This is a genomic window from Paraburkholderia sediminicola (genome assembly GCF_902859805.1).
Classification (GTDB): domain Bacteria; phylum Pseudomonadota; class Gammaproteobacteria; order Burkholderiales; family Burkholderiaceae; genus Paraburkholderia; species Paraburkholderia sediminicola.
In genome coordinates, this window is record NZ_CADIKC010000011.1 from 1 (window position 1) to 57671 (window position 57671).

The window sequence follows — 57671 nt, forward strand, 5'->3', positions numbered from 1 at the left end:
CCATCTTCATCGCAAAGATCACGCCGCGCTCTTCGGCGCTCAGATGTTCGTATATTTTTCCCATGCAACGCATCCTAACTGAGGCTGTTGCACTTGTATTTTGAAACCGCCCTACTTTTCTTTGCGGCAGGCAAAGAAAAGTAGGTGCCGCCCCGCACAGGGGCAACGCTAATAGACCACTAACAAATCAAGGAAAGGCCAAAGCCCCAGGAACACGGCCAAACAAGCGCCTAGCAGGCAAAAAACCCCAAGTCACGTTAACCCACAAACCACAGCGGCAACCACCGAGCCGCCAACCAACACCACACCCACAATCCGCCGCTTATTCAACTCAGTCCACAACAAGACCCCAGTCAGGGACAGCAGAATCATTCCACCAGCAATCGTATCGATCAACAAAACCCATCCAACACTTAACCCCACACCACGATGCAAATTATTCATCGTAGTCAGAAACGAATTCTGCGTGCGTTTCACCGCTACAAACCCATTCCCAACCCAATACTCCGCCTGCACATTCTGACCCGGCCCAAAAATCCCGACTTGCCAGAACTCCGGCTGCATCGCACTGCGATCCCCCCATGCCACCGGATGCGCCGGCTCGCGTTTCACCTTCCCCGGCTTGCCGTCGATCTTTAATTCGCCCTTGAGCCACTTCGCCATCTCCATCGGCGAACCCAGCTTCTTCTGCGGCACGGGAATCTGCATCTCCTCGACCTGAGGCTCGCCCGACGACACCTTCAACGGTCCGCCCCGATGATTCAGCAAAAACCCCGTCGCACCAAACATCAGCCCCAACACCGCGCCCCACAGACCTACCCAGCCGTGCACCTTGCGCAACCACTTGATGAAATTCGCCCGCCGCGAACGCTGGCGCCGCGCCGCCTGCTCGGCGTCGTCCATCAGATGATGACCGCGCTCCGGCCTATGTGCCGTGTATTGCGTGCCTCCACCAGCAGGAGGTTTCATATCGATCGAATCAGGCGCGTTCACATCCATGCTCCAGGCGCAGCAAGTTAAACCCCCGCCGTCAGGCAGCGACAAGGCGCTCGCGCTCACCAGCGGTAAAGGAAAGTTCGAAAAGAAGGGCCGGACAGACCCGGCTTGCGGTCCAGGCCGTCCGGCTGAGAGGCTGGCTGGCAGTCACAGAGGAGGAGAAATGTGACAGAAAGCTGGCGGCGCCTTTCAATTGAGAATGGCTATCATTACACAGTTAGGGCATTTGCTCAATCGCAATGCTCGGTATCCCCTTGACATCCGTGCGGCGCAAACCGACTCTAACTGGCGATCCCGTCAACGTTGCCGTTCCGGATACCTGCCCGCCATGCGCCTCACCTCTTTGGTCTGTCTTGCCTCTCTCGGCTGGCTTGCCGGCGTCCATGGCGCGAGCGCGAGCATCGCGGCCAAACTGGACGATCCCTATACCAACGAAGGTGAAACGCAGACCTTCACCGTCAACGCAGACGGCTCCTTCTCGAAGCTCGATTCGATGACGCTGCACGTGAACAACGAAGCAGGCGTCGCGCGAGTGGCGCAGCAATACGTCTGGTTCAACCGCAATATGGCCGACGTGCAGATCATCGAGGCCTACACGACCACCGCCGACGGCGTGCGTCACGACGTGCAGCCCGATCAGATCCGCGACGTGCAGGAAGCGCGCTCGTTCGACGCGCCGATGTTCCAGGACATCCAGGAAAAGGTGATCGTGTTCCCCGCCGTCGAACCCGGCTCGCGCGTGCACCTCACCTATCGCAAGACGCAAAAGCAGCCGATCGAGCCGGGCGAGTTCAGCGACTTCACACCGCCCGATCTCGCGCCGACCCACAACTTTCACCTCATCTACGATCTGCCCGCCGGCAAGCCGCTTTATGCCGACGCACGCGGCTTCACCGCGCTTCAACCGGTTACGCGTGACGGCCGCACACGCTACGAATACCGTTACGACAAGGCGCATTTCAGCCGTCTGGAGCGCGGCTCGATCGCGTACGTGTCGTACGGCGACCGGCTCATGGTCTCGACCTTTCCGGACTACGCCGCTTTCGCCGCCAGCTACCGGTCGTCCGCCGCCGACCCGAGCGCGCGCGACAGCGCCGTCACGCGTCTTGCGCAAAACCTCACCGCGCGCGACCACACCCCGCACGACAAAGCCAAAACGCTGTACGACTGGGTGCGCCGCAACGTCCGCTATGTAGCGATCTATGTCGGGCGCGGTTCGGTGGTGCCGCACAGTGCAAGCGCGATCCTCGCGAACCGTTATGGCGACTGCAAGGATCACGTCGCGTTGTACGGCGCGATGCTCGACGCCGTCGGCGTTCGCAACGAACCGGCCTTGATCAGCAGTGGCTCGATCTACACCTTGCCGAGCGTGCCGGGCTACGGCGTCATCAATCACGTGATCACCTGGCTGCCGGATTTGCAGCAATACGTGGACTCGACCGCGTCGAATGTCGAGTTCGGCTTTTTGCCGTCGTCCGACATGAACCGGCCTACCGTCCTCGTCAATCAGGGGGTGGTCGCGCAAACGCCGGCCACCGAGTTGATGACGCGCAGCACCGACCTGTCGATCAAGCTCGAACCGGATGGCTCGGCGAGCTTCACCTATCGGCTGGAAGCATCGGGCGCCACGGCCGAACAGGCGCGCGCGATGTTGCGCACGCAGACGCCCGCGCAACGTGAGGACTCGATCCAGGCGGAGCTGCGCAGCGCCAACCTGCGCGGCACCGCCACGCTGACCACCAGCGACCTCACCGTCGCCGACGGCCCGCTGACGATCACCATGAAAGGCACGCTCGAAAGTCTGGTGGTGCCGGGCGCCGCGGCATCGATTCCGGCGCTGACGAGTATGGCCGGCGGGTTCGAGGCGGACACCCGCTACTGGCTCGGCGAACGGCAGCGCACGCAGCCATTCGTCTGCCACAACCTGGCGTTGCATGAACGCGCGCGCATTGAATTGCCCGCGAATTTCCACGTGCTGGAGATGCCTGAAGCGAAACGAACCCAGGACCGCTTCGTCGATTTCCAGTCGCAGTACACGTTCGATCCGCTCAGCAACGTGGTGACGATGACGCGCGACGGCGCCACCCATTTCGACAGCGAGGTCTGCACGCCCGACGACTTCGCGAAAATGCGCCCCGCGATCGAAGCGATCGGGCGCGACGTGCGCGCCGAAGTGATCGTCAAATCGACGCTGGTGGAGTCGTCGAGCGTGGCGTCGCAGGCGCCGTAAGACCGCTGCCGCTCAAACCGGCCAGAGCGGCCCTTCCTCCATCGCGCCGAGCTGCTCGCGCAGTTCGAGGATGCGATCTTCCCAATAGCGCTGCGTGTTGAACCACGGAAACGCCGCCGGAAACGCCGGGTCGTCCCAGCGGCGCGCGAGCCACGCCTGGTAGTGAATCAGCCGCAGCGTGCGCAACGCTTCGACGAGATACAGTTCGCGCGGCTCGAAGTCGCAGAAGTCTTCGTAACCCGCGAGCAGATCCGCCAGCGCACGCGAAGCCTCGACGCGATCGCCCGGCAGCAGCAGCCACAAATCCTGCACTGCCGGCCCCATGCGGCTATCGTCGAAGTCGACGAAATGCGGACCTGCGTCGGTCCACAACACATTGCTCGGATGACAATCGCCGTGCATTCGCAACATGCGAATATCGCCGGCACGCTCGAAGGCGCGCTCGACGGCTTCAAGCGCGAGATTCACCACGGTCTGCCACGCGGTGCGCACATCGTCGGGTACAAAGTTGTGCGATAGCAGGAAGTCGCGCGGTTCGTAGCCGAACGTGTTGATGTCGAGCGTCGGGCGTTCGGTGTAGTTCTGCGTCTGTCCAACCGCATGGATGCGGCCGATGAAACGCCCCAGCCATTCGAGCGTATCGCGACGGTCCAGATCGGGCGCGCGGCCGCCGCGGCGTTCGAAGATCGAGAAGCGGAAACCGTCGAAGGTATGCAGCGTGCGACCTTCGAAAACACGCGCGGGCACGGCCGGAATCTCACGCGCGGCAAGATCGGCGACAAAGGCATGTTCTTCGAGAATAGCGGCGTCGGTCCAACGCTCGGGACGATAGAACTTGGCGACCACCGGCGGCCCGTCTTCCACGCCCACCTGGTACACGCGGTTCTCGTAGCTGTTGAGCGGCAGCATGCGGCCGTCGGTGTACACACCGACGCTGCTGAGCACGCTGTCGAGCGCGTCGAGCACGATTTCCGGCTTGAGCCGGGCGAAAGGCACGGCGCTATCGGCGCCGTCCTGTGGGTCGAAAATGTCGTCGTTCATGTCCGCATTGTGCGCCGCGCCGCCGTCAAAGACGAGGGCGTCGGCTCACCTTGCGGCTTACAGCCACCTGCAACCACCATGAATCGGACTCAAACCAGCTTCAATGCACCTGTGCGCTAGACGGGCGAACCTGCTCGCCCGTATCGATCAGATCTTCAAGGAAAAAGGGTTCAGTATTCAGATGCTCCGATGTGCCGGGTTCGCCGGCATACCAGGCCACCATAGCCATGTCGCCGAGAATGCGCATGACAATCCCGCGTGCGCCCTGCGGCACCGCGATATGCACCGATCGGACAATGGAACCGATTTGCATGATGTTTCCCCGTTTCTCCCATAGCCGGCTTTATGGTTTCCGCGCCGGTCAAGGTGATGATAAAAGCGCCGCTTCGCCGATAACGTTGCGTACGCACCCAATCTGCTGCGCGTAAGACGCGTGAGAGGTTCGAGTCATTGTTCCCGTTTTGCGGGGCCATGGAAAGCGCGAACTCGGGGCTCTTCACCCGTCGTTTCGCCCTATTCCCATTACAGCGCGCCGGGCCGATGATCTGGGCGTAAAGCGTCGTAACGAGACCATCATAAACCCAGCCGGGGCGATATATCAAAATCATGCACCGTCAGAACGATCCTCTGAATCCGCCCGTTGCGACAGCCGGCCGCCTTGGCGGCATGCCTCAGGGCCACCGTGTGCGCCACACCGGCGGCGTCGGCTTTCATCCCCTTCACTAGCCATGTGGATCGTTCGTCTGGCGCTGCGGCGCCCCTATACCTTCGTCGTGCTGGCCCTGCTTTTGCTGATCGTCGGTCCGCTGACGATCCTGCGCACGCCGACCGACATTTTCCCAAATATCGACATTCCGGTGCTGTCGGTGATCTGGTCGTACAACGGCCTGCCCGCCGACGAAATGGAAAAACGCATCGTGCTCAACTACGAGCGCGGGCTGTCGGTAGCGGTCAACGATATCGAGCACACCGAGTCGACCTCGCTGAACGGCATCGCGGTGATCAAGATCTTTTTTCAACCGCACGCGAATATCGATGAAGCGCTCGCCGAAGTCACGGCGCTGTCACAGACGCAATTGCGCTCACTGCCGCCGGGTATCACGCCGCCGAATATCCTGCGCTACAACGCCTCGACAGTGCCGATCCTGCGCCTCGCGCTGTCGTCCGCTTCGCTCACCGAGCAGGAGCTGTATGACTTCGGCAATAACTTCCTGAAGACGCAGCTCGCCACCGTGCCCGGCGCATCCGCACCGTTGCCGTACGGCGGCAAGCAGCGTCAGATCATGGTCGATATCGATTCGCGCAAGCTGCAGGAGCGCAATCTGTCGCCGATGGACGTGGTCAACGCCGTCACCGCGCAGAATCTGATCCTGCCCTCGGGCACCGCGAAAATCGGCTCGACTGAATATTCCGTGGAGATGAACGGCAGCCCGGATTCGCTCGCCGGACTCAATAACATTCCGATCAAATCCACCGCTAACGGCACCGTTTATATCCGCGACGTCGCTCATGTGCGCGACGGCTTCCAGCCGCAAACCAACATCGTGCGCGTGAACGGCCAGCGCGCCGCCTTGCTGACCATCAACAAAAGCGGCAACACGTCCACGCTCGAAATCGTCGACCGTATCAAGAAGATGATGCCGACGCTGCGCAATCTCGTGCCGGCTTCGCTGAACATCGATCCCGTAGCCGATCAGTCGCTATTCGTGCGCGCCTCGGTGCAGGGCGTGCTGCGTGAAGCGCTGATCGCCGCGTGCCTGACCGGTCTGATGATTCTGCTGTTCCTCGGCAACTGGCGCGCGACGTTGATCATCGCCGTGTCGATTCCGCTGTCGATGATCACCTCGATCATCGCGCTGTCGATGCTCGGCGAAACCATCAACATCATGACCTTGGGCGGGCTCGCGCTCGCGGTCGGCATTCTGGTCGACGACGCTACCGTGGCGATCGAAAACATCAGCCATCAACTTGAACAAGGCAAAACGCTGGAGCAGGCGATTCTCGACGGCGCGCATCAGATCGCGATTCCGACACTGGTCTCGACCTTATCGATCTGCATCGTGTTCGTGCCGATGTTTCTGCTGACGGGCGTCGCGCATTACCTGTTCATTCCGCTCGCCGAAGCGGTGGTGTTCGCGATGCTGGCCTCGTATTTCTTCTCGCGTACGCTCGTGCCGACCATGGCGAAGTACCTGCTGCGCCATCACCACAAACCGGCGGACCTGCATCACGCGCCCGAGCAAATGCGCAATCCGTTCATGCGCGTGCACTATGCCTTCGAGCGCGGCTTCGCACGGTTTCGCGATCGCTATCGCGTGTTTCTCGAGGCACGGGTTGCGCGACCGGGTCTATTCGTGACGCTGTTTCTCGTCTGCTGTGGCGCGTCGATGTTGCTGATGCCGTTTCTCGGCCGCGACTTTTTCCCGCAAGTCGATGCGGGCACCATCGCGCTGCATCTGCGTGCGAAAACCGGCATGCGGGTCGAAGAAACCGCAGTGGTAACCGATCGGGTCGATACGCGGATTCGTCAGTTGATACCGCCGGGCGAGTTGCATTCACTCATCGACAATATCGGCTTGCCGGTTTCGGGCATTAACCTCTCGTACAGCAACACCGGCACGATCGGCACCTCGGATTCGGACGTGCTCATTACGCTGAATCCCGATCATCATCCGAGCGCCGACTACGTGCGCACACTGCGGCGCACGCTCACCGACGAATTCCCCGGCGTGCAGTTCGCCTTCCTGCCCGCGGATATCGTCAGTCAGACACTCAACTTCGGCATGCCCTCGCCGATCGACATTCAGATCGTTGGGCGCGACGTCGCGGGCAATCGCGCGTTCGCCGCGCAGTTGCTGAACCGGCTGCGTACCGTGCCGGGTCTTGCCGATGCCCGCATCCAGCAGCCCGCCGATCTGCCGCGCATCTTCATCGACGTGGACCGTACACGCGCGCAGCAAGCCGGCTTCTCGCAACGCGACATCGCAAGCGATCTGCTGATTACACTGTCCGGCAGCCAGCAGACCACGCCGACGTTCTGGCTCAATCCGCGCAACGGCGTCAGCTACAACGTGATCACGGAAGCGCCGCAATACACGATCGATTCGCTGCAATCGCTCGCGAACATTCCGCTGAATGCCAACGGCCGCAGCAATATCCTCGGCTCGCTCGCCACGATGAAACGCGAAGCGGGCAACGCGGTGCTCACGCACTACAACGCGCAGACCACCATCGATATTTTCGGCACCGCCGACGGCCGCGATCTCGGCGGCGTCTCCGACGACATCGGCAAGATCATCGACAACGCCAAAGCCGATCTCCCCAAAAGCTCAACCATCGAAGTCCGCGGCCAGGTGCAGACCATGAACGATTCGTTTTCGGGCCTGTTCGCGGGTTTGGTATTTGCGATCCTGCTGGTGTATCTGCTGATCGTAGTGAATTTCCAGTCGTGGCTCGATCCCTTCATCATCATCACAGCGCTGCCGGGCGCGCTCGCGGGCATCGTGTGGATGCTGTTTCTCACGCACACCACGCTGTCGATTCCGGCGCTGACGGGCGCGATCATGTGTATCGGCATCGCCACCGCGAACTCGATTCTCGTGATCAGCTTTGCACGCGAACAACTGCTGGAACACGGCGACGCGACGCGTGCGGCAATCGAGGCCGGCTTCACGCGTTTCCGCCCGGTGCTGATGACGGCGCTCGCGATGGTGATCGGTATGGTGCCGATGGCGACCGGTCTCGGCGAAGGCGGCGAGCAGAATGCGCCGCTCGGGCGCGCGGTGATCGGCGGTTTGACGGTCGGCACTTTAGCTACGCTGATCTTCGTGCCCGTCGTCTTTTCGATGATTTACCGGCGGCTCGCGGCGCGGCGTCAGCGGGCGGCCGAGCATGTGGTGCAAAAACCATGACGACTCGCACGGCACACGCAACGCGAAACACAAGAGGCAGCTTCGACTGCCCATGCATTCTGATAGGGGAAGCTTGATGGAAGGAAAACGTCCAGTCGGATCCAACGCCGCGCCCGAGCCAGCGAAAGGGAAACGCGCACGCTGGGTAATCGTGGCAGTGGTCGTGGTGATCGTTCTGCTCGCGGCGCAAGGTATCTGGTCTCGCCATGACGCCCATGCGGCACTCGAGCGCGATGCCGAGCACGCCAGTCAAACGAGCGTCGAAGTCGTGCGTCCGCAGAAGTCGACCGCGGGACTCGATCTCGTGTTGCCCGGCAACGTGCAGGCGTTTCTCGACACGCCGATTTACGCACGCACCAACGGCTATCTGAAGAAGTGGTACGCGGACATCGGCGCGCACGTCAAGAGCGGCCAGTTGCTCGCGGAAATCGACACGCCGGAAGTGGACGATCAACTGCGCGCCGCCCGCGCCGACCTCGCGAATGCCAACGCCAACTACGCGCTCGCGAAAAGCACCGCCGACCGTTGGACTGACATGCTGAAGAGCAAATCCGTCTCGAAGCAGGAAACCGACGAGAAGGTCGGCGACATGCTCGCGAAGAAAGGCACATTAGATGCGGCTCGTTTCAACGTAGCGCGGTTGGAGAAGACGCAGTCGTTCCAGAAGGTCTACGCGCCGTTCGACGGGATCGTGACGGCACGCAATGTCGACGTCGGCGCATTGATCGACGCGGGCAGTTCCGGCGGTCCGGCGAAGGAACTGTTCCATGTCGCACAGGCGGACAGATTGCGTGTGTACGTGAACGTGCCGCAGGCCTATGCACAACAGGTCCGCGCGCAGCAAACGGCGTTTCTGACACTGACCGAGACGCCGTCGAAACATTATCCTGGCACCGTGGCGCGCACCTCCGGCGCCGTCGATCCGCAACAGCGGACCATGCTCGTCGAAGTCGATGTCGACAATCGCAATGGCGATCTGCTGCCGGGCGCATACGCGCAGGTGCATTTCGCTTTGGGTGCCGGCGCCGCGCCGTTTACGCTGCCTGGCAACGCGTTGCTGTTTCGCCCGGACGGCGTGAAAGTGGCCACCGTGGATCAACAGCACAAAGTGAAGCTGCTGCCGGTTTCGCTCGGAACGGACTTCGGCACACGCGTGGCAATCGCATCCGGTTTGCAGGGTGACGAACAGGTGATTCTGAATCCGCAAGATTCGATCGTCGACGGGGCGCCTGTGCGGATCGTGCCGGCAAAAGCGGGGGCCGGCTCGGGTAGCGCAGCGGGTGCTTCGAATGCGGAGGGCGCTGCGGGTGCCTCCGGTGCAGCAGCCGCAAGCGCGCCAATTACGCACGTCGCCAGCCTGCAATCAACGAGGATGTCCCTGTGAGCGCGCCAGTATCACGCCGCCATTTCGGGCCGCCGTTTGCACGCAGCTCGCTGCTTGCCGCAGCGTCGGTCTTTGTCCTCACGCTCACCGCCTGCACCGTGGGCCCCGACTACGTCAAACCACCAGCGGTCACCGCCGCGACCTACAAGGAACTCGAAGGCACCGGCTGGAAACCTGCGCAACCCGCCGACACCTTCACGCGCGGCGCGTGGTGGAACGTCTACGCGGACCCGACGCTCGATGTACTCGAACCGCAGGTCGCGAGCGCGAACCAGAACGTGCAGGCTGCCGAGGCGCGCTTTCGCGCCGCTCGCGCGACAGTTGCGCAATACCGATCGAACTTCTTCCCTGTCGTCAGCGCGAACGGAGACTATTCACGCGCGCGGTCCTCATCAAATGTGCTGCACAAATCGACCGCCGGTCTCACGCTGAACGATTACCTCGTGCAAGCCGACGCGTCGTGGGAACCGGACTTGTGGGGCCGCGTGTCGCGCAGCGTCGAAGGCGCGAAAGCCGAAGCGCAGGCGAGCGCCGCCGATTCGCAAGCCGTGCTCCTCTCGATGCAGGCCGAACTGGCAACGGACTACTTCGAACTCCGCGGTCTCGATCAGGAACGCCAACTTCTCGACGACACGATCAAGGCCTACAAGGAAGCACTCGATCTGACGGAACACCGTTACGCCGGCGGCATCGCTACCGACGCCGATGTCGGAGAGGCGCAGACGCAGTTGCAAACCACTCAGGCGCAAGCGCTCGACCTCGGCGTGCAGCGCGCGCAACTCGAGCACGCGATCGCGATCCTGGTCGGGCAGACGCCCTCGACGTTTTCCCTGCCGGTTGCGCCGCTCACGGCCGTGCCGGTGGTCGCGACGGCCGGCGTGCCATCCGCGTTGCTCGAACGAAGGCCCGACATCGCGTCGGCAGAGCGGCACGTCGCCGATATGAACGCGCAGATCGGCGTGGCGACGGCGGCATTCTTTCCGAACCTGATTTTGTCGGTGACGGGTGGGCTAGAAGCAACCAACTACAGCCAATGGCTGATGGCGCCGAGCCGCCTGTGGTCGCTCGGGCCGACGCTGGCTGGCACGCTGCTCGACTTCGGCGGACGTGCATCGGTGAAAGAACAGGCCCGTGCGCACTACGACGAAAGCGTCGCGCAGTACCGCCAAACGGTGCTGACGGCATTCGGTCAGGTCGAAGATAATCTCGCCGCATTGCGCGTACTCGAACAGGAAGCCGCCGCGCAGGACGACGCCGTGACCGCCGCGCAGCGTTCGCTGGCGGTCGTGTCGAATCGCTATAAAAACGGCGCGATCACGTATCTCGACGTCGTGGTCGCGCAAACCACCGCGCTCAGCAACGAGCGGAATGCAGTGTCGATCGCGCGCCGCCGCATGGCCGCGAGCGTGGCGTTGATCAAGGCATTGGGCGGCGGTTGGGACGCGTCCGCCTTGCCGAGCGACGAACAGATCGTGCATCCCGCAGCACCCGCGAGCGACGCTGCGGCGCATAGTTGAATTTTTCAGCGTATCCTTAACTCCTTTGAGTATTTTGCGCTCCCCAAGGAGATTTTTTCGTGACCGCATCGCCGGACTCCCACCGGACTGCTGCTTCGGCTGTTCCCGTTTCGTCTGCTTCTTTCACCTCCGCTGCTGTGCCTGGCGTCTCTGACATTCCCTATCTCGAACGTGGCACGCGCGCCTATTGGCGCGCCAGCGTCGCACTGCTGTTCGCGGGTTACGCCACCTTCTCACTGCTGTATTGCGTACAGCCATTGCTGCCGGCGTTCTCTACGGCGTTCAACGTAACGCCGGCACAAAGCAGCTTGTCGCTATCAGTGACAACTGCCGCGCTCGCGCTCGCCATATTCGTGGCCGGGTTTGTCTCGGAAGGCTGGAGCCGTCACAAGCTGATGACCGCATCGCTCACGCTGTCGGCGCTGCTGACGATCGGCGTATCGATCGCGCCGCACTGGCATCAATTGCTCGTGTTGCGCACGCTCGAGGGTCTCGCGCTCGGTGGCGTGCCCGCTGTCGCGATGGCGTACCTCGCGGAAGAAGTGCACCCGGATGGGCTTGGTCTGGCGATGGGCTTGTATGTGGGTGGCACGGCGATCGGCGGGATGGCCGGGCGCGTGATTACCGGCGTGGTCGCGGATCTGTTTTCGTGGCGTGTGGCAATCGGAACGATCGGCGTGCTCGGCATTCTGTCGATGCTCGCGTTTCGCGCCTTGCTGCCGCCTTCGCGCCACTTCGTACCGCGCCGCGGGCTCGGCTTTGCCCATCACCGCACTGCGCTGCTCAGGCAATTCACGCGGCCCGGCTTGCCGCTGCTGTTTCTACTCGGCTTCGTGCTGATGGGCAGCTTCGTCACGCTCTACAACTACATAGGTTACCGGCTGCTCGCGCCGCCTTACCTGCTGAGTCAGACGGAGATCGGCGCGATTTTCGTCGTCTATCTGACGGGCGTGGTTGCCTCGCCGTGGTCGGGCCGCATGGCCGACACCTTCGGCCGGGCGCGCGTGCTGACCGCCAGCTTGCTGCTGATGGCATGTGGACTCGCACTCACGATGCTGCATCCGCTGGCGGCTATTGCGACCGGCATTGCTTTCGTCACGTTCGGCTTTTTCGCCGGACACTCGGTGGCAAGCGGCTGGGTCGGACGCCTCGCCAAAGAAGCAAAAGGCCAGGCGGCCGCGCTGTATCTGCTCGCGTATTACATCGGTTCGAGCGTGGTCGGTTCTTATGGCGGGCGCGTATGGGCGGGTTATGGCTGGAACGGCGTCGCCGGATTGGTCGGCGTGCTGCTTGTCGTAGGCCTCGTTGCGGCCATGCGCTTGCGTCGGCGCGAACGGATCGCGGCATGAAGGAGCGCTGCCGATCGACTTTGGGGAAACCTGACGACCCGGAGGCAGCGTGAAACAGCGCCTGCATGGTGCGTACCCCGGTTACGCGAGAACCATCCGCAGCGCATCAAACAAGCTCGGAAAGTAAGGCGCGTGTAAGCAAATACTTCATTTTTTACGGGGTTTTTGCTGCAACGCGCCAATCGCGGCGACCCTTGCGGCATTGGGTTCAGCAGCCTGCGAAGACGCGCTGCAGCGCCGCAATACGTTGTTATGTTGATCTAACCGTCGCCTATACTCGAATCGACCGCTGGCAGTGCATGACTCCAGAAATCGAGCCGCTGCCCGCGTTGGTATTACATAAGGAGACGGGTATGACGACCTACTTTACGATCGGCGATTTCATCCTGGTCATTCCGATGGCGCTGGCCGGCGCCCTGTTTGTCGGCGCGCTCCCCTGCAAGACGGAATTTCGACACAACGCGTTACGCGTGCTTGGCGCGCTCATCGGCGTGGTGTTCGCGGTCGTGCTGGTCGAAGGCTTGCCTGCGCTAGTGTAGCGGGGTCCGGCGAAGGCGGCCTATGCGCTTCGCCGATGGTTCGGTCGACTGAACGCAGTCGCTTCGGCCATTGCGCGGGAAGCGTGTGCTCTCCGAACTGAGTTAAAAAAAGCCGCCTCACGGGCGGCTTTTTTCGTTTCTACGGCGTGTCTCTACTGCGTGTCTCTACAACCTGAAACGCTGCGGGATCAGATCGCCTGATCCGTCGACGGTTTTTCCCACAGGTTGATGCCGCCTTCGGTCGCGTAACGATCGATCTCCGCCAGCTCTTCCTTCGAGAACGCGAGATTCTTCAGCGCGCCGACATTCTCACGCACCTGTTCCGCGCGGCTTGCGCCGATCAGCACCGACGTGACGCGCGGATCGCGCAGCGCCCAGGCGAGCGCCATCTGCGCGAGGCTTTGTCCGCGACGCTGCGCGATGTCGTTGAGCTTGCGCACGTGCTCGATGTTTTGCGGGCTCAGATGTTCCTGCTTCAACGAACCGCCGCCCGGCTTGTTGACGCGCGCGTCTTCCGGCACGCCGTTCAGATATTTGCCGGTGAGCAAGCCCTGCGCGAGCGGCGTGAACGCGATGGCGCCCGCGCCGACTTTCTCGAGCGTGTCCAGCAATTCCTGTTCGATCCAGCGGTTGAGCATGTTGTATGCCGGCTGATGGATCAGGAGCGGCACCTTGTACTCGGCGAGCAACTTTGCCATTTCGAGCGTCTTGGTGGCCGAGTATGACGAAATCCCGATGTACAGCGCCTTGCCCTGCTGCACGGCGGTTGCCAATGCACCGGCGGTTTCTTCGAGCGGTGTATCGGCATCGAAACGATGCGAATAGAAGATATCGACGTAGTCGAGGCCCATGCGCTGCAGGCTCTGATCGAGACTCGCCAGCACGTATTTGCGCGAGCCGCCGCCCTGACCGTACGGACCCGGCCACATGTCCCAACCTGCCTTCGACGAAATCAGCAGTTCGTCGCGATACGGCTTGAAGTCGTCCTTGAAGAGCCGGCCGAAATTGGTTTCAGCGCTGCCGTACGGGGGGCCGTAGTTGTTGGCGAGGTCGAAATGCGTGATGCCCAGATCGAAGGCCGTGCGCAGGATGTCGCGCTGCGTGGAGATCGGCGTGGTATCGCCGAAGTTGTGCCACAGGCCCAGCGACAGCGCCGGCAGTTTGAGACCCGACTTGCCGCAGACGCGGTATTTCATGTCCGAATAGCGTTCTGAAGCTGCTTCGTAAGCCATTGCTAGTGTCCTTGATGTTGAAGTCGCCCAGCGATCACGGGCGTGAGGAAATCACATGCTGCGGGAGGCGTGCAGGTTTTATATTCAGGTATGGGTGAGGCCAGACCGCTATGGTAGCCAATCGCCGCGATGCGTGCAGGCGCCCAGTATGCGGGATGGACGACCGCTTGCGGCTCCCCTACACTTTGGCCGATCAAAGCTTAGCGGAGGGATGGTTTCATGACGAAGGCGATTTCAATCGCGCTGATTGTCGGCGGTATCGTGTTGTTGTATTTCGGCGGGCAGGCGTTCAACTCGGTCAGCAGCGAGGTGTCCCGCGTGTTCACCGGATCTCCCACCAACAAGGCGATCATGCTGATTGTGGGCGGCGTTATCGCCACGATTGCCGGCCTGACCGGAGTGGCTGTTTCCGGGCGCAAGCGCTAGAGCGTCCCGGGTACCTTGCGCGGCGCTGGACCAACGGGCCCCGCCCCGCGCGAGGCAAAAAAACTTAAAAGGCAATTTCGGGCTTGGCCGCCGAACGGGATCCCGGCAGGGGCACATTGCTCGCCCCGTGATAGGTGAACACCAGAGAAAATTTCACCTGATCGCTGAGATTCTTGCCGGCCGAATGCAACGTGTTGCAATGAAAGAACACCACGTCGCCGGCCTTGAGTTCGGGCGAAACCGCAGTGCGAATCAACGCCTGATTTTCTTCCAGATCGGAGCGGAAAAACTTGGCCTCGTCGAAGCGGTCGGACGTGAAGGCGGCGCTGTGCGACTTCGGCACCAGCCACAACGCACCGTTGTCGACCGTCTCCGAGCCGACCGCGAGCCACACCGACACCAGGTCGTCACGCTCGAACGACCAATACCTCACGTCACGATGCCAGCCGGTCAAGCTGCCATAGGCAGGGTGCTTGGTCATCATGCAATTGTGATGCGCCCGCGATAAGCGCGGCTCCTCGCCGAAATACAACTCCATCCAGCCGCGAATTTCCGGCGCGGTGGCCCATTGCGCAAAATGCGGATGGCGCCCGTACGCATCCAGCAAACGGCGAACCGTATGCCCACCCGGCGCGTGTTTGGAGTCCGGTGCGCCCGGATAGCGCAGATCCGCTTCGAATTCGATTGGCGTGGCCGCTTCCTGCAGCTGGCGCTCTGCAATCTGCTTCAGTTCAGCGCAACGCTCGGGCGAAACCAGTCCCGGCACGACGACAAATCCCTGCTCCCGCAACGTTTGAATCTGCTCTTTCTTCGAGTGAAGTGACATGGTGTTCCGTTACTTTCGACTGACTGATGCTCGATTGTAAAACGGGCGCGATCGGACTGCGCGCTGTTTCACCTGCCGGGAAGCCGAGGCCTTACGCACTACTTTCAAGCGCATGGGCGATTTGCATGGCACGCTGTCTGGGCAAGCACGCACGAAAATCGACCGCAAAGGGCGCGACCCCGCAAACTCGCGCAACGCGTTCACCCCCGTAAAAACCCGTATTCGCAGGGTAAAAACCGACTTTCTGACGTCATGAATCACGTGTAGCCTGCACACATGTTGATCGTTCTTCCCGCACTTTTACGGCACGCACAGGCCGCCAAGGCCGACTCCGCCGTCCTCCGTGTCCTTTCCAGTCGAATTCCGGGCTTTCGCGCCGTCCATCGCGACACCGCCGTTGGCACATTTGGTGCTCCTTCTGGCGCACACTCCGTCGCGCGACACGTTGCCTACTTGTGAAGCCATGCATACTCTTCTGAGCACCCGTCTTACCCGCGCCGCATTGAAAGCGGCGCGTCCGGCCCGCCGCCATGTCGTGCGTGCACTGCGTCACCATGCCACCCGCACTCGCGCTTTGGGCGAGCAATGGCGTGAAGCCAAGGCGGTCGACGGCATTCGCACGTGGTTCCACACCTTCTTCTCTGCGCTGCGCCTGCAAGGGAGCTCGCGCCGTTTTTCGCTGCGTACGTTGCTGCGCAAACCGACGCCGCTGCGCCTCACCGCAACGCGCAATGCGCCGGTCGTCGCCCCGCAAAGTACGAGCCGCCGTCCGCGCCGGATGTCGACGAGTGGTAGCAGCGGCTGGTTCGCGTTCGCGTTTGCGAGCCGCTAATTGAAGGACTGAGTGCGCGGCTGAACGAGCGGCCGACTGAGCGCGGCTGAATGAGCTGCGGCGCACCGCAAAGGCAATAAAAAACCCCGCCCGGCTTGGCGCCTGGCGGGGTTTTTTGTTGAAGCGGACTGCGTGCGCTTATTCGGCGAGCGCGACAACCGGTTCGGTGCCAGCAGCTTCGGCGAGCACCAGAGCCTTGTCCGTGGCTTCCCACGTGAATTCCGGCTCTTCGCGGCCAAAGTGACCGTAGGCCGCGCTCTTCTCGTAGATCGGGCGCAGCAGGTCGAGCATCTGGATGATGCCCTTCGGACGCAGGTCGAAATGCTCCAGCACCAGCTTCGTGATCGTCGCATCCGACACGCGGCCCGTGCCGAACGTGTTGACCATGACCGAAGTCGGCTGGGCAACGCCGATTGCGTACGACACCTGAATCAGGCAGCGCGACGCCAAACCAGCCGCCACGATGTTCTTCGCGACATAACGGCCGGCATACGCCGCCGAACGGTCGACCTTCGAAGGATCCTTGCCCGAGAACGCGCCGCCGCCGTGCGGCGCTGCGCCGCCGTACGTATCGACAATGATCTTGCGGCCCGTCAGACCGCAATCGCCTTGCGGGCCGCCAATCACGAACCGGCCGGTCGGGTTCACCAGGAACTTGATGTCGCCCTTGATCAGGTCAGCCGGCAGCGTCGGCTTGATGACTTCTTCGATCACGGCTTCGCGCAGCGTGGCCAGATCGATGTCCGGCGAATGCTGCGTGGACAGCACGACCGTGTCGATCGCGTGCGGCTTGCCGTCGACATAACGCACGGTGACTTGCGACTTCGCGTCCGGACGCAGCCAGGGCAGGCGGCCGTCGCGGCGCAGATTCGCCTGACGCTCCACCAGACGGTGCGACAGGTGGATCGGCAGCGGCATCAGTTCCGGCGTTTCTTCACACGCATAACCGAACATCAGGCCTTGGTCGCCAGCGCCTTGATCGAGGTTGTTGTCGTGCGCACGGTCCACGCCCTGGGCGATGTCCGGCGATTGCTTGTCGTACGCCACCAGCACCGCGCAGCCGCGGTAGTCGATACCGTAATCGGTGTTGTCGTAGCCGATGCGCTTGATCGTGTTGCGCGCGACCTGGATGTAATCGACGTTCGCGGTGGTGGTGATTTCACCGGCCAACACGACGAGACCCGTGTTGCACAGCGTTTCGGCTGCGACACGCGAGTACTTGTCCTGAGTCAGGATGGCGTCGAGGATGGCGTCCGAGATCTGATCCGCGACTTTGTCGGGATGGCCTTCGGACACGGATTCGGAGGTGAAGAGATAATCGTTTGCCACGTTGCAGACTCCTGTTTTGTGGTTACGGTTGAGTTTCACGTAGCCAGCTTCGGGAGCCTTGAAGCGGCGACGCTTTAGCGGATTACCTTACCGGCAAGGGGCTTATCCCATGGATCGCACCCGCCAGCTTCGCCCCGCAAGTTGTCTATTAACTCGGCGAAGCCCTTATTATAGCGACTTCCTTTGATTGTCACAGAGTGATCACCCGTGCTGTATTTCGACCCGTCTTCAGGTTTCTTGAGCAAAGCGTCGCTCGACGCCCTAAACGGAGGGGCGGCATGCTGAGTCGTCTTGGCGCCCACCTGGCCATTGGACTGCTGAAATTTCTGGCGTTGCTGCCATACGGTTTCGTTGCGCGACTGGGCGACGGGCTGGGCTGGCTGCTCTATCAGATCCCCAGCAACCGTAAGCGCATCGTCCACATTAATCTGAGCTTGTGCTTCCCGGAGTGGAGCGCCGAGCATCGCGAAGAGATCGCGCAGAAACACTTCCGCCACGCGATCCGCAGCTATGTCGAGCGCAGCGTCCAGTGGTTCGGGTCCGCAAAGAAGCTGGAAAAGCTTGTGCAGGTGGACAGCGAGATCGACCTGAGCGACCCGGACATGCCCCCCACGCTGTTGCTCGGCGCGCATTTCGTCGGCATCGAAGCGGGCTCGGTGTTCATCAACCACGCGTTGAACCGGCAGTGCGGCGCGCTTTACCAACCGATGTCCAACAAGGTGCTCGACGACGTGGCAATCGCCGCGCGCGGCCGCTTCGGCGCGGACATGGCAAGCCGCGCCGACAGTGCGCGCATTGTGCTGCGCTGGCTGCGCGACCATAAGCCGGTCATGCTCGGCGCCGACATGGACTACGGCGCGCGCAACTCCACCTTTGTACCGTTCTTCGGCATACCGACCTGCACGCTAACCGCTGTGGGGCGTCTTGCGAAGGTCGGACACGCGCAGGTCGTGCCGTTCATCGGCGAGGTGCTGCCGAACTACAAGGGCTACCGGCTGAAGGTCTTCAAGCCGTGGGACAACTACCCCACGGGCGACGACGACGCCGACGCGCGCCGCATGAACGCCTTCCTCGAAGAGCAGATTCCGCTGATCCCCGAGCAGTACTACTGGGTGCACAAGCGCTTCAAGACCCGGCCGCCGGGCGAGCCGAGCGTCTACTGAGCGGCCTTCGAAAAAAGCGCCTGAACGCTTAAATAAAACGGCGTTCGGCGCACCTGCGGGCGCGTCACTTACAATAGCGTGATGAAACTGAAATTCACCAAGATGCACGGCGCGGGCAACGACTTCGTCGTGCTCGACGGCTACACCCAACCGGTCAACCTGACGCCGGCGCAGGTGCGCGCGCTCGCGGACCGGCATTTCGGCGTCGGCGCCGACCAGTTGCTGCTGGTCGAAAAGCCCACCGTGGATGGCGTCGATTTCAGGTATCGCATCTTCAATTGCGACGGCGGCGAAGTCGAGCACTGCGGCAACGGCGCGCGCTGCTTCGTCAAGTTCGTGCGCGACAACGGCCTGACCGACAAGCGCAGCGTGCGCGTGCAAGTGCAGAACGGCACCATTCAACTGACCATGCAGGAGAACGGCGAAGTGCTGGTCGACATGGGCGCTCCCGTGTTCGAACCGGAGCACGTACCGTTCGCCACCAAAGGTCTCGAAGGCCGCCGCGAGGGCGCGGACACGCTCTGGCCGCTCGACGTGAGCGGCGTGACGCGCTGGATTTCGGTGGTGTCGATGGGCAATCCGCACGCGGTGCAAGTGGTCGACGACGTCGAAGATTTTCCGGTGCTCGTCGAAGGCCCGGTGATCGAGCGGCATGCACGTTTCCCGCAGCGAGTGAACGCGGGCTTCATGCAGATCGTTGGCCGTAGCGAAATCAAGCTGCGGGTCTACGAACGCGGCGCCGGCGAAACGCTGGCGTGCGGCACGGGTGCGTGCGCGGCGGTCGCTGCCGGCATTCGGCGCGGACTGCTGGATGCGCCGGTGCGCGTGCACACGCATGGCGGCCAGTTGACCATCACGTGGGACGGCTCGCAAGACGCGCCGCTGCTGATGGCCGGACCGGCGACAACCGTCTTCGAAGGCGAGATCGAACTGGCCGACTGACCCGCGCCAGCGCACTACCCGATTCAGCGGCCGAACGACCGGCCCAGGCTGTACCAGACAAGTGGCCTCGAATAGGCCGATGAAGAAGCAAGAAGCCGATGAAAAGCCGGACGAAACAGCGCTTTCACCGGCTGACCGAACTCATGACCGATGCGCCGCCCGAAGGCGTCGTCCCGTAGTCCTTTAGCCGAAACCATGAACGATCGCGAAGTCGCCGAATATCTGCTCGCCAACCCCGAATTCTTCGCCGAACACGCGGAAATGCTCGCGACGATCCGGCTTGCGAACCCGCACGGCAAAGCCGCGGTGTCGCTGCAGGAACGGCAGATGGAAATGCTGCGCGACAAGAACAAGCATCTCGAACGGCGTCTGGCCGAGCTGCTGCGATATGGTCACGAAAACGACAGCATCGCTTCGAAATTCAATCGCTGGACCATCCGCGTGATGGCCGAGCGCGATCCGTACGCGCTGCCGCGCACGATCGCGAACGGCTTGCGCGATATTTTCGACGTGCCGCAAGCCGCGCTGCGCGTTTGGGACGTCTCCGAACCGTATGCACAGGCCGAGTTCGCACGCCATGTCGGCGAGGAAGTGCGGATCTTCGCGAATAGCCTCACCACGCCGTACTGTGGCGCGAACACCGGCTTCGAAGCCGCGCAGTGGCTGGTTCCGGCGGTGTCGGCGGTGAGCGACGACGGGTCCGCAAGCGGTACCGGCGAGTCCGCGCACGCCACCGAGTCGATTGCGCTGCTCGCACTGCGCGACCCCGAAGGCAAGGAAGAAGCACCCACCTTCGGCCTGCTGGTGATGGGTTCGGCCGACGCCCGCCGCTTCCACGACGGCATGGCAACCGATTTCCTGACGCAGATCGGCGCGTTGGCAAGCGCGGCGCTGAGCCGTCTGCTGCCACGCTAAAGCCGCCAAGCTGCCGATCCCGCCAAAGGCCATCGTGACCGAAGCCGACCCGATTGCCGCCTATCTGTCGAATCTCGAACATGAGCGGCGACTGTCGGCGCACACGCTGCGCGGCTACACCCACGAACTCGGCGAGCTCAAACTGCTGGCCAAAGGCCGGCCGCTCGAAAGCCTCACCGCTGTCGATATTCGTGGCGCGGTTTCACGCGCGCACGCCGGCGGACTGACGGCGCGCTCGATCAGCCATCGGCTGTCGTGCTGGCGAGCGTTTTACCGCTGGTTTGCGGGCCGCGTCGATCTGCCGGCCAACCCGGTCGCCACCGTGCGAGCGCCGAAGCAGGCCAAATCACTGCCGAAGGCGCTTTCCGTCGACGACGCCACGCGCCTGATGGAGAGCCCGCCCGCCGCGACGCCCGAAGGTTTGCGCGACCACGCGATGCTCGAACTGTTCTACTCGTCGGGCCTGCGTTTGTCCGAACTGGTCGGCCTCGACGCCCGTTTTGCCGACGCCGGCGGCTACCGTTCCGCAGGTTGGCTCAAGCTCGATTCCGCCGAAGTCGAAGTGCTCGGCAAGGGCAACCGGCGGCGCATCGTGCCAGTCGGCAGCAAGGCGCTCGAGGCCTTGAACGCGTGGCTCGCCGTGCGTGATCAGATGGTGAAACACGATCCGCATCCGCTGTTTCTGTCGGCGCGCGGCAACCGGCTGTCGCCGAATGTCGTGCGTGATCGCGTGAAGCGCGCGGCGCTGGTCGCCGGTATTCCGGCCAATGTGCATCCGCACGTGCTGCGGCATTCGTTCGCCACGCACGTGCTGCAATCGAGCGGTGATCTGCGGGCCGTACAGGAACTGCTCGGGCACGCCAGCATCACCGCCACGCAGGTCTACACCGCGCTCGATTTCCAGCATCTCGCGCACGTCTACGATCAGGCGCATCCGCGCGCCAAAAAACGCGACTGATTCCGCACTTTGCTGTTTGTTTTGCTTTTAACGGCTTGCGGTCTCCGCCTTCGCTTCACCTGCCGTGTGCCTCTTTGTCCACGCGGCCTACTGCTCCTGCTGACACCCTGATGAATACCGTTACGCTCAAACCGTCGAAAGAAAAATCGCTGCTGCGCCGCCATCCGTGGGTCTACGCCAACGTGATCGATCGAGTCGACGGCAATCCCGCGCCCGGCGCGACCGTGCTGGTGCGCGCGCACGACGGCCGCTTCCTCGCCCGCGCGGCCTACAGCCCGCATTCGCAGATTCGCGCACGCGTGTGGAGCTTCGACGAAATGGAGCCGATCGATCACGCGTTCTTCAAGCGCCGCGTGCAGCGCGCGCTCGCGCATCGTCAAACGATGGTGCACAACACCGGCGCAGTGCGGCTGATTTTCGGCGAAGCGGACGGCCTGCCCGGCCTGATTGTCGATCACTACATCGCCGAAGATGAAGGCCAGCGCAGCCAGCTGGTCTGCCAGTTCATGGCGACGGGCGTCGAAGCATGGAAGGAAGCGATCGTCGCCGCGCTGACCGACGCGACCGGCTGCCCGAACGTCTACGAGCGCTCGGACGTGTCGATCCGCCAGAAAGAAGGGCTCGAGCAGATCACCGGCGTGCTGGCAGGCGAGGCCCCGTCTGAAGCACTGATCGCGAGCGAAAACGGCGTGCGCTATCACGTTGATGTGCGCAACGGCCACAAAACCGGCTTCTACGTCGACCAGCGCGACAACCGCCTGCTGGTGCAGGAGCTGGCGAAAGATCGCGACGTGCTGAACTGCTTCTGCTACACCGGCGGCTTCTCGCTGGCGGCCTTGAAAGGCGGGGCGAAGCGCGTGGTGTCGATCGATTCGTCGGGCGACGCGCTCGCGATCGCACAGCAGAACGTGGCCGCCAACGGTTTCGACGCCGAACGCGCCACCTGGCTCGACGCCGACGCGTTCAAAACCCTCCGCCGCCTCTACGACGAAGGCGAACGCTTCGACCTGATCGTGCTCGATCCGCCGAAATTCGCGCCGTCGCGTGAACACGTGGACCGCGCCTCGCGCGCCTACAAGGACATCAACCTGACCGGCCTGAAGCTGCTGCGCCCGGGTGGCCTGCTGTTCACCTATTCGTGCTCTGGCGCAATCGATTCCGAACTGTTCCAGAAAATCGTGTCCGGTGCGGCCGCCGATGCGCGTGTCGACGCACGGATTCTCAAGCGCCTCGGCGCCGGGGTCGACCATCCGCTGCTCACCGCTTTCCCCGAAGGCGAATACTTGAAAGGCCTGCTGTTGCAAATTGCCTGATCGCCCATAGCTTCAGGGTTATTTCCCGTGTGTGGCGAAGGGGTTCGCCCCCGCTGCCAGCGCCGGCTTGACAGATATGTTTCAATATCCGGCTAGATCGGGTCGCGCGCCGTCAGGCTGCCACGCCCGGCAAACCGGATTCGCTGCACACTCGCGCTGTAAATTTGCGCAGTAAATTCGCGCGGTAAATTCGATTACGCACAGACTCACGTACAAGGCGACCAACATGATCCCAGTCACCATCCTGACCGGCTTTCTCGGCAGCGGCAAAACCACCCTGCTCAAGCGCATCCTGAACGAAAAGCACGGCATGAAGATCGCCGTGATCGAGAACGAGTTCGGCGAAGAGAACATCGACAACGAAATCCTCGTTCAGGACACGAGCGAGCAGATCATCCAGATGAGCAACGGCTGCATCTGCTGCACGATCCGCGGCGACCTGTCGCGCGTACTCGGCGATCTGGCGGCGAAGAAGCAGTCCGGCGAACTGGATTTCGATCGTGTCGTGATCGAAACCACCGGCCTCGCCAATCCGGGCCCAGTCGCGCAGACGTTCTTCATGGACGACCAGATCGCCAACGAATTCCTGCTCGACGCGATCATCACACTGGTCGACGCGAAGCACGCGAACCACCAACTGGACGAGCATGAAGTGGTGCAGCGCCAGGTCGGTTTCGCCGATCGCCTCTTCATCACCAAGTCCGATCTGGTCGACGAAAAGCACCTGGACGATCTGCGCCATCGCCTGCTGCACATGAACCCGCGAGCGGCAATCAAGGTCGTCAATTTCGGCGAAGCGGACATCAAGGAAATCTTCGATCTGCGCGGCTTCAACCTCAATTCGAAGCTCGAAATCGATCCGGATTTCCTCGCTGAAGACGAACATGCGCACAGCCACGCTCACGCGCATGACGAGCACGGCCACACCCATGCCGATCACGACGGCCACGATCACGAAAACTGCGATCACGACCACGGCAAGTGCGACCACGAAGGCCACGACCACGCGCATCACCATCACGCGCACCACGACGACAAGATCAAATCGTTCGTCTACCGCAGCGACCGCCCGTTCGATCCGAACAAGCTCGAGGACTTCCTCGGCGGCATCCTGCAGATCTACGGCGAACGCCTGCTGCGCTACAAGGGCGTGCTGTATATGAAGGGCGTCGACCGGAAGGTCGTGTTCCAGGGCGTGCATCAGATGATGGGCAGCGACTTGGCCGCGAAATGGCAGCCGATCGAGAAGAAGACCAACAAGATGGTGTTCATCGGCATCGAACTGCCGCAAGACCTGATCACCGACGGTCTGGACGCCTGCCTGGCCTAAGCGCCGCAAGTCGGCGCAAGTGCCGGCTCGTGCCGTGCCGGGAAGATGGCGCGGCACGCGGCATGCTGGAGCGCGCTTATCAGAAGCGTGTGTCCAGCGGGCACCGTGGTAATCGTCTGCAGAATACGGCGGGGAGGAGCGCCCCGAAAGCCTGCTGAAATGTCGGCTGTGTGAAAAGCACGTGAAAACCCTGCTGTATTAAAGCGTGCACGACCATCGCTTTTTGAACGTGCGCGCGTTATATTTTCGGGATATCAGTGCGCCGCCGGGGTATTTTCACCAGTTGCGGTGCTGGATTGTGATTCAGTTACAATACGTGCCCACTGGAGAATGACAACGAATTGCCCGGTCAGCGCGTATTCCGCGCCGGGCCTGAAACGGCGCCGGAAAATCTTATCCGGAAATCACGCCGACAATGCCGGCTGGCACAGCAGACAATGCTCGCTGCCGGCAAGCAATGCCTCAGGAGCATTTGAGAAACGGTTTCCAGAGGAGTTCGGCCCCGCATTGGCGTAGCGACGCCCGGCGCGTGGGCGCAAGGCGCTTCGGCGTCACCGACAGCCCATCGTCCGTGCCCGCCCAGCGCTCAGCGTCCTCGTGGCGCCTTTGCGGGCAATACGAAAGTGCGGGCACTATGTAAGAGTTTTGCCTCACATTGAAGAAGCAAGCCAGATGACGACGAAACGACTCTTGACTGAAGCCGAAATCCTGAAGATGAGCGACAAGGATTACATGAATGAGGATCAGCTCGCTTTCTTCAAGAACAAGCTCGAACAGCTGCAGGCGGACATTCTCCGCAATGCCGGCCAGACGACCGAGAACCTGCGCGAAACAGTAATCGTGCCGGACCCGGCCGACCGTGCAACGATCGAAGAAGAGCATGCGCTGGAACTGCGCACGCGCGACCGCGAACGCAAGCTGCTGAAGAAGGTTCAGCAATCGATCGCGCGCATCGATTCGGGTGATTACGGCTGGTGCGAAGAAACCGGCGAGCCGATTGGTGTTCCGCGTCTGCTCGCACGGCCCACGGCAACCCTGTCGCTCGAAGCGCAGGAACGCCGCGAACTGCGCCAGAAGCTGTTCGGCGACTGAACGCCAACGGCGCGGCTTCGGCTCCGCGCCCTTTTAAGCTGCTTCGTCGAGAGGCGCACGGTGATCTGTGCGCCTTTTTTCTTTTGTGTGCCCCTGCGCACAGTCCCCCGCTCTCAATCCCGTGTTTTTGTCTTATGCCGTTTGCCGGCTCTTGATATGACCGCGCACGCCCTAAAATAAGTCGGACATGCGTTGCACGAGCGCGCGCCGGCCAGTTGACCGTTTGAGCGTTGCGCGCCGTCCGCTTCCAGGATTCATGCGGTGGTGCATTAGCTTGTGCTGCCGTGTCCTACCCGTTTTGCAAAGAGGAACGCATATGGAGCAATTTCACGGCACAACGATCGTTTCCGTGCGCCGCGGCGACAAGGTCGCGCTTGGTGGCGACGGCCAGGTGACGCTGGGGAACATCGTCATGAAAGGCGGTGCGAAGAAAGTCCGGCGCATCTATAACGGCAAGGTGATGGTCGGTTTCGCCGGCGGCACGGCCGACGCCTTCTCGCTGCTCGACCGCTTCGAAGCGAAGCTGGAAAAACATCAAGGCAATCTGACCCGCGCCGCCGTCGAACTCGCCAAAGACTGGCGCACCGACCGCATGCTGCGCCGCCTCGAAGCCATGCTGATCGCGGCGGACGCCACCACCACCCTCGTCATTACCGGTAACGGCGACGTACTCGATCCGGAAGGCGGCATCTGCGCGATCGGTTCGGGCGGCGCTTACGCGCAAGCCGCCGCGAAGGCGCTCGTTGATAACACCGAATTGTCGCCGCGCGAGATAGTGGAAAAGTCGCTGGAGATTGCCGGCGACATGTGTATCTATACGAACCATAACCGCGTTATCGAGACGATCGAGTAAGGACCCACGATGAGCACCATGACCCCTGCCGAGATCGTCTCGGAACTCGACAAACACATCATCGGCCAAGGCCGCGCGAAGAAAGCAGTTGCCGTGGCGCTGCGCAACCGCTGGCGTCGTCAGCAGGTTGAAGACCCGCTGCGTCAGGAAATCACGCCGAAGAACATTCTGATGATCGGACCGACCGGCGTCGGTAAAACCGAAATCGCACGGCGTCTGGCGAAACTGGCCGACGCACCGTTCATCAAGATCGAAGCCACCAAGTTCACCGAAGTCGGTTACGTGGGCCGCGACGTCGACAGCATCGTGCGCGATCTGATCGAAATCTCGGTCAAACAGACGCGCGAAACGGAAATGCGCAAAGTGCGGACCAAGGCTGAAGATCAGGCTGAAGACCGCATCCTCGACATCTTGCTGCCAAGCGCGCGCCCGGTTGGTTTCGGCGCGAGCTCGAGCGCCGCGGATACCGCCGACGAAGGCAGCACCACGCGCCAGACCTTCCGCAAGCGCCTGCGCGAAGGGCTGCTCGACGACAAGGAAATTGAACTCGACGTCGAACAGCCGCAAGTCGGCATGGACATCATGGGGCCGCCGGGCATGGAAGACATGACCGAGCAGATCCGTTCAATGTTCGCGAACATCGGCGGCGGCAAGAAAACGCGCCGCAAGCTGAAGGTGAAGGAAGCGCTGAAGGTCCTCACCGACGAAGAAGCCGGCAAGATGCTCAACGACGAAGAGGTGAAAGCCAAGGCGGTGCAGAACGTCGAGCAGAACGGCATCGTGTTCCTCGACGAAATCGACAAGATCGCGTCGCGCAATGAAGCAGGCGGTGGCGAAGTGTCGCGTCAGGGCGTGCAGCGCGATCTGCTGCCGCTCGTCGAAGGCACCACGATCAACACCAAGTACGGCATGGTGAAGACCGACCACATTCTGTTCATCGCAAGCGGCGCGTTTCATCTGTCCAAGCCGAGCGATCTGATTCCTGAACTGCAAGGCCGCTTCCCGATTCGGGTCGAACTGGATTCGCTGTCGGTGGGCGATTTCGAATCGATCCTGGTTTCGACCGACGCAAGCCTCGTGAAGCAATACCAGGCATTGCTCGCCACCGAAGATGTGCATCTCGAATTCGCCGACGACGGCATTCGCCGTATGGCCGAAATCGCGTACTCGGTCAACGAGAAGACTGAAAACATCGGCGCACGCCGTCTGTACACGGTGATCGAAAAACTGCTCGAAGATGTCTCGTTCGCAGCAGGCAATCATTCGGGCAAGACGGTGCAGATCGACGCGGCGTATGTCGATCGCGCGCTGAACGAAGTCGCGGAAGATGAGGATTTGTCGCGCTACGTGCTGTGATGTTGCTATGTTGATGCTGATGCCGGCGTCGACACTGATGCCGCGTTAAAGCCGCGCCTTACGTATAGCCGATCATATGTGAGGCGCAAAAAAACGGGCTGTCTTGCGAAAGACAGCCCGTTTTGCTTTCCGGCCCGCAAAGGTGAGCAGACCCCAGCGCTTACTGCTTGACCGGCCGCTTCGCCAACTTCCTCTGCAACGTTCGACGATGCATGTTCAACGCACGCGCAGTAGCCGAAATATTGCCACCGTGCTCCGCGAGCACACGCTGAATATGCTCCCACTCCAGGCGCGCAACCGACAACGGCGTGGGATGCTCAATCGCCTCTTCAGCTTGCAGCGCGCTCGCTTCGCTTTGCAGCGCCGACAGGATTGTCTCCACGTTGGCGGGCTTCGCCAGGTAATTATCGGCACCGTCTTTCACCGCCTGCACCGCCGTGGCGATGCTGGCATAACCGGTCAACACCAGCATGCGCGCGTCAGGCTGCAAATCTCGCAGCGGCGCGACGAGCGTGAGACCGGAGTCGTTGCCCAGATGCAGATCTACCGTGATCTGGCTGAACTTCTGCTGGTTCGCCAACTTGATCGCCTCATCTGCGTTGTGCGCTTCGGCCACCGTATAACCCCGCCGCGTCAAACCGCGGGCGAGGATGCCGGAGAACACCTCATCGTCGTCGATCACCAGAAAATTCATATCGCTCATGCCTGTTTCTCCGTGTTGGATGGCGTAGCGCCTTGACGGCCCGCACCTGATAATTTGCGCGCCGCAAGCGGCAGTCTCAACACTGCGCGCGTGCCACGCGGCTTGATCTCGCTGACATCGGCCAACTCGATCGATCCCTTCAGACGTGCCGCCGCTGAAAATGCCAGATACAGGCCCACGCCGTGTCCGCCCTGCGTGCTGTCAACCGGCATCGCGCCGAGCGACCCGCGCAACGCAGCGGGGATGCCCGGGCCCGCGTCGCATACCTCGAATGCGATCTGGTCGCCGCGAGCGGTGAGCGCGCACGATAGCGTGACGTGATCGCGGCTCGCACGCGCGGCGTTGTCGAGCAGAATCGTGAGAATCTGACTGACGGCAACCGTATCGTCAAGACTGACGTCCGCAGGCGGCACGCCGATCCGCTCGAACTTCACATGCGGGTGACGCAAGCGCCATTGCTCGCCAAACGACTCGAGCCACTCGTTCACCGTTTGCCGGTTGGTCGCGGTCGACGCACGGCTGCGCAGCCGTGCAAGCGCCGAAGTACACAGCGTCATTTGCTGTTCGAGCAGTTCCAGATCGGCGCTATACGGTGCGAGCCCCTTGTCGGTTCGCGCGGCGTCGCGCAATTCTTCGGACAACATTGCAATTGTAGACAGCGGCGTGCCGATTTCGTGCGCGACAGTGGCGGCCTGGACGCCGAGCGCGACGGCTCGCTCATCGTGGAGCAAGCGCTGCTGCGCATCTCCGAGCGCTGCGTCACGTAGTCGCAGAGCGCGTGACATGCGTGCAACGAACCACGCAATCAGCCCAACGCTGACCATGAAGTTCACCCACATGCCGGCGCGAAAGTAGTCGAACAGGTTCGCCGGGTTGTCGAGATTGAGCGGTACGGAATCAAAGCCGAGCACGGCGTAGCAGGCCACGGCGAACGCGGCGAGCCACGCCATCAAATGCCATGGCAACACGGCGGCAGCAATGGCGAGCGACGGCAGGTACAGCGAAACGAATGGATTGGTGGTGCCACCGGAGAGAAACAGCAGCGCCGACAACGCGCCGAGATCGACCCAGATCTGGCCGAACAGTTCGAGATTGGACTCGGGTCGCTGCTGTGAGACCCGCCACCATGTCAGTCCGTTGAAGATCACTTCGAGAGCGATCACGAGCAACATCGCGGGCAGCGGCAGGTGCACGCCGAAGAAGGCCTGCACAAACGCAATCGTCACCAGTTGGCCAATGATGGCGAGGCTGCGCAGCCAGAACAGATGACCGAGGTTGACGCGGCCGGTGTTGGTTATACGGTGCATGACTTTAGTTTAACTGTTCGGACTAGTCTGACTTACCTCACGACCTTGCATCGGTAACATGGAATTTTGCGACAGCGTTGCGCGAGCCGGTTGCCCAACACCGGTTCTCGCACCATCCAAACTCAACCATGCTGCCAATCTCTGATAGCGAGACCCCTGTCTCATCAGCTTTCCTGACTTTCCTGCGACATGCCGCCGCAGCCCGGCAAAACGGCGCCGCAGAAGCAGAGTCCAGATGGTTCGATGCCGCTGCACAACGCCATCCGCTTGACGACGAGTCCATCGATTCACTCGTCATCACTTTGCTCGCAGAACATCGTCACGACGACGCGATCGAACTCGCCGCCATTATTGCCCAACTCGATCCGCGCCGCGCGCTTGCACACTTCCGTTTCGGCTATGCACTGCAGATGGCAAACCGGCATAGCGAGGCAATCGCGCCATATCGTCGCGCACTCACCATCGATCCGACATTGCCACAGTTACGCAACAATCTCGCTGGCGCCCTCGCGTTCACAGGCAGTGACCTGAACGAGCAAATCGCCCTGCTGGAAAGTGCCGTTCATCACGATCCCAGCCACGCCGACGCATGGACCAATCTCACTCAGGCAAGCCGCGCCAATTTGAATTTGCCACGCGCGCTCGAAGCCGGCGCAAAGGCCGTCCAATGCGCGCCGGATAGCCCGCTGGCGCATAACAACTATGCGCTGGCGCTACGCGAAGCGCAACGCTGGGACGAAGCGGAGCACGCCGAAAGAACCGCCTGTGCGTTAGCACCCAACAACGCGAGCATGCGCTCCAATCTCAGCATGCTGCAACTCATGCGCGGCGATTACACACACGGCTGGGAAGCCCACGAAGCGCGCTGGGACGGCTCATTGGAATTGGGCGGCAACCGCCCCGTCATGCCGGCGCCGACCTGGCGTGGCGAACCGCTAGCCGGCAAAACACTGCTGGTCTGGGGCGAACAGGGCATGGGCGATGTCTTGCAGTTCAGCCGCTATATCCCGCTGCTGGCCGAGCGTGTTCATCGCGAGGGCGGCCGTCTCGTCTGGAATTCATTTCCGCAGATGGGTGCATTGCTCGCGCGCAGCCTCGGCGATCATGTGGACGATTTTTCGGCCGGCGGTGGCGTCGAATCTTTACCGCCGTTCGACTACGAAATCCCGTTGCTCAGCCTGCCTTTGATATTCGACACGCGCGAAGAGACGATCCCCGCTGCGATTCCATATTTGTGCGCGGACGCGGCAGCCCTTGCGTCGTGGCAACAGAGGCTTGCCGGCGAAACAAGGCTCAAAGTCGGGTTGGCGTGGACCGGCAGCCTTGGCCATCAGCGCAACCCATTCCGACGGGTAGGTTGGGAGCGCTATGCAAAACATTTCGGCGATATGCATGACGTGGCGTTCTATTCGCTGCAACCGGGTGCCGGGGCGGATGTCGCGGCGGCCCGGGCGGCGGGCCTGCCCCTGTTGGATCACACCGCCGAATTCACCTCCTTCGACGACACGGCAGCATTTGTCAGCGCGCTCGACCTCGTCATTACGGTTTGCACGTCGGTGGCGCACCTGAGCGGCGCACTCGGCCAGCGCACATGGGTGCTACTCGACGTCAATCCGCATTGGGTCTGGCTGCTCGACCGGGCCGACAGTCCGTGGTATCCGAGCGCGACGCTCTACCGGCAGCCGCAGTTCGGCCAATGGGATCCGGCGCTGGAAGCGGTTGCACGCGATCTGGGCGCGCTTGCGGCCGGGCATCACGCAGCATAAATCGGCACGAAGCGGCAACGCGGCCGCCAGCACCGCGCCGCGCCGCGTTCAAAGTGACCCGGCACCCGATCCCGGCTGCACCGCTCGCGCAATCTCCGCCGCAAGACATTCAGGACACAGACAGCGGCCAGACGGATCGAGCCGGTCTGCCGGCAGAGGCGGCATCTCACGGCACCAGCAGTCGAACGGCACGCCATGCATGGCGCAATCGAAGGCATGACCACAGCGCGGACAAAACGCGCTGCTTGCGGAGCGGGAAGCTGACGGTTTCATGAGGGGCCGGATGATCTCGCTTCAGCCTGGATCAGGAAATGATGCCACGACTGGCACGCGGCCGTGAGTCGGCCGTTCGGCCAATTCACAGGCAGTTCTGAACGGCGGTAAGCTTGATTGTCCCCCGCCGCTCCGGGCCGCTCATTGCGCAGTGCGCAAAGTCGGCGCCGCCCGTCTCCGGCACCGCTATCGAAAACCCTGTTGCAGCGCGCCAGTCCTGTACAATTCGCCCTGTTTTAACTGTTCCGTGCCTGAGCCTGCCGCCATGTCCGAGATCCCTGACCTTTCGCAGATCGCGCCCACCCTGAAGGCTGAAATTCTGGCCGAGGCGCTGCCTTACATTCGCCAGTATCACGGTAAGACCGTGGTCATCAAATACGGCGGCAACGCCATGACCGAGGAGCGACTCAAGCAAGGCTTCGCGCGCGACGTCATTCTGCTGAAACTGGTCGGTATTAATCCGGTGATCGTGCACGGCGGCGGTCCGCAAATCGACCAGGCGCTGAAGAAAATCGGCAAACAGGGCACGTTCATCCAGGGCATGCGCGTCACCGACGAAGAGACGATGGAAGTCGTCGAATGGGTGCTCGGCGGTGAAGTGCAGCAGGACATCGTCACACTGATCAATCATTTCGGCGGCCACGCGGTCGGTCTGACCGGCAAAGACGGCGGCCTGATTCACGCGCGCAAGATGCAGATGCCGGATCGCGACAATCCGGGCCAGTACGTCGATATCGGCCAGGTAGGCGAAGTCGAGGCGATCAACCCCGCGGTCGTGAAAGCGCTGCAGGACGACGCCTTCATTCCGGTGATCTCGCCGATCGGCTTCGGCGAAGACGGCCTGTCGTACAACATCAACGCGGATCTGGTTGCGGGCAAACTGGCGGTTGTGCTGAACGCCGAAAAGCTCGTGATCATGACCAACATTCCGGGCGTGATGGATAAGGAAGGCAATCTGCTGACCGATCTGTCGGCACGCGAAATTGACGGCCTGTTCGCAGATGGCACGATCTCCGGCGGCATGCTGCCGAAGATTTCGTCAGCGCTGGATGCGGCGAAGAGCGGCGTACGCTCGGTACACATCATCGACGGCCGCATCGAGCACTCGGTGCTGCTGGAAATTCTCACCGAACAGCCGTTCGGCACGATGATCCGCTCGCATTGATTCCTGCCTCAAACACGGCCCACACGGTGCGCCAGTCGGCGCGCCATGTGGGCCGTGCAGTTGCGCTACCGCTCTGCCCAGCGGTGCACCGCGCGCCACCCTCCGGCGCAAAAACACTCTCCCTTCTTTTATCGCCTTCCGCATCGCGAAGCGTCGTCCGCGTTCGCTGCGTGAAGCGACTGCCCACGCCTGAACGGCGTCCTCCATCATGCGCACCCCCACCTCCCGACGCCGTCGTCCGCACATCGCAGGCGGCAGTCCGGTCTGGCTGTTCGATCTCGACAACACGTTGCATCACGCCTCGCACGCAATCTTCCCGGCGATCAATCAGGGCATGACGCAGTACATCATCGACTCGCTGGGAGTCGATATCGACGAAGCCAACCGTCTGCGCACCGGCTACACGCAACGCTACGGCGCAACGCTACTCGGTCTGGCACGCCACCATCCGCTCGACCCGAACGACTTTCTGAAAGTCGTTCACACGTTTCCCGATCTCGGCTCGATGATCCGTCACGAACGCGGTGTCGCGCGCCTCGTCGCCTCGCTGCCCGGCCGCAAGATCGTGCTGACCAACGCGCCCGAGGCCTATGCGCGCGCGGTGCTGGCCAAGCTGCGCATCGAGCGTCTGTTCGAGCAGGTGATTGCGATCGAGCATATGCGCGATCGCCGCAACTGGCGCGCCAAACCCGACCATTCGATGCTGCGCAAGTCGATGCGCGACGCGCACGTCTCGCTCAAGGACGTGATCCTCGTGGAAGACACGCGCTCGCATCTGAAGAACTACCGGCGGCTCGGCATCCGCACTGTGTGGATCACCGGCCATCTGCCGCGCAAACCGCACGCGGACGGTGCGCCGACGCGTCTGCCGGGCACCGGTCGGCCGCACTATGTCGATCGATGCATTCGTTCGTTAAAATCGCTACGACTGGGCAGCCGCTCGGTTCGTTTGAAGAGATAGCAGACGGGGCGACAGCCATGCAGCCGATCGACAAGCCGGACGAAGCCGTAGCCGAACACGAACCCGCCCCGTTGGGCGCCCCGCGCGCGCCGCGCCTGAAGCCGGGCGAGCGCCGCGTGCACATCCTGCAGACGCTTGCCGCGATGCTGGAGGCGCCGAAAAGCGAAAAGATCACCACGGCTGCGCTCGCCGCCCGGCTCGGCGTCTCGGAAGCCGCGCTGTACCGCCATTTCGCCAGTAAAGCGCAAATGTTCGAAGGGCTCATCGAGTTCATCGAGCAGACCATTTTCGGCCTGATCAACCAGATCGCCGACAAGGAAAGCAACGGCGTGCTGCAAGCCCGCGCGATCGCGCTGATGCTGCTCAACTTCCCCGCGAAGAATCCCGGCATGACGCGCGTGCTGACCTGTGAGGCGCTGGTCGGCGAGCACGAACGGCTAACCGAGCGGGTCAATCAGATGCTGGAGCGAGTCGAGGCGTCGTTGAAGCAGTGTTTGCGGCTGGCTCAGACGGAGGCAAACGCACGCGCAGGTGAAACCACAAGCACGAGCGCAAATGTACATACCGCCCCGCTGCCCGCCGGCTACGATCCCGCGATCCGCGCGAGCCTGCTGCTGAGCTACATCATCGGCCGCTGGCATCGGTATGTACGCAGCGGTTTTGCGCGGCCGCCGGCCGAACACGCCGACGCGCAACTGCTGCTGATTCTTCAGTAGTCCGCGCGGCAGGCAACGCTGCGTGGCAGCGCCCGCGACGCTGCCGCATGAAATTTTCCGCTATACTTTGCGCCTGACTGCGGCTCGCGGAACCACCTGAGACCACCGTCGACAGCACCCTGAACACCTCACGCGCCGATTTGCTGACTCGATTGCGGGCGCGCGAACCAGCGGGAACATACGATCCCGCGGTTCACTATAAATGCGGCTAAAGAGGTCGTCAGCCGCGCACACTGTTTCTCCTCCGTGCTTCGCCGACGCCAATCTAGCCGCCCTGTATTTGTTAAATGGCGGAATGAATGGAATCGATCGGTATCGTCGCTCCCCAAAAAATGCATTTCACCGAGCCGCTGCTGCTGCAGAACGGCAGCTCGCTGGCCGGTTACGACCTGATGGTCGAGACCTACGGCACGCTCAACGCCGCGCGCAGCAATGCCGTGCTGGTGTGCCACGCGCTCAACGCGTCGCACCACGTGGCGGGCGTGTACGCCGGCGATCCGAAGGACATCGGTTGGTGGGACAACATGGTCGGGCCGGGCAAGCCGCTCGACACCAACCGGTTCTTCGTGATCGGTGTGAACAATCTGGGTTCGTGCTTCGGCTCGACCGGGCCGATGAGCATCGATCCGGCTACCGGCAATCCGTATGGCGCGACCTTTCCAGTCGTCACGGTTGAAGACTGGGTGAACGCGCAGGCGCGCGTCGCCGACGAGTTCGGCATCACGCGTTTCGCCGCGGTCATGGGCGGCAGCCTCGGCGGCATGCAGGCGCTCGCGTGGAGCATGATGTATCCGGAGCGCGTGGGCCATTGCATCGTGGTGGCGTCCACACCGAAGCTCTCCGCGCAGAACATCGCGTTCAACGAGGTAGCACGCTCGGCGATCCTCTCGGACCCCGACTTCCACGGCGGCAACTACTACGCGCACAACGTGAAGCCGAAACGCGGCTTGCGCGTCGCGCGCATGATCGGTCACATCACGTACCTGTCGGACGACGACATGGCCGAGAAATTCGGCCGCTCGCTGCGCCGCGCGGAGGGCGCGGTGGACGCGTACAACTTCAACTTCGACGTGGAATTCGAGGTGGAGTCGTATCTGCGCTACCAGGGCGACAAATTCGCCGACTACTTCGACGCGAACACGTACCTGCTGATCACCCGCGCGCTCGACTATTTCGATCCGGCCAAGGCCTTCGACGGCGATCTGACCGCCGCCGTTGCTCATACCACGGCGAAATACCTGATCGCCAGTTTCTCGACCGACTGGCGTTTCGCGCCGGCCCGCTCGCGCGAACTGGTGAAGGCGCTGCTCGACCATAAGCGCACGGTGACGTACGCGGAAATCGACGCGCCGCACGGCCACGACGCCTTCCTGCTCGACGACGCGCGCTATCACAACCTGATGCGCGCCTATTACGAACGTATTGCGAACGAGGTGAACGCATGAACCAGCGAGCACTCGATTACCTGGCGCTGCGCCCGGACTTCCGCGCGATCGCCCGTTGGGTTGAACCGCGCGCCACCGTGCTCGATCTGGGTTGCGGCGACGGCTCGCTGCTGTCGCTCCTGACCGAAGAACTGGACGTGCAGGGCTACGGCATCGAAATCAACGACGCCGGCGTGCTGGCGTCGACGCAGAACGGCGTCAACGTGATCCAGCAGAATCTGGAAGACGGCCTGCGCCTGTTCGAAGACGGCAGCTTTGATTTCGCGGTTCTGTCGCAGACGCTGCAAACCATTCATCAGACCGCCGCGATCCTGCACGAGACGGTGCGGGTGGGCAAGGAATGCATCGTCTCGTTCCCGAATTTCGGCTACTGGGCGCATCGGCTGTCCGTGCTGCAAGGGCGCATGCCGGTGTCGAAGTCGTTGCCTTTCCAGTGGCACAACACGCCGAACGTGCGGGTGCTGACGATCAAGGATTTCGAGGCGCTGGCGCCGGAAGTCGGCATCGAGATCCTCGACCGCGTGGTGCTGCACGAAGGCCAGGTGGTGCGATGGGGCGTGAACTGGCGTGGTAGTCTTGCGGTCTATCGCGTCAAGAAAAGCTAACGCCACTTATCCACATGTCGAACCCGCCGCACGAGGCGCCTGCACTTACCGCTCACGAAGAACATCCCGGCTGGCGCGCGTTCCTGAATACGCGCATGCTGATCTGCGTCTTTCTCGGCTTTACGTCGGGACTGCCGCTGTTCACGCTCGTCTATCTGGTGCAGGCGTGGCTACGCTCCGAAGGCGTCAATCTGAAGGAAATCGGCCTTTTTGCGCTGATTCAGTTCCCCTACACCTGGAAATTCATCTGGGCGCCGCTGATGGACCGCTACGTGCCGCGTTTTCCGGGCTGGCGTCCGGGCAGACGGCGCGGCTGGATGCTGGTCACGCAGATTCTGGTGGCGGGCGCGATTGGCACGCTCGGTTTCGTGTCGCCGAAGGATTCGATCTGGACCGTAGCGGCTTTGACGGCGCTGGTCGCGTTTTTCGGTGCGAGCCAGGACATTGTGATCGACGCCTACCGGCGTGAGTTGTTGAGCGACACGCAGCAGGGTCTCGGCAACGCGGTGCATGTCAATGCCTACAAGATCGCCGCACTGGTGCCGGGCTCGCTGGCGTTGATTCTGTCTGACCATCTGCCGTGGACCACCGTTTTCATCGTTACCGCCGCCTTCATGCTGCCCGGCATGATCATGACGCTGGTGGTACGCGAACCCCAGGTGCACGGCACACCGCCGAAAAATCTGCGCGAAGCGATCGTGCAACCGTTCAGTGAATTTATTCAACGCGACGGCTGGCGCGGCGCGCTATTCGTGCTCGGCTTCATCTTCCTTTACAAGCTCGGCGACACGATGGCGACTACGCTGTCCACGTCGTTCTTTCTCGACATCGGTTTTTCGCGCACGCAGATCGGCGTGATCGCCAAGACCACCGCGTTCGGCGCGAGCCTGGCGGGCGGGATCGTCGGCGGGATCTGGCTGATGAAGGTCGGCATTGGCCGCGGGCTCTGGATCTTCGGCGTCCTGCAGATGGTGTCGACGCTCGGCTTTGCATGGCTTGCGCATCTCGGCCCGGCATCGCCGGGTTTGACCGTGATTTACGACATCGCCGTCTGGCTGAGCCAGGGCACTTCGAAGCTGCTCGCGCTGTTCGGCGTGGACTGGACCGTGCAGCTCGATCCGCGCTCGGTCGCGCTGGCGCTGGTCTATGGTCTCGAAACCTTTGCAACCGGTCTGACGATGGCGGCCTTCACTGCTTACATTGCCAGCACCACCGATCCGCGGTACACCGCCACGCAGTTCGCGCTCTTCACGAGCCTGGCTTCGGTGCCGCGCACGTTGGCATCGGCGGCAAGCGGCTATGTGGTCGCAAAGATCGGCTGGTTCGACTATTTCATCGTGTGTACCGCGCTCGGACTGCCCGGCATGCTGCTTCTGCTGCGGATCGCACCCTGGAGAACCCGGTCGTGACGATGCGCCAGTCAAAGCGCGGGGTGCGCCCGGTTTCGGATGCCTTCGGGATGTCTTCGCTTAAGGCCGGACGCGCGGCGCGGCGCGCGGTATTGGCGCTCGGCTGCGCGAGCCTGACGTTGGCGGCGCCGTTGAGCGCCTACGCGACAGCGATGCCCGCGGCCGGCTCCAGTTCAGCAGCGGCGGCCACCACCACACCGGCTCCGGCAGCAGCGCCGACGCCGGCACCGGCGGCAAAATCGGCACCGAACGCGGCGAGCCCCGAAAACGCGACATCGGCAGCGGCCGGCGCAACCAGCGCCACGAACGCCGGCAGCGCACCTGCAGCCGCCACGCCACCCACTTCAACGCAGCCGCCACCGGCACCGGTAACGGCCAAAACGCCAGCCCCCACCTCGAGCCCGGCTGCGGCTGCAAAAGCGCCTCCCGCGACCTCAACGCCCGCCGCAAGCGCCAACACTCCCACGCCGCCGACTTACACTGCGCCGAACACGCAGTTGCGCTACGGCGGCTACCTCGTGTTTCGCAACCTGATCCCGTCGCCGATGCTCGAGGCGCAAGCGGCCGAGGAGTTCAGCCAGATCACGTACGGCGCGGAGCACGCAAACCGCCTGTACAGCGACACCGACGCCCATGTCACGCGGGTCCGGTCGATCGTCGACAAGATGATTCCCTACTCGCTGAAGTGGAACGAGCGGGCCAAGGGATGGAAGTGGGACGTAGCGGTGGTGCGCTCACCCGATATCCGCATGTACTGCCTGCCGGGCGGCAAGATCGTGGTGTATAGCGGCCTGCTCGACCGCACGCGTCTGAACGACAACGAACTCGGCATGCTGATCGGTCACGAGATCGCACACGCACTGCGCGAACACGCACGTGAGCGGCTTGGCGAACTGCAGTCGAGCCAGCTCGACTCGTCCGGCACGATCCCGCAGCTCTTCGGGCTCGCCGATCTGGGCGCAGCGCCGCTCGGCATCGGTTCGCGCTTGCTGGAGATGAAGTACGAGGGCACCGACGAAACCGAGGCCGACGTGATCGGCAGCGATATCGCGTCACGCGCCGGCTTCGATCCGCGCGCGGCGGTTACGCTGTGGGACAAGCTGGCCACCGCGACGCGCAGCAATCGCGATCAGGGCTATATCTACGTGCACCCGTACACACCGGCGCGGCGTCAGGACATCATCAAGCGTTTGCCGGATATGTTGCCGCTCTATGCAAAGGCGATCGGCAAGACCGTCGATGCGCTGCCGGACTATGCCGGCATGGGGCGCCCGCGCCGCAAACCGGTCAGCGAGTGAGGCGCGCAAGCCGCGGCGCTTGCGGCTTGCACAGTGCCTACTTCTTGACCTTGTGATCGTAGTCGACCGTCAGCGGCGCATGGTCGCTGAACTTGATATCGCGGAACACGTCGGTGCGTTTCGCCTTGCCGGCGATGCCCTGCGTCGCGATCTGATAGTCGATGCGCCACCCTACGTTCTTCGCGTACGCCTGACCGCGATTGCTCCACCACGTATATTGCTCGGGCCGCTGATCGAGCGTGCGGAATACGTCCACGTAACCCACTTCGTCAAACAGCTTGGTGAGCCACTCGCGCTCTTCCGGCAGGCAGCCTGAGTTCTTCTGGTTGCTCTTCCAGTTCTTGATGTCGATCTCTTTGTGGACGATGTTCACGTCGCCACACACGATCACTTCCCGTTCCTTGGCGAGTTCCGCGAGGTGCGGCATGAACTCGTCCATGAAACGGAACTTGGCCTGCTGGCGATCTTCACCGCTCGATCCCGACGGCACGTACACCGAAATCACCGACAGTTTGCCGAAGCGCAATTCGACATAGCGCCCTTCCGGATCGAATTCCTCGCTGCCGAATCCGATCACCACTTCGTCCGGCTCATGGCGCGTGTACACGCCCGCGCCGCTATACCCCTTCTTCACCGCGTGCTGGAAATAGCCGGTGAAACCGTGCGGCGACATAAACTCCGGCGTCAGATCGTCTTGCGAGCATTTGATTTCCTGCACGCACACCACGTCGGCTTTCTGGTCGCCGAACCAGTCAAAAAAACCCTTCTTTGCCGCTGAGCGGATGCCGTTCAGGTTGGCGGTAATCACACGCAACATGTCGTTTCCCTTATGTTCAATTCGTTTCTGGAGCACAAGACCAAAGGCGCAGGGTCATTCGACCTTGACGCCCTTCAGCGATTCTTTGGCAGGCGGATATTCGAGCTTTAACGCTTCGAACGTGCGTAGCAACAACTCGGCGACCATCACATTGCGATGGGTTTTCGAATCGGCCGGGACCACGTACCACGGCGCGTATTCGGTCGACGTGACGGCCAGCATATCTCGGTACACTGCCTGATATTGGTCCCACTGCTTGCGCGCTTCGAGATCGGAGACGTCGAATTTCCAGTGCTTGTTCGGATCGTCGATGCGAGCCTGCAAACGCTCACGCTGCTCGTCTTTCGAAATGTGCAGCATGCACTTGACGATGGCCGTACCGCTGTCGGCCAGCAGTTTTTCGAACTGGCGAATGTGGCAACAGCGCTGTTCGAATGCTTTGGCATCCAGATTGCCGAGCACGGTCGGCACCAGCAGATCTTCGTAGTGGCTACGGTTGAAAATGGTCAACTCACCAGCAGCGGGCGCCTGCGCATGCACGCGCCAGAGAAAATCGTGCGCCATCTCCACAGGCGTCGGCGCCTTGAACGGCACGATGCGCAGACCGAGCGGGTCGACCTCATGGAACACGGCGCGGATCGTGCCGTCCTTGCCGCTCGTGTCCATGCCTTGCAATACCAGCAATACCCGGCGTTTCTGCTGCGCGTGCAGGCACTCCTGCTGCGTGTCGAGGATCGCACCGATCTCCGACAAGCGCGCCCGGTCGGCATCTTTCGAACCGCTCGAAAAAGGCTTCGCGGCGGGGTCGAAAGCGTCGAGCGAGAATTTGCCGTTCTTCTTGCCTTCTTCGAAATACGGTACGCGAAAATCGTCGAGTTCGGATTGCTTCGCCATTCACACTCCGTGATCTGCGTTCAGCGGGACATAAAAGCGGGCCCGCAAAATGAAACGGGCCGTTGCCCCACTTTCGTTTCCGGCAACAGCCCGCGATGACCGGCACACTCGCACCGGTCACATGACTTCAACTCAGGACAGCTTCTTCTTCAGCAGTTCGTTCACCTGCGCCGGATTGGCCTTGCCCTTGGTCGCTTTCATCGCCTGACCGATCAGTGCGTTGAACGCCTTTTCCTTGCCGGCGCGGAATTCCTCAACCGACTTCGGGTTCGCGGCGAGCACTTCGTCGATGATCGCTTCCAGCTCGCCGGTATCCGAAATCTGCTTCAAACCCTTCGCTTCGATGATGCGATCGGCAGCGGCTTCGTCGGTGGCCTTCTCTTCCCAGATCGCGAGGAAAATTTCCTTGGCGATCTTGTTCGAGATCGTGCCGTCGGCGATACGTTGCAGCAACAACGCGAGTTGAGCGGACGAAACCGGGCTGTCAGCGATGTCCAGGCCTTCACGATTCAGTTGCGACGACACCTCGCCCATCAACCAGTTTGCCGCGACCTTCGCGTTCGACGGACCGACCTTGAGCACAACCGCTTCGTAATAAGCAGCCATGGCCTTGCTCGACGTCAGCACGTTCGCGTCGTACGGCGTCAGGCCGTATTGCGTGACGAAGCGCTGTTGAATCGCGACCGGCAGTTCCGGCATTTCGCCCTTCACACGCTCGACCCACGCCGCGTCGATCACCAGCGGCATCAGATCGGGATCGGGGAAATAGCGGTAATCGTGCGCGTCTTCCTTGCTGCGCATCGAACGCGTTTCGCGCTTGTCCGGATCGTACAGACGCGTTTCCTGCACCACCGTGCCGCCGTCTTCGATCAATTCGATCTGACGGCGCACTTCGTACTGGATCGCTTCTTCGAGGAAGCGGAACGAGTTCAGGTTCTTGATCTCGGCACGCGTGCCGAATTCCGCCTGACCGACCGGGCGCACCGACACGTTCGCGTCGCAACGGAACGAGCCTTCCTGCATGTTGCCGTCGCAGATGCCAAGCCATGTGACCAGCGTGTGCAACGTCTTGGCATACGCAACCGCTTCGGCCGCACTGCGCATTTCCGGCTCGGTGACGATTTCGAGCAGCGGCGTGCCGGCGCGATTCAGGTCGATGCCGGTCATGCCCGCGAAGTCTTCGTGCAGCGATTTGCCCGCGTCTTCTTCGAGGTGAGCGCGCGTCAGGTTGACGACCTTCTCGTACGCTTCCTTGCCGGCCTTTTCGTTAGCCGGGACTTGAATCGTCACCTGGCCACCTTGCACGACGGGAATTTCGTACTGGCTGATCTGATAACCCTTCGGCAGATCGGGGTAAAAGTAGTTCTTGCGAGCGAAAATGCTGCGCGGTGCAATCGTCGAGCCGATTGCGAGGCCGAACTGAATCGCACGCTCCACGGCGCCACGGTTCATCACCGGCAACGTGCCCGGCAATGCCAGATCGACGGGGCTGGCCTGCGTGTTCGGTGCCGCGCCGAATTGCGTGGCGGTGCCCGAGAAAATCTTCGATTGGGTCGACAGTTGCGCGTGGGTCTCCAGACCGATCACGACTTCCCATTGCTTGGCCATGGTGCTCACACTCCTGCCGGTGCTTTACGATGCCAGTCGGTCGCGCGCTGGAACGCGTCGGCCACCTGCAGCATCCGGGCTTCATTGAAATAGTTGCCGATGATCTGCAGGCCCACCGGGCGTTGCGCATTCGCGCCCGCGCCGAAGCCGCACGGCACACTCATGCCCGGCAAACCGGCGAGACTCACCGACAGCGTGTAGATGTCGGCCAGATACATCTGCACCGGATCGTCGCCCTTCGCGCCGAGGTCCCACGCCACCGAGGGCGCCACCGGGCCCATGATCACGTCGCACTGCTTGAACGCTTCCTGGAAGTCTTGCGCGATGATGCGGCGAATCTTTTGCGCCTGCAGGTAGTACGCGTCGTAATAGCCGTGCGACAGCACATACGCGCCCACCAGAATACGGCGCTTCACTTCCGGACCGAAACCTTCCGCACGCGACTTCTTGTACATGTCGAGCAGATCGCGGTATTCCGCAGCGCGATGGCCAAAGCGCACGCCGTCGAAACGCGACAGGTTCGACGAGGCTTCGGCCGGCGCAATCACGTAGTACACCGGAATCGACAGCTCGGTTTTCGGCAGCGAGACTTCCACCAGCGTCGCGCCGAGTGCTTCGTATTGCTTCACGGCTGCGTCGATCGAGGCGCGCACGTCCTCGGCGAGGCCTTCACCGAAATACTCTTTTGGCAGGCCGATGCGCAGGCCGGCGAGCGGTTTGTCCGCGCCGTCTTCCTTCCACGTCTTGCCGATGTAGCGGGTGAAATCTTCGTCTTCGCGCGTGAGACTGGTCGAATCACGCTCGTCGAAACCGGCCATGGCGTTGAGCAGCGTGGCGCAATCCGCGGCTGTTTGGGCCATCGGACCGCCCTGATCCAGCGACGACGCGAACGCGATCATCCCGTAACGCGACACGCGTCCATACGTCGGCTTGATACCGGTGATGCCGGAGAACGACGCCGGCTGACGAATCGAGCCGCCGGTATCCGTGCCGGTGGCAGCAGGCGCGAGACGCGCCGCGACCGCAGCCGCCGAACCGCCGGATGAGCCGCCCGGCACAGCCAGACGATCCCACGGATTCTTCACGGGGCCAAAGTACGAATTCTCGTTGGACGAGCCCATCGCGAACTCGTCCATGTTGGTTTTGCCCACGCACACCATGCCGGCGTTCTGCAGACGCGCGACCACGGTCGCGTCGAACGGGCTTTCGTAGTTCGACAGCATCTTCGAGCCGGCCGTGGAGCGCCAGCCCTTGGTGACGAACACGTCTTTGTGGGCGATCGGCAGGCCGACCAGCGGGCCGGCGTGGCCGGTGTGAAGCAGCGCGTCGGCCGCTTTCGCCTGCGCGAGCGTCGCGTCGGCGTCGACCTGAATGAAGGCGTTCAGGCTGTTGGCCGCGTCGATCCGCTTCAGATAGAGCTGCGCCAGTTCGACTGCGGAGCATTCCTTGGCCACTAGTGCGGCGCGCAGTTCGGTCAAGCTTTTTTCATGCATTGCGTTTTGTCCTGGGCTTGATTCGCGAGTCTTGGTCGATCACTTACTCGATCACCTTCGGCACGAGGTAAAGGCCGTCCTGAACGGCCGGCGCCGGGCGCTGGAAGGCTTCACGGTCGACCGTTTCGGTCACCGCGTCGTTACGCAGACGCAGCTCGACGTCTTCGATCTGCTCGATCGGATGGGCAAGCGGGGCGATGCCGGTGGTATCGACCGCCTGCATTTGCTCGACAAGGCCGAAAAAATCGTTGAGCTGGGCAAGCGTGTGCTCAGCTTCGGCATCAGCCAGTTCAAGCCGCGCGAGGTGCGCGATGCGTTTAACATCGGTCAGGGTCAGAGCCATGCAGTCACCGGAAAATGTGGTGGACCGCCGCAGCGCGGGAAAAACGATGCTGCGACAGCGGGTTACGACACTGGAGGAAGGCCTCGAAAAAGGGGCCAGCGGCGGCAAAAAGTGCCGTCCGTTTCCTTCAAAACATCCAAAATTATAAGGTATCATTACGCGTTCGACCCAAACCCGGACCGACTTACCAAGGCCTTTCTGAACAATTCCCAAAGATCGTTCGGATTTTTCTGACTGGGCCTTGCACCGGCCTCCGGTAGACTCCCTCGCAGCTTCAAGTTCCTGTGGCGCCGCTTCCGCCCGGTTGAAGCTGTTATTTTTTCCGCTGCCGCCCTGCGCATACGTTGCGAGGGCTGGCCCCAAGCGAGACAGGATTTTGAATGTTCGGTTTTCTGCGCAGCTACTTCTCCAACGACCTGGCGATTGACCTTGGCACTGCCAACACGCTCATTTACATGCGTGGCAAGGGTATTGTTCTTGACGAACCGTCGGTGGTCTCGATCCGCCAGGAAGGCGGTCCCAACGGTAAGAAAACCATTCAGGCAGTCGGCAAGGAAGCCAAGCAGATGCTTGGCAAGGTGCCGGGCAACATCGAGGCGATCCGCCCGATGAAAGACGGCGTGATCGCCGACTTCACCGTCACCGAACAGATGATCAAGCAGTTCATCAAAACTGCTCACGAATCGCGCATGTTCTCGCCGTCGCCGCGCATCATCATCTGCGTGCCGTGCGGTTCGACCCAGGTCGAGCGTCGCGCCATCAAAGAAGCCGCTCACGGTGCGGGCGCTTCGCAGGTCTACCTCATTGAAGAACCCATGGCGGCGGCAATCGGCGCTGGCCTGCCGGTGTCGGAAGCAACCGGCTCGATGGTCGTCGATATCGGTGGCGGCACGACCGAAGTCGGCGTGATCTCGCTCGGCGGCATCGTGTACAAGGGTTCGGTCCGCGTAGGCGGCGACAAGTTCGACGAAGCCATCGTCAACTACATCCGCCGCAACTACGGCATGCTGATCGGCGAACAAACCGCCGAAGCCATCAAGAAAGAAATCGGCTCCGCGTTCCCGGGTTCCGAAGTCAAGGAAATGGAAGTGAAGGGCCGCAATCTGTCGGAAGGCATTCCGCGCAGCTTCACGATCTCCAGCAACGAAATCCTCGAAGCCCTCACCGATCCGCTGAACCAGATCGTGTCGTCGGTGAAGATCGCGCTCGAACAAACGCCGCCGGAACTGGGCGCCGACATCGCCGAGCGCGGCATGATGCTCACCGGCGGTGGCGCACTGCTGCGCGATCTGGACCGCCTGCTCGCCGAAGAAACCGGCCTGCCGGTGCTCGTCGCCGAAGACCCGCTGACCTGCGTTGTGCGCGGCTCGGGCATGGCGCTCGAACGCATGGACAAGCTCGGCAGCATCTTCTCGTACGAGTAAGCGAGCCCGTCTCCATGTCAGTAGCGCGGATCTGGCAAACGGCCCCTTGCGGGCCGGTTTGCCGTTGGCTGGGCCTGCCAGCCTCCGCGCGCTGAACGCGCGTCCCTCGCGCGCCGCCGTCTCACCCAACCGCTCACGCCCCCGGCGCCGACCATGGAATACAGTCCGCCGCCCCTGTTCAAGCAAGGCCCGTCCGCCCTCGCACGGCTGGTGTTTTTCGTCGTGCTGGCGCTCGCCCTGCTGATCTCCGATGCACGCTTCAAAACGCTCGAAATCGTTCGTGGCGTGCTCGGCGCGGGTCTTTATCCGTTGCAACGCGCAGCCCTCGTGCCGCGCGACGTTTTCATGGGCGCTGCCGACCTGGCCGTGACCAGCGCCACCTTGCGCAGCGAAAACGACAAGCTGCGCACCAAAGATCTCCAGCTCTCGCAGCAAGCCAATACAGCCGCAGAACTGGCTGCCGAAAACACCCATTTGCGCGCGCTGCTGCAACTCTCGCAGCGCTCCACCACGCAATCGCTGCCGGCTGAAATCCAGTACGACACGCGCGACCCGTTCACGCAGAAGGTCGTGATCGGCCGCGGCGCCCAGCAAGGCGTCCAGGACGGTTCACCGGTCGTCAACGAAGACGGCGTGATCGGCCAGGTGACGCGCGTGTTCCCGTTGCAAGCCGAAGTGACGCTGCTCACCGACAAGGATCAGGCGGTGCCCGTGCAGATCGTGCGCACCGGCTTGCGCAGCGTGATCTACGGCACACCGAAGGGCGACACGCTCGACCTGCGCTTCGTGCCGATCAGCGCCGACGTGCAGACCGGTGACGAACTCGTCACCAGCGGACTCGACGGCGTGTATCCGCCGGGGCTGCCGGTCGCGAAGGTCGTGCGGGTCGACAAGCAGGCCGATACGGCGTTCGCGCGCGTGATCTGCTTGCCGGTTGCGCCTGTGCGCGGCGCACGTCAGTTGCTCGTGCTGCACTATCTGAACAACGTGCCGCCGCGTCCGGCGGAAGAGCCCGACGCGGCTACGACCGCCAAGGACGCGAAAGCGAAGAAGGGTGGCAAGCCCGCGGACAACAAGGCCGCTGCGGATAAATCCGCTGCCAAGCCTGCCGAAAAGCCCGCCGCACCGGCTGCCAAGCCCGCTGAAAAGCCGTCGGCCAAAGCCACGGCCGCGGAGAAGAAAGCCGCCACCGAAAAGAAACCGGCCGCTGACAAGAACGCGAAGCCGCAAGCCACGCCGGGGGCCCAGCCATGAACCGTCCGCAATACATCCTGCAGCCGGTCAATCCCTACTTCATCTCGTTCAGCCTCGCCGCTGCGTTCCTGCTGAACCTGATGCCGTGGGGGCGCCTCGCCGGCGTGCCGGACTTCGTGGCGCTCGTACTGCTGTTCTGGAACGTGCACCAGCCGCGCAAAGTCGGCATGGGCATCGCGTTCTTTCTTGGCTTGCTGATGGACGTGCACAACGCCAGCCTGCTCGGTGAGCACGCGCTGGCGTATACGTTGTTGTCGTATGGCGCGATTACGATCCACCGCCGGGTGCTGTGGATGTCGCTCGGCGTGCAGACTTTCGCGGTGATGCCGCTGCTGGTCGTCGCGCAACTGGTGCCGTTCGTGATCCGTCTGCTGACGGGCGCGGCGTTTCCGGGTTGGAGTTACCTGATCGACGGCTTCGTCGAAGCTGCGCTGTGGCCGGTCGCCAGCATGCTGCTGCTGATGCCGCAGCGTCGCCCGGCCGATCCGGACGATACGCGGCCGATTTAATCACGCATCGAGCCCGCCGGCCGTTCCGATGGAATCCACGCTCCCGGCCCGCTCGACGCGCATCGCTGTTCATGCCCCCCGGTTCCGGCCGGTTTGGGCGCACACTCATGATGGCCGTCACGCGGCCTTTTGCAGAATCGCATGACCGAATTCAAGGACACTCAGCAACAGCTCTCGAAGTTCCGCCTGCGCGTAGCGGCGGCGGGCGTGTTCGTGTTCGTCTGTTTCGGGCTGATCGGCTTCCGTTTCCTGGTCCTGCAGGTCTGGCACTACAGCAAGTACTCGCTGCAAGCCGACGAAAACCGCATCTCGGTCGCGCCGATCGTGCCGAACCGGGGCATCATCACCGACCGTAACGGCGTGGTGCTGGCCAAGAACTACTCGGCTTACACGCTGGAAATCACCCCGTCGAAGCTGAACGACACGCTCGATAACGTAATCGACAACCTGGCCACTGTGGTCTCGATCGACGCACGCGACCGGCGCCGCTTCAAGAAGCTGCAGGAAGATTCGAAGAATTTCGAGAGCCTGCCGATCCGCACCCGCCTCACCGACGACGAAGTCGCGCGCTTCACCGCGCAACGCTTCCGTTTTCCAGGTGTGGAAGTGCGCGCGCGCCTGTTCCGCCAGTATCCGCTCGGACCCACCGCGGCGCACGTGATCGGCTATATCGGGCGGATTTCGCAGCGCGATCAGGACCGCATCGACGACGCCAGCGATCAGAACGACAGCGATCCGGATCACTACGATCCGCGCCTCGACGCGAACAACTACAAGGGCACCGACTACATCGGCAAGATCGGCGTCGAGCAGAGCTACGAGACTGAACTGCACGGCCAGACCGGTTTTGAGGAAGTCGAAGTCACCGCGGGTGGCCGGCCTGTACGCACGCTGTCGCGTACTCAGGCGACGCCGGGCAACAACCTTGAACTGTCGATCGACATCGGCCTGCAGCAGGTCGCCGAACAGGCGTTTGCGGGCCGCCGCGGAGCGCTGGTCGCGATCGAACCGGCAACCGGCGACGTGCTCGCGTTCGTGTCAGCGCCGAGCTTCGATCCGAATTCGTTCGTCGACGGCATCGATCAGCAGACCTGGGACGAGCTTAACAACTCACCCGACCATCCGCTCCTGAACCGTCCGCTGCACGGCACCTATCCGCCGGGCTCGACCTACAAGCCGTTCATGGCGCTCGCCGCGCTGACGCTGCATAAGCGCACACCGGGTTGGGGCTTCCAGGATCCGGGCTCGTACACGTTCGGCGGCCATACGTTCCGCAACGACGTGCGCTCCGGTCAGGGCTGGGTCGACATGAACCGCGCGATCGTGGTGTCGAACGACACGTATTTCTACATGCTCGCGCACGATCTTGGCGTCAACGCGATCGCCGGCTTTATGAAGCCTTGGGGCTTCGGCCAGATCACCGGCATCGACATTTCGGGCGAAGCGCGCGGCATCCTGCCGTCGACGGAATGGAAGCGCAAGGCGTACCGCAAGCCCGAGCAACAGCGCTGGTATGAAGGCGAAACGATCAGTCTGGGCATCGGCCAGGGCTATAACTCGTTCACCATTCTTCAACTTGCCCATGCCACGGCCACGCTCGCGAACAACGGCGTCGTGATGAAGCCGCACCTTGTGCGCGACATCGAGAATCCGATCACGAAAGACACGCGCCCGGTCGTGCGTGATCCGAGCGACAAGATCGCGGTGAAGCAATCGGACATCGACATCATCAAGCGCGCGATGGAAGGCGTCGTGACCAACGGTACAGCGTCGAAGCTGTTCATCGGCGCGCCCTATCTGGCCGCCGGCAAGACCGGTACGGCGCAGGTCTACTCGCTGCAAGGCGCGAACTATAAGGGCCATGCGATCGCCGAGCATCTGCGCGACCACGCGCTCTTCATCGCGTTCGCGCCGGCCGAGCAACCGAAGATCGCGCTCGCGCTGATCGTCGAAAACGGCGGCTGGGGTGCGGAAGCGGCCGGTCCGATCGCGCGGCGTGTGCTCGATTACTACCTGGTCGGCAAGAACAAGCCCGGCGCTGAAGCGGCGGCTGTCGCGGCAGCGGCCTCGGCGACGGAAGATGCGTCCGCGCCCGAAGTGGGTAGCGCACCGGCGCCGCAGGACGCGGCGCAGCCGGTCAAGGTCGCGGCGGGCTTCACGGCGCTGCCGATGCCGGGCGCTGCTTCGGCGGCGGCAGCAGCTTCCGCGGCGGCGGCTGCGTCGGCTTCGGCTGCTGCTTCGGCGGCGACGGCTGTGACATCGCCGGCTGCGGCGGCATCCGGCGCAACCAGCGCATCGGCGGCCGTTGCTGCCTCCGCCACCGCATCCGCGAAGATTCCAACGCCGCGTAAATCCGGCGTCCCGCACAAACCCCGCCCGAGCAGCGAGTCGGTACCGACTGCCGCCGCTCCGTCGCGGGATGACAGCATTCAGCCTACGTCGCCACGCCAGCCGGTTTCCGGCGGCATCGACGAGTAAGGAGAAAGGCATGCAATTCGACAAGCGCGCCTGGCTCGACCGCATCAAGCGGATGTTCGTGGGCTTCGACCGGCCGCTCGCCCTGATCGTGTTTCTGCTGCTATGCGTCGGCATCATCACGCTATACAGCGCGACGCTGGACATGCCCGGCCGCGTGGAAGACCAGTTGCGCAACATCATGCTGACGTTCGTGCTGATGTGGGCACTGGCCAATGTGCCGCCCACCACCCTGATGCGCTTCGCGGTCCCGCTCTATACGTTCGGGATTGCGTTACTGGTGGCCGTGGCGCTGTTCGGCCTCACACGCAAGGGCGCGAAGCGCTGGATCAACGTCGGCGTGGTGATCCAGCCGTCGGAAATTCTGAAGATCGCCACACCGCTGATGCTCGCCTGGTACTACCAGCGCCGCGAAGGCGTGATGCGCTGGTACGACTTTCTGGTCGGCTTCCTGATCCTGATTGTGCCGGTCGGCCTGATCGCCAAACAGCCTGACCTCGGCACGGCCGTGCTGGTGTTCGCGGCCGGCTTCTTCGTGATTTATTTCGCGGGGCTGAGTTTCAAGCTGATCGTGCCGGTGCTGATTGCCGGCGTGATCGCGGTCGGCTCGATCGCGGCGTTCCAGGACAAGATCTGTCAGCCGGAAGTGCAGTGGCCGCTGATGCACGATTATCAGAAGCACCGTATCTGTACGCTGCTGGATCCGACTTCCGATCCGCTCGGCAAGGGTTTCCACACGATCCAGGCGGTGATTGCAATCGGCTCGGGCGGCCCACTCGGCAAGGGTTGGTTGAAGGGTACCCAGGCGCATCTGGAGTTCATCCCCGAGAAGCACACCGACTTCATCTTCGCGGTGTTTTCCGAGGAGTTCGGGCTGGCGGGCGGGATCGTGCTGCTCACGCTTTATATGCTGCTGATCGCGCGCGGTTTGTATATCGCAGCCAACGGGGCGACGCTGTTTGGACGGCTACTGGCCGGATCGCTGACGATGGCGTTCTTCACCTATGCGTTCGTCAACATCGGCATGGTGAGCGGGATTTTGCCGGTGGTAGGCGTGCCCTTGCCGTTCATGAGCTACGGGGGCACTGCGCTGACTACGTTGGGGGTCGCGATCGGCCTCATCATGAGCGTCGCGCGGCAGAAGCGGTTGATGCAAAGTTAGAGGCAAGTCCCAGACTGCAGAGCCGATGGCAACAGAGTCGAAGCAGACCACAGCAGGCCCGATAAAGAAAAGGGGCGCACCGTCAGGAGCGCCCCTTTTTCATTTGATGCGGTCGCGCTTACTGCGGTTTCACTTCCTTCTGATCCCGCAGCTGCGCGCTCAGTTGCTGATACTTGAGTTTCGCCGCCGGATCGCCCTGTGCCGCAGCAGCCGCGTAGTACGCGCGCGCCACGTTCAGATTCTTGTCCACGCCGTCGCCGCCACGTTCGTAGAACGATCCGGTCACGTACTGCGCAGTCATGTCGCCACCTTGCGCGGCCTTCTTGTACCAGACGAACGCCTGCTGGTTATCGCGGGTCGTGCCGCGGCCATCGAGAAACTGGTTGGCCAACGCGAGTTCCGCCTGCACGTGCCCCTGCTGAGCGGCCTTCAAGAACCACCGGTGCGCCTCGACCGGATCGCGTCCAACGAACTCGCCGTCGTCGTACATCTTGCCGTACACATATTGCGCGTGCGACATGTTGGCGTCGGCGGCTTTGCGCAGCCACTTCTTGCCTTCATCGACATTGGCTGTGGTGCCTTCTCCGTTGAGCAACATCATCGCGTAGTTGAACTCGGCCAGCCGGCTGCCGTGCTGCGCGGCTTTACGGAACTCAGCAAGCGCCGCGCCGAGATTGCCGGCGTTGTAGTCGGCGACCGCGGTTTGCGTCTCCGGATCGTTCGACTTCGCGACGCGGTTGTCCTGCGCATACGCCGTCACATTCGCCATCAACGCCGCTGTGACCGCCAGACGCACCACGACGCACTGCACCATCCCCTTCATGTCCTCACCTCCTGCAACGCCTGGCGGGTCGCGCGCAACATCCACATGACGTCGGCGGCCAGGGCGATAAAACGAAAACCGGCATCGCGATGCTGCTTCGCACTCGCGACGTCCATAGCAAAAATTCCTGCGGCGATACCGGCCTTGTCGGCGGCGCTGACAATGCGCGCCATCGCCGCCTGCACATCGGCATGCTTCGAATCGCCGAGGTGGCCAAGACTCGCGGCCAGATCGGCCGGTCCGACGAACAGGCAATCGACGCCTGGCGTCGCCGCAATCTTCTCGACCTCCTGCAAGCCGCGCGCCGATTCGATCTGCACGATGGTCGCGATCTGCGCGTTGGCGGATTGCACGTAGTCGCGCCGCATGCCGTACGCAGCCGCCCGCACCGCGCCGGCCACGCCGCGCTGACCGTCGAGTGCGTCGGCGGTCGGATACTGCGTCAGACGCACGGCCTGCGCCGCCTCTTCCGCGGTTTCGATATTCGGGAACATCAGCGTGCGGGCGCCGGCGTCGAGCACGCGCTTGACGAGCCACGCCTCGCTGGCAGGCACGCGGACGACGGGCTCGCTCGGCAAATGCGCCGCAGCGATCGCGCGCAATTGCGACGTGACGTCGCCGCTATCGTTCGGCGCATGCTCCATGTCGATCAGCAGCCAGTCGAAACCGGCGTGCGCGAGCGCTTCGGCTGCGGAATCGCTGCCGAGCGAAAGCCACAGGCCGAACAATGTATCGGCTTCTTTCAGACGTTGCTTGAGGGGATTTGTGAAGGTGCTCATTGCCGCGCTCCCTGGCGATGGGGTACATCGCCTGAAACACGGGTGAGGATGGCGCAGCCGAACCGGCCAACGCCCGGGCCGTGACGGCCTGAATGCCTGCTGCGACGCAATGCGGTGACCGGCATGTCTCGCTCCATGTGGTTATCGAAGCGATCATACCGTGACAATAACGCGGGGGTTGGGCCGCGGGCTCGAGTCGCGCGGCCCTGAACTTAATCGCGGACCACGTCGGCCCAGCAGTTCGGCGTCTCGAACAGACGCACCTTATGCAAACGCAGATTCACGCCGTAATGCGCGTCGTAGACGTTCGCGAGAATATCGAACGCGACGGCAGCGAGATTTTCAACGGTCGGGATGCGATCGAGCACGACCGTCTTGTGCCCTGCCATGGTTTCCAGAAAGCCGCGCACTTGCGTATCGCCTTCGTAGACGAGGAACGCATGGTCCCACTTGTCGACCAGATGCTCGACCGCGAGCGACTTCACATCGGCGAAGTCCATCACCATGCCGCGATCCGGCGCGCCTTCTGTATCGACCAGGTCGCCTTGCAGCGTGATTTCGAGCACATAGCGATGGCCGTGCAGATTACGGCACTGGCTGCGGTGATCGGGGATGCGGTGGCCCGCGTCGAATTCGAGTTTTCGTGTAATCGTCAGCACGGCAAATCAGGGAATGTTCAGATACTTGTGGGTCTGCATCGACAGGCGCCATTGCGGATGGCGTTTGCACCAGTCGATCGCGAGCTTCGTGTTGAGATCGCGCGACGGGCCGTCCATCGGCTGGACGAGGAAATACTCGAAGTCGAGCTTCGCATACTCGGACAAACTCTGGTTGTCCTGCGGGATCACGACCTTCAGTTCGTTGCCCTTCGTGACGACGAGCGGCGCGTCGGCCTTCGGGCTCACGCAGATCCAGTCGATCGTCTCGAGGACCGGCAGCGAACCGTTGGTTTCAATGGCGATTTCGAAGCCGGCAGCATGCAGCGCGTCGACAAACGGCTGATCGATCTGCAGCATCGGTTCACCGCCCGTGCAGACCACGAAGCGTTCGCCCTCGCCTTCCGGCCATTGCGACGCGATCATCTGCACCAGCTCTTCAGGCGTGCGGTACTTGCCGCCGTTCTCACCGTCAGTACCGACGAAATCCGTATCGCAGAAACGGCAGACCGCATCCGCACGATCTTCTTCGCGGCCCGACCACAGATTGCAGCCGGCGAACCGGCAGAACACGGCCGGACGCCCGGCATTCGCGCCCTCGCCCTGCAATGTGTAGAAGATTTCCTTGACCGCGTAAGTCATGCTGCTTTCTGCCTTGTGTTCCTGAAAATAATTGCCTGCGCGGCGCCCGTTTGCACGATGCGCCAGCGTAAAACTTCGGTGAGCGTCAGACCGGCTCGGTCACCTTCTCACCGGACAGATACGCTTCGTAACCGCGCTTGCGCAAGCGGCACGCCGGGCATTCACCGCAACCGAAACCCCATGCATGCAACTCGGCGCGCTCGCCTACATAGCAGGTGTGCGTTTCGACGCGCACCAGTTCAACCAGTTCGTCGCCGCCCAGCTCGTGCGCGAGACGCCACGTGTCGGCCTTATCGAGCCACATCAGCGGCGTTTCGAGCAGGAAGCGCGTATCCATGCCGAGGTTCAGCGCGACCTGCAATGCCTTCATCGTGTCGTCGCGGCAATCGGGGTAGCCCGAGAAGTCCGTCTCGCACATGCCGCCGACCAGCACCTGCAAACCACGCCGATAGGCGATAGCCGCGGCGATCGTCATGAACATCAGATTGCGGCCAGGCACGAACGTATTCGGCAAACCGTTCGCCGTAGCGTGAATCTCGATTTCGCGCGTCATCGCGGTATCGCTGATCGAGCCGAGCACGGAGAGATCGATCATGTGATCTTCGCCGAGGCGGTCGGCCCACGCCGGAAATGCCCGCGTCACCGCGTTGCGAAACCCTTCGCGGCATTCGAGTTCGACTCGGTGCCGCTGGCCATAATCGAAGCCCAGCGTCTCGACCGTTTCATAACGTTCGAGGGCCCAGGCGAGGCACGTGGCGGAATCCTGGCCGCCGGAAAACAGCACCAGAGCGCTACGTTTAGCGTCTTTGCGGATCACCGTGAAACTCCGTGAATGATGAGTGCCACGTCGCGCTGCGCGAGGTGCGCCATGCAAGCAACGCGGCGCGACGCGTGCCGGCACTGCTGCCGGCCCAAAGCAGTATAGGCCGCGCCTTCCACATGCAGAGTCGCTGGGCGCTTATACCGTTAATCGTCGGGCGAAGGGTTCGGCACCTGTCGCGGCCTTGCCGTGTTGCGGCAGAGTGCGCACTAGGCGCCGCTTCAGGATACGAAAAGACGCGTTTGATGCGGTGGCGCGCAAGCGAAACGCCGACAGCACCCTCGCATGCAAGTCCTTGAACTGGCGCGATTTTATCACGCGACGCCCAATGCCGCCGAGCACACCCGCCGTGGGGCAAGCTGCCCATGCCGCCACACATGCCCATCAGAAAAGGAAAAGCCCCAGGAATCTTGCGATTTCCTGGGGCTGAATCCTGGTGGCCTGGGACGGAATCGAACCATCGACACGCGGATTTTCAATCCGCTGCTCTACCAACTGAGCTACCGGGCCAACGAAGAACGAAATGATATCAAAGGGTCAGCTGCTCGGCAAGCCCCCTCTCGAAAAAATCTGCCGCGCCCGAGCGTGCACCCATTGCGCGGGCCGCTCACTCGCCTTTGTTCTTACCGAGATCGACACCGAGCTGCTTGAGCTTGCGATACAAGTGCGTACGCTCGAGACCCGTCTTTTCCGCGACGCGCGTCATGCTGCCATTTTCGCGCGCGAGGTGATACTCGAAGTAAGCACGCTCGAACGCATCGCGCGCATCGCGCAACGGGATGTCGAACGAGATCGACGCCGTTTGCGCGGCCAACGCGCCGCTGCCCATGCCATCCGACGACAGCATCGGCAACGCAGCCGCCGAAGCCACAGCCGAGGCGCTGACCGGCAACACCGGCTTGGCGACCGCGCCGCCCGGCGCACCAGTCGCATTGCCGCGGGCGAGACCTTGCTCGACTGCCTTCAGCAGCTTCTGCAACGCAATCGGCTTCTCGAGGAAATTGAGTGCGCCGATCTTGGTCGCTTCAACGGCCGTATCGATGGTTGCGTGACCGGACATCATGATCACCGGCATGGTCAGCTGTCCCTGCGCGGCCCATTCTTTGAGCAAGGTCACGCCGTCCGTATCGGGCATCCAGATGTCGAGCAGCACCAGGTCCGGCGCCTGGCGCAAGCGGAATTCGCGCGCTTCCTGCGCGTTTTCCGCGGCCTCCACGACATGCCCCTCGTCGCTCAGGATCTCCGAGAGCAATTCCCGGATGCCCATTTCATCATCTACCACCAGGATGGTTGCCATTTACGCTGCCCTTGTCTGCACTGTTGCTTTTGTCGTTCCCTGTGACGCATTGCCATGCGCCGGCCGCGACCCTGCTCCAGGTGCCGCGGCATCGTCTGCCAGTTGAAGGAAGAGGATCGAAATCTGCGCACCCTCGATCACATCGCCCGCTTTCATGCGATTGCGAATGTCGATGCGCGCACCGTGTTCGTCGACGATCTTCTTGACCATCGCAAGACCGAGACCCGTACCTTTGGCCTTGGTCGTCACGTAAGGTTCGAATGCACGTGTCAGGATACGCGCGGGGAAGCCCGGTCCGTTATCCGACACTGTCAGACGCACCGCGACGTGTACTTTGCCTTCCGCGTCGGGGTCTCCGTATTCTACTGTCCTCGTCTCGAGCAACACACGCGGTTGTTCGACGTCGGCCACCGCATCCTGTGCATTCTGCAGCAGGTTGTGAATCACCTGTCGCAATTGTGTCGCGTCACCGCGAATCGCCGGCAAATCCGCGAGTTCCACCTGAATCGCGCCCTTGCCTTCTTCGATACCGTACAGCGTGAGCACTTCGCTGACCAGTTCGTTCAGTTGCAAATGCGCGAGCACCGCCGGAGGCGTGCGTGCATAGTCGCGGAAATTGTCGACCATCTGCTTCATCGCCGCGACCTGGTTGACGATGGTGGTCGCGCCGCGCTTCAACACATCGGCATCCGATGGCGACAGCTTGTCGGCAAGTTTCATCTGCAAACGCTCGGCGGACAGCTGGATCGGCGTGAGCGGGTTCTTGATTTCGTGCGCGAGACGCCGCGCCACTTCGCCCCAGGCGATCGAACGCTGCGCGGAGATCACATCCGAAATATCGTCGAACACGACGACGTAGCCAGAGGTCTGCATGTCTTCCGCATCGCGGTCGGTGGCGGACACCAGACGCGCGCCGCGCACGAGCAAGGTGAGCGGCTCGGTTTCGCCGGGCACCTGCACCGAGAACTGCTGCTGCCAGTGGCCGCGGTCGTCGTGACCGTCGCCGCTTGCAGCCTCGCGATCGGCAAACGCCTTGCGCACCATGCCGCCGAATTCGCTCAACACACCAATCTGCTCGAGCGCCGAACCCAGCACCTCCTGGAACTGCTGACGGAAAATCCGCTCGGCGCCGCGATTTGCGGTGGTGAGACGGAACTGCCGGTCGAACACGAACACGCCGGCGGTCAGGTTCGCGAGAATGCTTTCCAGATAGGCCTTCGAATGCTCGAGCGCGATCCGGTTGTTCTCGACCGCCGCGCGCGCTTCGGAGAGCTGCCGCGTCATGGCGTTGAACGACTGCGTGAGGAAGCCCAGTTCGTCACGCGATTTGATTTCGCGCTTTGGCGTGTAGTCGCCCTCGGTCACTTCCTTGGTGCCCTGCGCGAGCAGGAACAACGGCCGCGCAAGCTGATTGCCGAGCGCGAGCGCCAGCATCATCGCGATGAAGGTGGCGAGGAACAGCGCGAGCGTCAGCGTGCCGATGTACATCTTGC

Annotated in this window: 52 protein-coding genes and 1 tRNA gene (1 of these 53 running past the window's edge); 30 read left to right on the forward strand and 23 right to left on the reverse strand. The window is 62.3% G+C overall.

What is annotated here, in order from left to right:
- Positions 1–252 precede the first annotated feature (252 nt).
- The gene (locus R8871_RS30130) at positions 253–993 is read right to left on the reverse strand and encodes a PepSY-associated TM helix domain-containing protein (protein ID WP_175053742.1); all 741 of its coding nucleotides are present in this window, start codon (positions 991–993) and stop codon (positions 253–255) included.
- Between the two features lie 331 nt (positions 994–1324).
- On the opposite strand from R8871_RS30130, the gene R8871_RS30135 reads away from it, so the two are divergent.
- Positions 1325–3226 carry a DUF3857 domain-containing transglutaminase family protein gene (locus tag R8871_RS30135; RefSeq protein WP_175053743.1) on the forward strand — a complete coding sequence of 634 codons (1902 nt, stop codon included), beginning with the start codon at positions 1325–1327 and terminating at the stop codon, positions 3224–3226.
- Positions 3227–3238: 12 nt separating this feature from the next.
- Here R8871_RS30135 and R8871_RS30140 read toward each other — a convergent pair whose 3' ends face one another.
- Positions 3239–4267 (reverse strand): serine/threonine protein kinase, encoded by a 1029-nt coding sequence (locus tag R8871_RS30140; RefSeq protein ID WP_175053744.1) that lies wholly within the window; start codon positions 4265–4267, stop codon positions 3239–3241.
- Between the two features lie 100 nt (positions 4268–4367).
- Positions 4368–4580, reverse strand: a complete 213-nt coding sequence (locus R8871_RS30145) for a hypothetical protein (protein WP_035554043.1) — start codon at positions 4578–4580, stop codon at positions 4368–4370.
- A 415-nt stretch (positions 4581–4995) separates the two neighbouring features.
- Between R8871_RS30145 and R8871_RS30150 the strand changes: the two genes are divergently transcribed.
- The 5 genes from R8871_RS30150 to R8871_RS30170 all read left to right on the forward strand — a co-directional run bounded on the left by R8871_RS30150 (position 4996) and on the right by R8871_RS30170 (position 12967).
- On the forward strand, positions 4996–8178 hold the full coding sequence (locus R8871_RS30150) for an efflux RND transporter permease subunit (RefSeq protein ID WP_175053745.1): 3183 nt from the start codon (positions 4996–4998) through the stop codon (positions 8176–8178).
- 76 nt (positions 8179–8254) lie between these two features.
- Complete coding sequence (locus R8871_RS30155) at positions 8255–9562, forward strand: efflux RND transporter periplasmic adaptor subunit (RefSeq protein ID WP_175053746.1); 1308 nt, start codon at positions 8255–8257, stop codon at positions 9560–9562.
- The gene (locus R8871_RS30160) at positions 9559–11079 is read left to right on the forward strand and encodes an efflux transporter outer membrane subunit (RefSeq protein ID WP_407673235.1); all 1521 of its coding nucleotides are present in this window, start codon (positions 9559–9561) and stop codon (positions 11077–11079) included. Before R8871_RS30155 ends, R8871_RS30160 begins: the two co-directional genes overlap by 4 nt.
- Positions 11080–11138: 59 nt before the next feature.
- Positions 11139–12428, forward strand: coding sequence for an MFS transporter (locus R8871_RS30165; RefSeq protein WP_407673236.1), 1290 nt, complete (start codon positions 11139–11141; stop codon positions 12426–12428).
- A 353-nt stretch (positions 12429–12781) separates the two neighbouring features.
- Entirely contained in the window at positions 12782–12967 is a 186-nt protein-coding gene (locus R8871_RS30170; protein WP_007179669.1) for a hypothetical protein, read from the forward strand.
- A gap of 188 nt (positions 12968–13155) precedes the next feature.
- Here R8871_RS30170 and mgrA read toward each other — a convergent pair whose 3' ends face one another.
- Positions 13156–14199 carry an L-glyceraldehyde 3-phosphate reductase gene (mgrA, locus tag R8871_RS30175; RefSeq protein ID WP_093634658.1) on the reverse strand — a complete coding sequence of 348 codons (1044 nt, stop codon included), beginning with the start codon at positions 14197–14199 and terminating at the stop codon, positions 13156–13158.
- 219 nt (positions 14200–14418) lie between these two features.
- Here mgrA and R8871_RS30180 point away from each other — a divergent pair, with 219 nt between their 5' ends.
- On the forward strand, positions 14419–14625 hold the full coding sequence (locus tag R8871_RS30180; protein WP_054037169.1) for a DUF3185 family protein: 207 nt from the start codon (positions 14419–14421) through the stop codon (positions 14623–14625).
- A 64-nt stretch (positions 14626–14689) separates the two neighbouring features.
- Here the strand turns inward: R8871_RS30180 and R8871_RS30185 are convergent, their stop codons facing one another.
- Positions 14690–15451 (reverse strand): phytanoyl-CoA dioxygenase family protein, encoded by a 762-nt coding sequence (locus R8871_RS30185; protein WP_175053747.1) that lies wholly within the window; start codon positions 15449–15451, stop codon positions 14690–14692.
- A gap of 300 nt (positions 15452–15751) precedes the next feature.
- Positions 15752–15916 (reverse strand): hypothetical protein, encoded by a 165-nt coding sequence (locus tag R8871_RS30190; protein ID WP_175053748.1) that lies wholly within the window; start codon positions 15914–15916, stop codon positions 15752–15754.
- Between R8871_RS30190 and R8871_RS30195 the strand changes: the two genes are divergently transcribed.
- Positions 15915–16283 (forward strand): hypothetical protein, encoded by a 369-nt coding sequence (locus tag R8871_RS30195; RefSeq protein ID WP_175053749.1) that lies wholly within the window; start codon positions 15915–15917, stop codon positions 16281–16283. The genes R8871_RS30190 and R8871_RS30195 overlap by 2 nt on opposite strands.
- Positions 16284–16421: 138 nt before the next feature.
- Here R8871_RS30195 and metK read toward each other — a convergent pair whose 3' ends face one another.
- Positions 16422–17612, reverse strand: a complete 1191-nt coding sequence (gene metK / locus R8871_RS30200; RefSeq protein WP_097390919.1) for a methionine adenosyltransferase — start codon at positions 17610–17612, stop codon at positions 16422–16424.
- Positions 17613–17890: 278 nt separating this feature from the next.
- Between metK and R8871_RS30205 the strand changes: the two genes are divergently transcribed.
- From R8871_RS30205 to hslU, 9 genes are all read left to right on the forward strand, one after another.
- Positions 17891–18775, forward strand: a complete 885-nt coding sequence (locus R8871_RS30205) for a lipid A biosynthesis lauroyl acyltransferase (RefSeq protein ID WP_175053750.1) — start codon at positions 17891–17893, stop codon at positions 18773–18775.
- Between the two features lie 81 nt (positions 18776–18856).
- Positions 18857–19717, forward strand: coding sequence for a diaminopimelate epimerase (dapF, locus tag R8871_RS30210; protein ID WP_175053751.1), 861 nt, complete (start codon positions 18857–18859; stop codon positions 19715–19717).
- A gap of 195 nt (positions 19718–19912) precedes the next feature.
- Positions 19913–20632 (forward strand): DUF484 family protein, encoded by a 720-nt coding sequence (locus R8871_RS30215; protein ID WP_175053752.1) that lies wholly within the window; start codon positions 19913–19915, stop codon positions 20630–20632.
- Between the two features lie 34 nt (positions 20633–20666).
- Complete coding sequence (gene xerC, locus R8871_RS30220) at positions 20667–21590, forward strand: tyrosine recombinase XerC (RefSeq protein ID WP_175053753.1); 924 nt, start codon at positions 20667–20669, stop codon at positions 21588–21590.
- 110 nt (positions 21591–21700) lie between these two features.
- On the forward strand, positions 21701–22903 hold the full coding sequence (locus R8871_RS30225; protein WP_175053754.1) for a class I SAM-dependent rRNA methyltransferase: 1203 nt from the start codon (positions 21701–21703) through the stop codon (positions 22901–22903).
- 226 nt (positions 22904–23129) lie between these two features.
- Entirely contained in the window at positions 23130–24233 is a 1104-nt protein-coding gene (locus R8871_RS30230; RefSeq protein WP_175053755.1) for a CobW family GTP-binding protein, read from the forward strand.
- Between the two features lie 672 nt (positions 24234–24905).
- On the forward strand, positions 24906–25325 hold the full coding sequence (gene dksA / locus R8871_RS30235) for an RNA polymerase-binding protein DksA (protein ID WP_054037155.1): 420 nt from the start codon (positions 24906–24908) through the stop codon (positions 25323–25325).
- 316 nt (positions 25326–25641) lie between these two features.
- Positions 25642–26178, forward strand: coding sequence for an ATP-dependent protease subunit HslV (hslV, locus tag R8871_RS30240; RefSeq protein ID WP_028197737.1), 537 nt, complete (start codon positions 25642–25644; stop codon positions 26176–26178).
- 9 nt (positions 26179–26187) lie between these two features.
- Positions 26188–27534, forward strand: a complete 1347-nt coding sequence (gene hslU / locus R8871_RS30245) for an ATP-dependent protease ATPase subunit HslU (protein WP_093634648.1) — start codon at positions 26188–26190, stop codon at positions 27532–27534.
- Positions 27535–27694: 160 nt separating this feature from the next.
- Here the strand turns inward: hslU and R8871_RS30250 are convergent, their stop codons facing one another.
- Positions 27695–28237, reverse strand: coding sequence for a response regulator transcription factor (locus R8871_RS30250; protein ID WP_028197735.1), 543 nt, complete (start codon positions 28235–28237; stop codon positions 27695–27697).
- Complete coding sequence (locus R8871_RS30255; RefSeq protein ID WP_175053756.1) at positions 28234–29544, reverse strand: ATP-binding protein; 1311 nt, start codon at positions 29542–29544, stop codon at positions 28234–28236. Before R8871_RS30255 ends, R8871_RS30250 begins: the two co-directional genes overlap by 4 nt.
- A gap of 128 nt (positions 29545–29672) precedes the next feature.
- Between R8871_RS30255 and R8871_RS30260 the strand changes: the two genes are divergently transcribed.
- Positions 29673–31310, forward strand: a complete 1638-nt coding sequence (locus R8871_RS30260) for a tetratricopeptide repeat protein (protein WP_175053757.1) — start codon at positions 29673–29675, stop codon at positions 31308–31310.
- A 48-nt stretch (positions 31311–31358) separates the two neighbouring features.
- Here R8871_RS30260 and R8871_RS30265 read toward each other — a convergent pair whose 3' ends face one another.
- Positions 31359–31583: a cysteine-rich CWC family protein gene (locus R8871_RS30265; protein ID WP_175053758.1), complete on the reverse strand. Its 225-nt coding sequence runs from the start codon at positions 31581–31583 to the stop codon at positions 31359–31361.
- A gap of 265 nt (positions 31584–31848) precedes the next feature.
- On the opposite strand from R8871_RS30265, the gene argB reads away from it, so the two are divergent.
- From argB to R8871_RS30300, 7 genes are all read left to right on the forward strand, one after another.
- The gene (gene argB / locus R8871_RS30270) at positions 31849–32748 is read left to right on the forward strand and encodes an acetylglutamate kinase (RefSeq protein WP_063494482.1); all 900 of its coding nucleotides are present in this window, start codon (positions 31849–31851) and stop codon (positions 32746–32748) included.
- A gap of 208 nt (positions 32749–32956) precedes the next feature.
- Positions 32957–33709 (forward strand): pyrimidine 5'-nucleotidase, encoded by a 753-nt coding sequence (locus tag R8871_RS30275; protein ID WP_175053759.1) that lies wholly within the window; start codon positions 32957–32959, stop codon positions 33707–33709.
- A gap of 17 nt (positions 33710–33726) precedes the next feature.
- Positions 33727–34425 carry a nucleoid occlusion factor SlmA gene (gene slmA, locus R8871_RS30280; RefSeq protein WP_175053760.1) on the forward strand — a complete coding sequence of 233 codons (699 nt, stop codon included), beginning with the start codon at positions 33727–33729 and terminating at the stop codon, positions 34423–34425.
- Between the two features lie 299 nt (positions 34426–34724).
- Positions 34725–35870 carry a homoserine O-succinyltransferase MetX gene (metX, locus tag R8871_RS30285; RefSeq protein WP_175053761.1) on the forward strand — a complete coding sequence of 382 codons (1146 nt, stop codon included), beginning with the start codon at positions 34725–34727 and terminating at the stop codon, positions 35868–35870.
- On the forward strand, positions 35867–36475 hold the full coding sequence (metW, locus tag R8871_RS30290; protein WP_175053762.1) for a methionine biosynthesis protein MetW: 609 nt from the start codon (positions 35867–35869) through the stop codon (positions 36473–36475). Before metX ends, metW begins: the two co-directional genes overlap by 4 nt.
- Before the next feature lie 14 nt (positions 36476–36489).
- Positions 36490–37884: an AmpG family muropeptide MFS transporter gene (locus R8871_RS30295; RefSeq protein WP_175053763.1), complete on the forward strand. Its 1395-nt coding sequence runs from the start codon at positions 36490–36492 to the stop codon at positions 37882–37884.
- Positions 37885–37934: 50 nt separating this feature from the next.
- A complete protein-coding gene (locus R8871_RS30300; RefSeq protein WP_175053764.1) occupies positions 37935–39182 on the forward strand; it encodes a M48 family metallopeptidase in 1248 nt (415 codons plus the stop codon).
- Positions 39183–39219: 37 nt separating this feature from the next.
- Here the strand turns inward: R8871_RS30300 and R8871_RS30305 are convergent, their stop codons facing one another.
- The 5 genes from R8871_RS30305 to gatC form a co-directional block, all read right to left on the reverse strand.
- Positions 39220–39999 carry an exodeoxyribonuclease III gene (locus R8871_RS30305; RefSeq protein WP_175053765.1) on the reverse strand — a complete coding sequence of 260 codons (780 nt, stop codon included), beginning with the start codon at positions 39997–39999 and terminating at the stop codon, positions 39220–39222.
- Between the two features lie 54 nt (positions 40000–40053).
- Entirely contained in the window at positions 40054–40893 is an 840-nt protein-coding gene (locus R8871_RS30310) for a PPK2 family polyphosphate kinase (RefSeq protein ID WP_175053766.1), read from the reverse strand.
- Between the two features lie 132 nt (positions 40894–41025).
- Positions 41026–42501, reverse strand: a complete 1476-nt coding sequence (gatB, locus tag R8871_RS30315) for an Asp-tRNA(Asn)/Glu-tRNA(Gln) amidotransferase subunit GatB (protein ID WP_175053767.1) — start codon at positions 42499–42501, stop codon at positions 41026–41028.
- A 5-nt stretch (positions 42502–42506) separates the two neighbouring features.
- The gene (gene gatA, locus R8871_RS30320) at positions 42507–43994 is read right to left on the reverse strand and encodes an Asp-tRNA(Asn)/Glu-tRNA(Gln) amidotransferase subunit GatA (RefSeq protein ID WP_175053768.1); all 1488 of its coding nucleotides are present in this window, start codon (positions 43992–43994) and stop codon (positions 42507–42509) included.
- 43 nt (positions 43995–44037) lie between these two features.
- Complete coding sequence (gene gatC, locus R8871_RS30325) at positions 44038–44337, reverse strand: Asp-tRNA(Asn)/Glu-tRNA(Gln) amidotransferase subunit GatC (RefSeq protein WP_175053769.1); 300 nt, start codon at positions 44335–44337, stop codon at positions 44038–44040.
- Between the two features lie 380 nt (positions 44338–44717).
- Here gatC and R8871_RS30330 point away from each other — a divergent pair, with 380 nt between their 5' ends.
- From R8871_RS30330 to rodA, 5 genes are all read left to right on the forward strand, one after another.
- Complete coding sequence (locus tag R8871_RS30330) at positions 44718–45761, forward strand: rod shape-determining protein (protein ID WP_004189550.1); 1044 nt, start codon at positions 44718–44720, stop codon at positions 45759–45761.
- Positions 45762–45914: 153 nt separating this feature from the next.
- Positions 45915–47015, forward strand: a complete 1101-nt coding sequence (gene mreC / locus R8871_RS30335; protein WP_175053770.1) for a rod shape-determining protein MreC — start codon at positions 45915–45917, stop codon at positions 47013–47015.
- Entirely contained in the window at positions 47012–47524 is a 513-nt protein-coding gene (mreD, locus tag R8871_RS30340) for a rod shape-determining protein MreD (RefSeq protein WP_054037125.1), read from the forward strand. The genes mreC and mreD overlap by 4 nt, the downstream gene beginning before the upstream one ends.
- A gap of 141 nt (positions 47525–47665) precedes the next feature.
- Positions 47666–50002 carry a penicillin-binding protein 2 gene (mrdA, locus tag R8871_RS30345; protein WP_175053771.1) on the forward strand — a complete coding sequence of 779 codons (2337 nt, stop codon included), beginning with the start codon at positions 47666–47668 and terminating at the stop codon, positions 50000–50002.
- A gap of 10 nt (positions 50003–50012) precedes the next feature.
- The gene (rodA, locus tag R8871_RS30350) at positions 50013–51161 is read left to right on the forward strand and encodes a rod shape-determining protein RodA (RefSeq protein ID WP_175053772.1); all 1149 of its coding nucleotides are present in this window, start codon (positions 50013–50015) and stop codon (positions 51159–51161) included.
- Between the two features lie 118 nt (positions 51162–51279).
- Here rodA and R8871_RS30355 read toward each other — a convergent pair whose 3' ends face one another.
- The 8 genes from R8871_RS30355 to R8871_RS30390 all read right to left on the reverse strand — a co-directional run.
- Entirely contained in the window at positions 51280–51984 is a 705-nt protein-coding gene (locus R8871_RS30355; RefSeq protein ID WP_175053773.1) for a tetratricopeptide repeat protein, read from the reverse strand.
- Positions 51981–52763 (reverse strand): HpcH/HpaI aldolase family protein, encoded by a 783-nt coding sequence (locus tag R8871_RS30360; RefSeq protein ID WP_175053774.1) that lies wholly within the window; start codon positions 52761–52763, stop codon positions 51981–51983. Before R8871_RS30360 ends, R8871_RS30355 begins: the two co-directional genes overlap by 4 nt.
- A gap of 212 nt (positions 52764–52975) precedes the next feature.
- Positions 52976–53419 carry a 6-carboxytetrahydropterin synthase QueD gene (queD, locus tag R8871_RS30365; protein WP_093634683.1) on the reverse strand — a complete coding sequence of 148 codons (444 nt, stop codon included), beginning with the start codon at positions 53417–53419 and terminating at the stop codon, positions 52976–52978.
- 9 nt (positions 53420–53428) lie between these two features.
- The gene (gene queE, locus R8871_RS30370; RefSeq protein WP_175053775.1) at positions 53429–54061 is read right to left on the reverse strand and encodes a 7-carboxy-7-deazaguanine synthase; all 633 of its coding nucleotides are present in this window, start codon (positions 54059–54061) and stop codon (positions 53429–53431) included.
- 85 nt (positions 54062–54146) lie between these two features.
- A complete protein-coding gene (queC, locus tag R8871_RS30375) occupies positions 54147–54878 on the reverse strand; it encodes a 7-cyano-7-deazaguanine synthase QueC (protein WP_175053776.1) in 732 nt (243 codons plus the stop codon).
- Between the two features lie 437 nt (positions 54879–55315).
- Positions 55316–55391, reverse strand: a tRNA-Phe gene (locus R8871_RS30380).
- A 97-nt stretch (positions 55392–55488) separates the two neighbouring features.
- Positions 55489–56178, reverse strand: a complete 690-nt coding sequence (gene esaR, locus R8871_RS30385) for a response regulator transcription factor EsaR (protein ID WP_175053777.1) — start codon at positions 56176–56178, stop codon at positions 55489–55491.
- Positions 56179–57671: the 3' portion of a sensor histidine kinase gene (locus R8871_RS30390; protein ID WP_175053778.1), read on the reverse strand. 922 nt of this gene lie beyond the right edge of the window; 1493 of the gene's 2415 nt are visible here — the last part of the coding sequence; the start codon falls outside the window, past its right edge — the gene reads right to left on this strand; the stop codon is at positions 56179–56181.

Excerpts from the sequence above, each read along its gene's own strand:
- R8871_RS30135 (WP_175053743.1), top strand. The coding sequence starts at position 1,325 with ATGCGCCTCACCTCTTTGGTCTGTCTTGCCTCTCTCGGCTGGCTTGCC.
- R8871_RS30140 (WP_175053744.1), bottom strand. The coding sequence starts at position 4,267 with ATGAACGACGACATTTTCGACCCACAGGACGGCGCCGATAGCGCCGTG.
- R8871_RS30145 (WP_035554043.1), bottom strand. The coding sequence starts at position 4,580 with ATGCAAATCGGTTCCATTGTCCGATCGGTGCATATCGCGGTGCCGCAG.
- R8871_RS30150 (WP_175053745.1), top strand. The coding sequence starts at position 4,996 with ATGTGGATCGTTCGTCTGGCGCTGCGGCGCCCCTATACCTTCGTCGTG.
- R8871_RS30155 (WP_175053746.1), top strand. The coding sequence starts at position 8,255 with ATGGAAGGAAAACGTCCAGTCGGATCCAACGCCGCGCCCGAGCCAGCG.
- R8871_RS30170 (WP_007179669.1), top strand. The coding sequence starts at position 12,782 with ATGACGACCTACTTTACGATCGGCGATTTCATCCTGGTCATTCCGATG.
- mgrA (WP_093634658.1), bottom strand. The coding sequence starts at position 14,199 with ATGGCTTACGAAGCAGCTTCAGAACGCTATTCGGACATGAAATACCGC.
- R8871_RS30180 (WP_054037169.1), top strand. The coding sequence starts at position 14,419 with ATGACGAAGGCGATTTCAATCGCGCTGATTGTCGGCGGTATCGTGTTG.
- R8871_RS30185 (WP_175053747.1), bottom strand. The coding sequence starts at position 15,451 with ATGTCACTTCACTCGAAGAAAGAGCAGATTCAAACGTTGCGGGAGCAG.
- R8871_RS30195 (WP_175053749.1), top strand. The coding sequence starts at position 15,915 with ATGCATACTCTTCTGAGCACCCGTCTTACCCGCGCCGCATTGAAAGCG.
- R8871_RS30190 (WP_175053748.1), bottom strand. The coding sequence starts at position 15,916 with ATGGCTTCACAAGTAGGCAACGTGTCGCGCGACGGAGTGTGCGCCAGA.
- R8871_RS30205 (WP_175053750.1), top strand. The coding sequence starts at position 17,891 with ATGCTGAGTCGTCTTGGCGCCCACCTGGCCATTGGACTGCTGAAATTT.
- dapF (WP_175053751.1), top strand. The coding sequence starts at position 18,857 with ATGAAACTGAAATTCACCAAGATGCACGGCGCGGGCAACGACTTCGTC.
- R8871_RS30215 (WP_175053752.1), top strand. The coding sequence starts at position 19,913 with ATGAACGATCGCGAAGTCGCCGAATATCTGCTCGCCAACCCCGAATTC.
- R8871_RS30225 (WP_175053754.1), top strand. The coding sequence starts at position 21,701 with ATGAATACCGTTACGCTCAAACCGTCGAAAGAAAAATCGCTGCTGCGC.
- R8871_RS30230 (WP_175053755.1), top strand. The coding sequence starts at position 23,130 with ATGATCCCAGTCACCATCCTGACCGGCTTTCTCGGCAGCGGCAAAACC.
- dksA (WP_054037155.1), top strand. The coding sequence starts at position 24,906 with ATGACGACGAAACGACTCTTGACTGAAGCCGAAATCCTGAAGATGAGC.
- hslV (WP_028197737.1), top strand. The coding sequence starts at position 25,642 with ATGGAGCAATTTCACGGCACAACGATCGTTTCCGTGCGCCGCGGCGAC.
- hslU (WP_093634648.1), top strand. The coding sequence starts at position 26,188 with ATGAGCACCATGACCCCTGCCGAGATCGTCTCGGAACTCGACAAACAC.
- R8871_RS30250 (WP_028197735.1), bottom strand. The coding sequence starts at position 28,237 with ATGAGCGATATGAATTTTCTGGTGATCGACGACGATGAGGTGTTCTCC.
- R8871_RS30255 (WP_175053756.1), bottom strand. The coding sequence starts at position 29,544 with ATGCACCGTATAACCAACACCGGCCGCGTCAACCTCGGTCATCTGTTC.
- R8871_RS30260 (WP_175053757.1), top strand. The coding sequence starts at position 29,673 with ATGCTGCCAATCTCTGATAGCGAGACCCCTGTCTCATCAGCTTTCCTG.
- R8871_RS30265 (WP_175053758.1), bottom strand. The coding sequence starts at position 31,583 with ATGAAACCGTCAGCTTCCCGCTCCGCAAGCAGCGCGTTTTGTCCGCGC.
- argB (WP_063494482.1), top strand. The coding sequence starts at position 31,849 with ATGTCCGAGATCCCTGACCTTTCGCAGATCGCGCCCACCCTGAAGGCT.
- R8871_RS30275 (WP_175053759.1), top strand. The coding sequence starts at position 32,957 with ATGCGCACCCCCACCTCCCGACGCCGTCGTCCGCACATCGCAGGCGGC.
- slmA (WP_175053760.1), top strand. The coding sequence starts at position 33,727 with ATGCAGCCGATCGACAAGCCGGACGAAGCCGTAGCCGAACACGAACCC.
- metX (WP_175053761.1), top strand. The coding sequence starts at position 34,725 with ATGGAATCGATCGGTATCGTCGCTCCCCAAAAAATGCATTTCACCGAG.
- metW (WP_175053762.1), top strand. The coding sequence starts at position 35,867 with ATGAACCAGCGAGCACTCGATTACCTGGCGCTGCGCCCGGACTTCCGC.
- R8871_RS30295 (WP_175053763.1), top strand. The coding sequence starts at position 36,490 with ATGTCGAACCCGCCGCACGAGGCGCCTGCACTTACCGCTCACGAAGAA.
- R8871_RS30300 (WP_175053764.1), top strand. The coding sequence starts at position 37,935 with ATGTCTTCGCTTAAGGCCGGACGCGCGGCGCGGCGCGCGGTATTGGCG.
- R8871_RS30305 (WP_175053765.1), bottom strand. The coding sequence starts at position 39,999 with ATGTTGCGTGTGATTACCGCCAACCTGAACGGCATCCGCTCAGCGGCA.
- R8871_RS30310 (WP_175053766.1), bottom strand. The coding sequence starts at position 40,893 with ATGGCGAAGCAATCCGAACTCGACGATTTTCGCGTACCGTATTTCGAA.
- gatB (WP_175053767.1), bottom strand. The coding sequence starts at position 42,501 with ATGGCCAAGCAATGGGAAGTCGTGATCGGTCTGGAGACCCACGCGCAA.
- gatA (WP_175053768.1), bottom strand. The coding sequence starts at position 43,994 with ATGCATGAAAAAAGCTTGACCGAACTGCGCGCCGCACTAGTGGCCAAG.
- gatC (WP_175053769.1), bottom strand. The coding sequence starts at position 44,337 with ATGGCTCTGACCCTGACCGATGTTAAACGCATCGCGCACCTCGCGCGG.
- R8871_RS30330 (WP_004189550.1), top strand. The coding sequence starts at position 44,718 with ATGTTCGGTTTTCTGCGCAGCTACTTCTCCAACGACCTGGCGATTGAC.
- mreC (WP_175053770.1), top strand. The coding sequence starts at position 45,915 with ATGGAATACAGTCCGCCGCCCCTGTTCAAGCAAGGCCCGTCCGCCCTC.
- mreD (WP_054037125.1), top strand. The coding sequence starts at position 47,012 with ATGAACCGTCCGCAATACATCCTGCAGCCGGTCAATCCCTACTTCATC.
- mrdA (WP_175053771.1), top strand. The coding sequence starts at position 47,666 with ATGACCGAATTCAAGGACACTCAGCAACAGCTCTCGAAGTTCCGCCTG.
- rodA (WP_175053772.1), top strand. The coding sequence starts at position 50,013 with ATGCAATTCGACAAGCGCGCCTGGCTCGACCGCATCAAGCGGATGTTC.
- R8871_RS30355 (WP_175053773.1), bottom strand. The coding sequence starts at position 51,984 with ATGAAGGGGATGGTGCAGTGCGTCGTGGTGCGTCTGGCGGTCACAGCG.
- R8871_RS30360 (WP_175053774.1), bottom strand. The coding sequence starts at position 52,763 with ATGAGCACCTTCACAAATCCCCTCAAGCAACGTCTGAAAGAAGCCGAT.
- queE (WP_175053775.1), bottom strand. The coding sequence starts at position 54,061 with ATGACTTACGCGGTCAAGGAAATCTTCTACACATTGCAGGGCGAGGGC.
- esaR (WP_175053777.1), bottom strand. The coding sequence starts at position 56,178 with ATGGCAACCATCCTGGTGGTAGATGATGAAATGGGCATCCGGGAATTG.